This window comes from Clostridium sp. (assembly GCF_016650035.1).
In the GTDB taxonomy this organism is placed as follows: domain Bacteria; phylum Bacillota; class Clostridia; order Clostridiales; family Clostridiaceae; genus Clostridium_AD.
Genome location: NZ_JAENWM010000003.1, coordinates 1 through 57,671 on the forward strand (window position 1 = coordinate 1; position 57,671 = coordinate 57,671).

Sequence of the window (57,671 nt, forward strand, 5' to 3'; positions counted from 1 at the left end):
AGCGTATTTAAATCTGTTCCACTCTGATATTCTAGTGTAGCAAAAGTGCGTCTTAGAACATGAACTAGCATGTCTGTATCACCATCTGCCTTTAATCCTGCTTTATCAATAGCATTCTTTAACATATTTTGTACTGTACTCTTACTAATTCTAAGTTTTCTTTCCGATAAAAATAATGCATCCGATTCAATTTGTGGTCTTTGTAGTAAATATTCTTTTAGTATTAGTTTAAGTTTAGAATTTAAATATACTCTCCTTTCCTTGTTCCCCTTCCCCATTATTGTTAAGTTATTATCATCTACACAATTTACATTTAATTTTACTAATTCTGCTAATCTTAAGCCAGTATTAAGAAATAAAATTATTATTGCTTTATCTCTTATTAAGTTTCTCTTACCTACACTATCTATTAATTTCTTGCAATCTTCTATTTCAAAATATTTTCTAACTCTTTTAGGAATAGTAGGGAGTTCTTCAATTTCAAGTATTACATTATTCTTTACTAGTTTAATTCTCTTACAATATCCAAAGAATGATTTTAATGCAGATATTTTATTTTGTTTAGTTCCATTTGAGCAGCCTGATATTCTTTTACCATCTTTATCAAGAATTAAATTTATACTACTTAAATATTTATCAATATGCTCTAAATTTACTTTTTTTATAGATTCTCTGGTTAAACTAAAATAATTATCTTTCATATACTTTATAAATAAATTTGTAGCACTCTTATATTGTTCAATAGTTCCTACACTTTTTCCAATTGATCCATTTAAATATTCTAAATAATCATCTATTAACAACATTTATATCCACACTCCTTGTAATCTTTTTTACTATAAATTTATAAGCTACTATTAATAATATTATTGTTAACTTCACCGCATGATATATTAAATAAAATACACCTGCTACTGCTATAAATACAAACATGACTGGATGATTCTCCATTTTTGTTTCCTCCTGTGATTATATTATTATTATATCCATAATTCTTTTTTCTATGCGTTATTGTTTAATTCTTTTTTCGACATATTAATTATATAATCCGAGTAATTTAAATGTATTCGTAATTCTTGTTAGTTTATTATTTCTGTGTCCTAATTGTTCTCGTTGGTCGTGACTACTAATTGCCTCAAAGATATTGTGTAAATTCTTGTGTTTACCTTGAAAGTGGAATCTTGAGCAACCATAGAAATTCTGATGTTCTAGTGTTATTCTTCTTCCATTGTGTTCTACATCTAATATATACCATGTATCTCTTTTGCTGTGTATTCTAATGTATTCTCCTATCTTATCAAAGGAAAAACTGTGCAGTTCACACAGCTCCCTAAGCTCTGACCTATCCATTTCTTCTACTTCCATTATTATCATTCCTTTCTTATAATTTGAATATTGCTCTTAATAATTTTACAATTCAAGCTATATGTTTCTTCCATTCTAGTTTTAAATTATTAATTCTCTTTGTGGCTGTTTCTAATTTAATTGGATCTGTTTCTCTCTTTAATATCTCTTTATGATATAGTAAAGCATTTAAAATATTCATTCCTTCAAAATCCTTTACTGCTGGTATTTTCAATCCTTTTATACTCATTTTATTTCCCCCCATCATAATTTATTAGAACAAGTGTTCTTATATTGTATCACCACATAATATCATTTGTCAAATAATTCTTTAATAATGATAAGCTTTACATTTATACTTTATACAATATACGTATTATTTGACTAATAGTTTCATATATTGTATAATAAATCCTATTTATATATACTGTTCTTTTAATATAACAATTGGCTGTTAGTATACAAATAATGTTGTTATATTAAGAAACTAGTTGAAGCTTTGCAATATTTCCTATATTCATCTTACTTCTTAATTCTTTTGTAGTATCTTCTATTAATTCTTCATATATTATTTTTAATTCCTCATTGTGATTCTTAATAGCTTCTTTTAGCTTATATAATTTATTACATTCTATTCTCAATGCTGATTTTTCATTTAATGCGTCTTTTAACTCTTTACATAATAGATACCCCTCACTAGCTGAGAATATCATGTCTGAAATACAATTTTCAATATCTTTTATTTCTGCACTTTTATGACTTAATTCTTTATTTAATTCTGTATACTTAGTTTCTATATTATCGTTAACTTCTATCATAGTTTTTAACATTTTAATTGTAGTATCTTTATCAATACTTAGTGTTACTGCTTTTAAATAATCTGTATATTCTTCTATAGTCATATCTGATTTATCTTTATTACATTTGCTGCAGGCTATTACAAGATTGTCGTTTGTAGTCTTTCCACCTCTGGAATATGGTATCTTATGATCCACTGTAACGTCTTTATCAATTAAATGTTTCCCACAATATTCACATATATTCTTACTTTTTGATTTAAAATCTCTAATAATTTTCTGTTCATCTTGAGTATATAATCGTCTACACATTTGTAATCCCCCTAATTAATTTATTATTTTTTTAGCAGCTATTACAAATACTTTATTATCTTTATCAACATCTATAATGTAATTTAATCCTAATTCTTTTAATGCTCCAGTGACTTCTGTTTCTTCTTCTTTATCAATTCTACATATTCCATAATAGATAAAAACTTTCAATTGATTATACCAATTTTCTTTATCATATTTTAATTTTCTAATATTTAAGTTTTCCATAATATATCCTCCTTATTATTTGCAACTCTTTAATAAAGTATTTTTAGTATTATAATAATTAGTCCATATTAAAGTTTCCTCTTGATTACTGGAAAGAGTTTTAATAGACTTCTTTTGTTTATTTGTGAGTCCTGATTTATTAAATAGATTAAACATTATTACACCATCCTTTTTATTGAGTTGATATTATAAACGCTACAATACACCACATGTATAGAGCTTCTATGATTAGATATAATTCAATACGTTTATTCATCTTATAACCTCCTGGATTAGCTATGCAATATTCGTATAACTTCTTTTACTTTTACATCTCCAAATATTAATATTATTAATTCTATTCTGTTTTTAATATCTTTAACTTTTATCATGTCATAACCTCCTTAAGTATTGTATAGTTGTAGCTTTCTTATAGAGCCTGAGAAGAACATAAAAGCTTCTTAGGTATAATTACATTGTTAAAGACTCATCTTCCCACCATTCTCTTATATCGTAATAATCTATATAGTAGAATTCTTCTAGTGTAGGTAAATAATGATATAATTTTCCCTTAATATTTATAATTGGAATAAGTTTTTTATGACTAGAATTTCTATTTAATCTTACGTTCAATTATTTTTCACCTCTTTTCTAATGTTATTCTTTAATAGTCGTGTTTGAATATAGTTTTACAAGCCATATGGTAATGCTGTAGGCATGTTAAGGTATTTATAGTATAATTGTATTGATTATAATTATGTGTCTTATATGACCTCTTAGCATTGGTGTATGGGAGAGGCTTATTAAGGTATAAACCTCTTAGAAAACCTTTAATGTTAATTAATTTCTTGTCCAGTTTATATCTAATGTTAAAAAATCATCATACATAAATTCAGTTATAGTAATATTAAATAAGCTTTCTAAATATTCTTCTATTTCTTTCTTATTTTCTTTAGATATTGGAATGATATGTTTAATTCATCTTCGCAGCTTTCCATTATTTTATTATTCATTTCTAATTCTATACCATATTCATAATCGTAAAAATTATCATCTTCAAACTCTTTTATATCTTCTATGGCTGCTTCTGTGTTATCATCGTATAGTTTGTATATCATTCCTTTGTCATTATCCTTATAGGCTTGTATAGCCTCTTCTATAGTTAATTTTTTCATACCTTTATATTTATACATTAAATACACCATCCTTATAATATTATTGTTTAGTTGTTATTAGTATACCACAATTATATAATATTATTCAATTATTAAGATATCATTTTTAAAATTTCTGTTTCTTGTTCCTGAGTTAACCATATAACTTTCTTACCATCTTTAATAAACATTCCTAATTTATCAGTATAAACTATTTTAAGCTTATTGTTATATTCTGCATAGATATTTATATTTCTTATACCTTTAGCAAAACTTGATATATTATTCATTGTTTCAACTCCTTATTATAAACTTAGGGTTTTATATGAACTCAACTATTTCAAATTTATCGTTTTTATAAGCTCCCATAATTTTTAATAATTTTGTTAAGCTTGCTTGTGCTTGACTAGGTTTATTAAAAAAGAACCTTTTGCATTTTTTTTATCTTCTAGCACTGATTTTTCATTAAACCAAAATGTATTACATTTTTTCCACCCATTTACAAGATAATAAATACCTTCACTACTTATACATTTTATTGTGTATTTTGTCATTTCAATATACCTCCTAAATTTTAGATATAATTCAGCTTTTATAAGATTGATTAATTCATTTTATTATTTATATAATACTGTGCATCAATATTTCCATCTTCAAATTTAGATAAATAATAGAATGTTCCATGTTCACAATTATTTTGTAGAAATAGTTTAGTATCTTCTGAAAGTGTGCTATATTTTTCTTCCATATCACTAATCATATTATAAATTTCTTCAAGTATTTTTATATCTTCTGTATTTGTATCTTTCTTGTTTTCCATTTATAAACCTCCATAAAATTAAATTTTTATCTTAATAATAACATTAACATATATTTACATGATAAATTATAATAATGAGTTCTTGCACCTTTTTAAAAAATCTATAACATTTATTTCCTTCATAATCCATAGTACCATCTTTAATTTTTACATCATATCCTGAACATTTAATAAATGTATTCTTGACTCTTTCAAAATAATTAGCAGCCACTTCTGTTATTTTTATATTATCAAATTTTACAGTATACTGAATGGCAATATCTAAACCATTATAACCAATTTCTCTTATAGTTTCTATCACATCATTAACACCTTTTAATTTTTCTTCTAAGCCTCTTGTTGTGTTCATGCTTAATGTTATATAAGAAAGATCTCTTCCCTCTTCATCGTCTCCACCGTTACACCAGAAAAATAAATCCCAATTACTCCTATAATTCATCTTATCATGTTTATATTGATATATAACATATTTATTGCTTAATGCTTCTAATAGACTTTTAACTTTTAACGCTGTTTTATGTGGAATTATACTACAATGTTTATTCCATTCTTCTTTAGTCATAGCATCATAATTTCTTTCGTTTTCTGTTTTTTCTTCATCTGTTAATAACTCCCCCGCTTATTCTTATAGAGTGAATATCTAAAATTGCATATCCTTTTTCTATTGCTAATAAATCATTACTTGATAAATAACTTTTATCTTCTCTTATCATTTTTAACACTTTTAACACTCCTTTTATATTTATTATTTAATCGTTTAAATTTCTTATTTTACTGGATATTCTTTAAGCTGCTGGACTTACTCCATATTTTTCTATTAACTCACCTATAAATTTATTTATAACTTCAATACCAGTTTTTTCAATACTTGTCTTTAACTTCTCATATATTTCATTCTTTGTTGTTCCTGAAGTTATTTGACAACCACTCTTTATATCACTAATTGTATAACCTTTCTTTTCTTTACATAGGAACATATTTAATCCATATTTATTTACAACTTCACCTAAACACTCTTCAAACTTAAATTCTGGAATAGTCATTAATTTATAAAATGTTTCCAATTGTACTTCTTCAGCTTCTTTTCTCTTCTTATATATTAACATTCCAGTATAGTCTCCTTGAGTTATAGTGTTTAATATTTCCATAGTTCCTTTATCTGTAGCAGGTAATATAACACCAGTAACACAACTAAAAACTTTCTTTGATGACTTGTTACCGCTCCATAGTCTGCTTTTGAGTGCTTCACGACACATAGGATTATTAATATTATCTATTAATACAAGTAAACTATTTACATGTATTTCATTATATTGATTTATTTCATTTAAGAATATTTCTTTTGATAGTGATATTTTTAAAGTATCTTTATAATTTTCTGCTTCAATATTTAACCACATTTTAAAGTCTTGTTTCTGCTGCTCATGGAATTCTTCTGCTTGTTTCTCTTTTAGTTCTTGATCTTCTATAGCTTTTAATTCTGCTTCAACTTTTGCAACCTCTAGTATTACATAACTATTAATATTATCTTGATTAACTAAATTATTTTCTTGTAGATATAAAGCAAAATTATATAAAGTTTTTTCTATTGTATAACTAGAATTGAATTTCCCGTCCGACTCTCTTAATTCCATATGGTATAAAGTTCTAGGTTTAGTATCAATATCTAGTTTTCTATTATAGTGTGTTTCATTCTCTTCAATAGTCAATGAATAACCCTCTTGAAGTCTTGTAGCTGTAAATTCTTTATTAGTATATATTATTCCCTCACTTCTAATTAGTTTGTCAAGACAAGTCTCTACTCTTGATTTTTGCATAGGTGTTAAACTATTTGTAAACCCTAAATAAGTATTTTTTAAATTCATTATTAATACACTTCCTTTTTATCATATTATTTAATTCAAGTAAAATCTTTATTTGAATAGATTATTATATATTTGTATAGAAGTGATCTATAAGTCACAGCTTATAATTAATCACTTCTTAGTATTAGTTATCTATATATAGTCATTGAAAAATCTTTTATTCTATTAAAATTTATTTCTCTTGGAACTTTCTTAGCTTGTTCTAGTATAGAAGGATATTTTTCAAATAACATTTCAATATCTATTGTTAATTCTTGAAATTCTTCTCTTGATAATTCTTTTAAATGGTTTATATCCCATTTTTTATAAAATGTATTTGCTTCTTTATATCCTTTTAATACAGTTTCTTGACATTGACCACATTGTGTATAATCTGTTTTAGATCTATTAAATATATCACATGAAGTTGTAAAATTTGCGTTCTTATTACCTCCTAAAGTGTAATAACTAATATTAAATACCTTTGTTTTAGATAACATAAAAGTTGTATGAAATTCTTTATTAATTATTCTAGTCATTATTCCGTTACCTCTCTTAGTTCGTCTGATAACTCATAGATATCTTTGTCATATATTTTCTTTAACTTATTATTAGCTCTCTGGCATCCTCTCCAGGTGCTTCTAGCTTGTCTTGAGTCCTCTTCATAACAGAACTCGTTACAGAATTCTTTATAGTCATATTCACCGCTCATTGCATCCCCTATAAAGCAAGTAAAAGCGTCTAATATTTCTGATTTTTCTGTAATTTTTGGAGATGATATTGATGCCCAATATTCAAAACTTGTTGACGTTTTATTCTCTGTATTTGTTACTTTTACCATATGATTATTAAAATTATTTTCACTCCATGTTGCTTTTTTATCACCTTTTAAAGTTGCTTTTATCTCGAATTCTTTGAATGTAGTTTTTATACTCATAATATATACCCCTTCACCACGATTTATAAAACGTGGATTTATATTTATTTTGATTGATAATATTTGATAGAAAAAGGAGTTTTTACACTCCTTATATTTTATTCTTCGTCGTCATCTTCTCTATTGCTTATTATAGTGTCTATAGTTTCTATTATATCTTCAAACCCATTATTATTATCTATTTTCTCAAGGTTTGCTTCTAGCTCCTCGAGTTCTTCTTCAGTTAGATATTTATTGTTTGTTATAATATCATTAATAGCATAATTGTATATCATTTCATTTAAGTTGTTATATAATTGTTGTGAGTTATATTCATACCATGCCATACTTAAATTTCTTATTAAGTCATTGCTACCCTCCATTAATCCCTGGCATGAAGCTTCTTCGTATGCTCCACTACTGTGTAAATTCCAGCAATTATCACATATATCCGAGTTATACATACTAACACAATTATCTGCAACTTCTTGTATTGCATCTCCTATATATGTTGATCCATCATAGTTCGTAAACTCTTCTAACGTTGAAGTATCTTCTTGGTTTAAATTATTATCTACGTTATAGCTTTTTACCTCATAGTTTGTTAATAATACTAATTCATTTTTCATAATATATACGCTCCTTTTTTGCATGGTCTTAAATTCGCCATGACTCACAATTTCAATACATTGTTTACACTCCTTTTTATATTATTTTTAAAGATCAATATACTTTATATACTCAGCTTTAAAAACAATTATATAAAACTGATTAATCATATACTGTAAATAAATTTTAACTTTTAAGCTTAATATTGCTATTCTGCGAGCATTTCACAATAATGAAGAGTCAAATTTTTTACTAATGTATTAATCAGTTTTATATTACTATTTGCATATTTATTATTAAAAGTACGAATACAATTTATAATTTTTTAATGCTAATAGTTTTTATTATTCTATATATTTTTAAATCATTATTTAATTGTTTTTTGTTAGTAAAGACTAACTATATTAATATTAAATATCTAGGATGATACAATATTAATATGTGATTGATTTGTTTTATTATTTGTTATAGTTTTACTTAATAAGTTTTATGCTAATATTCTCATATTAGTGTACAAGTGAGTTTCATATCATGTAATAAGTTTTATGTGGTATTAAGTCACTTGTATATACTTATTATTAAGTCTATTTATTCAATTTTCAATGTACAATTTTTATTTGGTATAATATAGTATATGTAGTATTGTTTAATTGATACTATATTAATAATGCTAAATAACTATTTATTAGTTACTCTATAGAGAATATAATTTGCTTATATTCTCTAACAATAACCAATTGTAAATAATTTCATACTATACTGCTATAGATTGAATATTAAGCAATATTGATTGAAGTCTATCAAGTTCTAACTTCATTATTTTATTTTCCTTAATTATCATGGCATTCTTATTTTTTGATTTTTTATATTGTATTTTAACCTTTTCATATTCTAAGTTCTCCAATTCATTATATGATTTTTTCTGTATTTCTAATTGATCAATTTTAATTGTTAATATTTTATTATTATTTTCAGTTATTTGACTGCGAGTTGTTAAGTAATCATTTAGTAATTCAATACGAGTTAATCTTCGATTTTTAACTATTTGCTCCTGGAATTGCTCATATTTTTTATTACTTAGATAGTAACGTTCCTTTAGTTCGTTTTGTATATAGTAAACTATGTCGTCAATTTCCATAAAATCATTAAACATTGCAGAGTCAATAAAATCTGAGTAAAAACCAGTTTTGTTAGTTGTTTCATTTAATGTGATATGATAATCGGTTGAGTCAATTTTATTGATGTTAAAATATATTGTAGGTTCATTTTCTAGTACTGAATTATTGATACCAGCTTTTTTAAGTTTGTTAGCAATTGTTTTACTTTGTAATAAGAATAGAGATAATTTTTTAATCATAATATTTTTACCACCTTATAATATTTATTTAGAAGTTATTTTGTGTTTGTTTAACTTCTATAATATTATTATAAGGGATAACATTCAGTCTGTCAATACTTTTATTAAGTTTATTTTAATTATTTTTATAATACTTTAAACTTCATCATTATAAAATATATCTGTGATACTCAATCCTAGTAGTTCAGCTATTTTAAATCCTATTTCCATTGAAGTATTATATCTGTTATTAACAATATTGGACATTGTTGCTTTAGTTATTCCAGTATGTTCACAGATCCAAGATTGTTTAATACCTCTATCAGCTAGTATTTGTTTAAGTTTGTTTTTAATCATTGTGCAACACCTCCTAAAAGGATTATACTATATAACAAGTTATTTTGCTAAGTTGTATTTATTGTTTGCTCCCTTGCTATGCCTTAATTATACTGCGTATATGTAACATTGTATAACGTCATATTAAGCTATATATAGAGATTAGGTATATAATAGATACGATATACTCCAGTATGCTCTGTTTATCGTAGTTTATTAAGTTATTGTTTAATTGTCAGTTATTATATTAATTATATAGATAGTAGTTATATGTATTGATATATAAAGGATATAGAGTATATAAGAGTTGTTATATAAGTAATAGTAAATTGTAGTTGTTAGTTATAGTTAGCTGATTAAAGGTATATAGTAGTTGTTATATGCTCTATATTAGTATGTTATATAGGTTTATATGTGTTTAGCGGTGGATATAGTATTGAATACTGTGTTATGTAGTATTAGCTGGATTATGTGTTATATAGTAATGTAGTAGGATAATGAAGGTGTACAAGCAATATATATTGATTAGGTATAATCATAAGGGTATATGTGTTAGAGTGCGTTAGATGACACGTGAGAGAGTTGTTATTTGGATATAGTGGAGTTTATAAGGTATATTTATGTATTTTAATGAAGAGTTGTTATGTTACCAGTTTATTATATTAGTAGTTATATATTAGGTTTATAGCTGATTACATAGTTAACTAGATTATATCAGTCAATAGGAATGGAATGTTATTAGTCGTTAGGTATATAGATGGATTAGGTTATTAATATAATTTAGGTGGATAAACTGGAATAGTAGAGTATTAGTTATTAATGTAGTTTAGGTATATATTATAGATTTAATTAGTTTATTATGTGATAACTGTATTATATATGTAAACATTATGTTAACAATTATATTGAATTATTATGTATTACTTTAGTATTATTTTAGTAATTTATAGTATGTTATAAGTTATTATTCATAGCATTAACTGTATTAGTTATATAGTGCACTGTGGATAACTTGTTGATAAAGTTGTGGATAACTACTATAATTGTGGATAACTTTATTGTATAGTTGTTGATAAGATGTGTATAAGTCTGTGGATAAGTATAGATTATTTGTGTTAACTCTGTGGATAACTCTGTGGATAACTATTATAGGTTACAAGTGTAAACTCCTTCAAATGTGAAAACCCCATCTTTAATATAACGCATTATGGAACGTTACAGTTCAGTAATGCATCCACCAGTAACATATAAGTTTTCAATACTACATAACATAGTTATTGTTATTTTTACTGGAATATTGTGTTACATAGCATAAAATACACATTTAATCCAATGTTTTTAGTCAATGTATTGTAAAGTTAGTAACTGTCAAGGTTCAGAGCATGTACAAAATAGCACTAAAATAGCATAAATCCTAATAAATAAGGCTATTGGCTGAATTAATTTGCTAGATTATACATCCCGGGCATCATTACGTTTAGGGACTTGTAGAGGTTGCAGCAAAATCAACTGCCTGTATCATCAACACGATATGAGGTAAAATCCACTCCGTATCGTATAGTAATTATCCCTAATTTATCAAATAAATAATCACGACTCAATCCATACACCTCAACACTTCCCAATACATTTTTTAACAATTACCATATTTCTACCACATTATTACCTAAATCCCTCATTCTCCGATAACGATAATCGACTATAACTATATTCCAACTCGTAACGCTTATCCACAATCCTCTACTATAACCCTACCGGGGATATAATCTCATATAAACTAAATTCTCCTACAAATCTACCTGCCTTAATTAAAATTTACATCAATTATTCCTATAACTGTTAACAACTTATACACATTTAAAACTATACTTAGTATAACAATATTACTATAAAATTACAAATTAATAAAATATAATATCCATCATAATTCTACTATACAATAAATTTACATAACCTACTCTCATTATATTTGTTAACACTTTATACATATCTATAATACAAACTTGGCATGACAATATAAGGGAGGGGCATATAAAATAATCAGGAAATATAATCTCTATATACGCTACCCTACTTTTAAAAATTACATAATACATTCTCTACTACTATACTTTAATAACTTCTATAAAAAATTAGATTTGGTATAAGGCATACGCCGTCTGAGTTTACTAACATTCACTAAAACAGCATATTACAATCTCACTTAAACTTATCACTTCTCACTATATTCTCACTAATACTCACCTGTTATAACAACATACTTACAATAACTCATACATTCTCATATTTAACAATTCTACTACACTAACTAAATTATGCAGGATATCTGTCAAATTTAACAATATATAAACTTAGTATAAATTATAACTATTACTAAATTCTTCATAACTATTATTCTCTATTCTAATCATATTTCTCCTTATCTAATCAATCCTACAGACTATATAACCTCAACTTTAATACAATTATATACCTACAGACTAAACTCGCTCATATGACCTCTCAGATAGCCTTACGGATACCCTCTATTTCAGCTTTTAGTTTTAAGCCATTTTAAAGGAGCTTTAGAGCTCTTTTCTTTTGTATAAATATATTTAATTTATTTTTAATATTCTTATTGACAATTAAACAAGGACATTGCATACTATAACTAGGGATATAATTTAAGGAGAATATTTCTACATTAAACAATTAAATAATATTATAATAAAGGAGAAAAGGTAAATGCAAAAGAAGTTGAAATTAAAATGGGTAACAGAAACAATCGGAGAAGATTATAAACAATGGTCAAAAGGAGATATTATTCTATTACAAGCCCAAACAGGCTGCGGAAAGACATATTTTATATGTAATGTCCTAATATCACATCTAAAAAAACAAGGACAAGAAGTATTATATATCTGTAATAGAAAAAATCTCAAAAGACAAGTAAAAATAGACTTATTAAAGCAATTTAATATGCCAATACCAGAATTAAAGGAGTTAGACAAACTATCTAAAATAAAAAATGTTACTATCATGAGTTATCAATCAATGCAGGAGCGAATACTTGATGAAGAATACGGAGGAGAGAAATTTAAGATCAATATGTATAACTACATAATTTGTGATGAAGTTCATTATATGACATCCGATTCTGGATTTAATACTAGCTGCAGAATATCTGTAGATACATTACTTAAGGATTATCTACCTAATATAACTAGAATTTTTATATCAGCAACTATGGTACATTTAAAAGATATGACAATAAAAGCCAATCAGGAGCATCCAGATTCATCAGAACCTATTATCTATGAAACAGGTGAAGATTACAGTTATATTAATCCAATCATATTCAATAATAATATAGATATTGTTAAAAACTTAATAATTAATGATAGCAGTAATAATAAATGGATACTATTTGTAACTAAAAAGCAAATAGGGGAAGATTTAAAAAAAGAATTATTAGACAAAGGTATTTCAACAGAATTTATAAGAGCAGGAAGTCAAAACGCTGAAGTCGATAGTATAATAACTAGTTGTAAGTTTACTACTAAAGTTTTAATTTGTACTAAAGCTCTAGATAATGGAATTAATATTAATGATGATTTAGTTAAAAGTATAATTATATTTGAATATGACTTTATTACCTTTAAACAATGCTTAGGGCGTATTAGAGTAAATATAGAAGATGCTAGAGAAATTGATTTGTATATTCCAAAACTTTATAAAAAAACATTTCTATGTAACCAAAAATTTAAAATTCAACCTAAATTAGACGCTATTAATTTATTTAATACTGACTATAACGAGTTCTTGCGTAAATATGAAGATAAATTAGGAGATTTAGGAGAATATGAAGATATATTTTATCATAAGGATGGAAAATTTATTATAAACTATATGGGTGCAAGTAAAGTGTATAAAGATAATGAAATGTGTCTATATATGATAGATAAATTTGATGCACGAGGAGAAGATGCCTTTGCAGAAGAAGCTTTAAATTGGTTAGGATTATATGATGAAACTTATGAAGAAAATACCTATGAAACTATAGAAGAAATTCCTATTTTAACAAGTGAAATTGAGACTTTAGAGAAGTATTTAGATACTATAGTAGGTAAAAAATTATATAGTACTGAACAACAGGAATTGTCAAATTTAATAATTAAACAATTAATTACTGTTGGAAGTAATATTGACTACAGGACTAAAAAATTAAAGCCTAGTATATTAGAATCAATATTAAGAATTCAACTAGATTTGCAGTATGCAATATCTAAAGTAAAAAGAGAAGATAAAATAGTAGAAAGTAAAAGGATTGCTAAGAATTATATAATCATATCTAAAATACTTTAATATTAAAGTCCCACCTGTTTAACTAAGAAATCTATATATAAGATTATATAGTTAAAGGTGTGGGACTTTAATAAATCAATTGTATCTATTTATGCAGATGTATTTTTACTAGTTCAAAAGATTTTGCGTTCGTACCTCCGCAAGTAGTATATTTTTTAATAGGTGGAATAATAATTAAATAGTAAAGGAGAAGTAGTATGAGTTATCAATTAAGAGATTATCAAGTTGAAGCAATTAGTTCTATAGAAAGTATGTCAAGTAATAAACCAGGATTGATTGTATTATCTACAGGAGCTGGTAAAACTGTAGTAATGGCAGATGTAGCTGCAAGAAATATATCGAGAACATTAATAATTTTACCATCGACAGAATTAAGAGAACAAACAATAGATAAATTAAGAGAAACTAATCCAGATTTAGATATAGGCTCTGTACAAGGGACTTTAGATGAAGTAGGTAACAAGATAGTATGTAGTACAAGACAATCATTAACACATAAAAAGTCTACAAGAATACAAAGGATGATTTCTCATGGAGAGTTTGGATTGATTATATTTGATGAAGCTCATCAAGCAGTATCACAAATTGATAAGATACTTTCTAAAATAGATACTACTAAAAGTAAAATTATAGGATTCACAGCAACTCCATTTTCTAAGGATATAACTAATGTATTCAAAGAAATATTATATAGCAAAGATATTTTATATATGATAGATAATAATTATCTAGTGGAGCCTAAAGTAATTCAAGTTTCTACTAAGACTAGTCTTGCAGCGGTTAAAACTGTAGCAGGTGAATTTAATCAAAGGCAATTAGAATTAACTGTAAATAATGATTATAGAAATGACTTAATAGTAAAAGCTTATAAGGAATTTGCTATAGATAGAAAACACACATTAGTATTTGCAAGTGGAATTGAACATTGTGAGGATTTAAAACAAGAGTTTGTAAATCAAGGAATTAGATGTAATAATATAGATTCTACATTATCCCAATCTGATAGAGAAAAAGTTCTTAAACAATATAAAACCGGAAAGATTGATGTATTATGTAATGTAGGAGTTTTAACCACTGGATTTGATGATCCACAAACTAATTGTATTATATATGCTCGGCCAACTAAGAGTAAAATATTATTTACACAAATTCTAGGTAGAGGGCTCAGGATATTTAAGAATAAAAAAGATTGCTTGGTAATGGATTTTAAAGATGTATGTAGCTCTCATGATTTAATGGATATGGAAAGTTTATTTGATGTTAATTTCAAGAAAGGTCAGACTTTGAATGAAGCTAGAGAAGATAAAAGAAATGAAGCTGAGGCAGTTAGAATAGAACGTGAAAAGATTGAAACGGCTAGAATAGAACAATTAGAATTAGTAGCTAAACAGATTAAATTATTTAATAAGGAAATGCATAGAGCTTTTGCAGATGTTAGTTATGATTGGATGAAAGTATCTCCTAATATTTATGCAGTTTCAGAAAGTTCTGATCATCACATGGCGATAGAATCTGGAGATGGAGAATTTTTAATATATAAAGTTATAACTAAAAAAGATAGTAAATCAGTTGATTATGTTGATAGTTTTGAAAATGTAACTGATGCAATTCAATATGTAGAAGATAATATTAAGAATCCTAAGAGTTTTGCATATCCTGATGCTGAATGGAAGAAAGACTCTGCTACTGAAAATCAGAAGAAATATGTAGCATGGGCAAAGACAAAGTGGGATTGTCATAAATATTTTACTAGTAATAGTATTAGATCACAATTAAGAAACTTTTAAATTTATTTTTAAAAAACTATTGACAACTAAACAATACTCTAGTAAACTAAGTGTATAGTAAATAATAGTAATTAGAAAGGAGGTTTAGATTTATGAAATTTTATGATGGATTTGGAGATAAGTTAATATTAAACGAGGATGAAAACCCTAACGTTGTTGAAATTACTATAACAGAGGATGCTCCCGATGGCGGAGTTGGCAAAGAAGCTAGTTTTGTATTAGATAAAGGACAGTTACTAAAAATAGCCAATTTTATTATTAAAAAATTTGATTTATAGGAGGAATAATATGCAATATAAATATGGATATGAACCTTTAGAAAAAGAAATTGAATGGTTATATAATAGTACAATGTAATATTTGAGAAAGGAGGTTTAGGTTATATGGATTTAAGTTTAAAAATAATAATTACTATAGTTGTTGTAATTGAAATGTTTGTATTAGGTTATTTTGTATTTATAAAGAAATAGAAGGAGGAATATTAAAAATGATTAATTATGATTAAATATTGGGATAGAGTAGAAATGACTTTGGTGGAATATGAGAATTTGATTCAAGATCATAAAAATTTAGTAGCAGAAAATCAAATGTTACTTGAAACAATAGATGAATTGGAGGAAAACTTAAATGAGTAAATTAGATGAATGTGGACTACACGATTTAACTAGATTTAAAGAATATTTAAAGAGTAAAAAATGTAGTGATTGTGTAGCTCATGAGTTAATAGAATATGTAAGACCTCTTCATATAATCAGATATTGTCATCAAGGGGAAATGGTTATAACAGATTTATTAATGGCTGAAGAATGTCAATGCTTTGAATTAATTGGGAAGGAGGATTAGTTATGACTGTTAAGGAACTAAAAGAAATATTAGAAGCTCTTATCAATCAAGGACTTGAAAATAGTATAGTAGTATTTGATAATGAGAATGTTGAGTTTGAAGTGGATGGATATAATATATTAGAAGATAAGAAAATAAAATTATGGTAGGAGGATTAAATTATGTTATTAATTTGTAAGGAATCGGTTAAAACTGATAGTGATATTTTATTTACTAAGGATAAGGAATATGAATTTATTGCAGTAGATAATAGATGGACTAGAATTACTATGAAGGATTATAATTTTGTTGGCTATTTTAAGAAAGATGATGAAGGATTTAAAAGATGGAGCAGCCAAGAATTTAAAGATGAATATTTTAAATAATATTTGACAATTAAACAATACTGTTATATAATATATTTAAAGGTAATAAATGAAAGGAAGTGATAATATTGGGTTATAAATGGAGAATTACATTAACAAGTGGTAAAGAATATGTAGTGACTAATGAAATGAAAGAAGCGCAGGATATGATTACTTATATATGTGGAACAATGTCGAATGTAAATACGATGAGTTATCATCAGACAGATATAAGTGATTCAAATAAATGTCGTAATGTCGTTATTAATAGTGCTGCGGTAGAAAGTGTTGAATTTAACCTTAAATAACAATTAAAGGATAACTAATGATTAGGATGATGTTTTAGGTTAGCTGAGAGGTTGGTAGAGGCATGCGAGTAGTTATTTGGTGTAATTGTATAGGTAGAGAGTAAAGTGGTTTATATAAGGGTTTAAGTAAGGAAGAATATTAAGGAGGAATTATTAATGCAAATAGAATTGGGAAATGGAAAATTTAGGATTGAATCAGATTCACTTCAATTCGTGGTAAAACAGAGGAAAATAACAAAAGCTGGAAGGATGACTCTTCCTGAGAATGTTGGGAAGATAAGCTATGAAGATATTGGTTATTTTACTAAGATTGATAGTGCTTTAAAATGTGTTGGAGATCAGATAGTTTTAGATACACCAAATTTATTAGATATTATAAAAGAATTAAAAAATCTACAGAAAGAAATTGCTGCTATGAGTGCGTTATTGCAAATTGAGGTAAATTTTGATGGAGAAAATTAATAGTTTTGAGTTTGATGAGAAGGTGGAGAAAGTTAATGCTTATGAAAAAGAGTATATGAATTCTGAGGAGAATCAGGAGTATATTAAGGAATATGGAGAATATGAATTAGAACAATTTTTAATTAGAGCATAGAACAATTAAACAATAATATTCAAAGGAGAGATTATACTATGAGTTATATTTATAAAATATTAAATAAAGAAAATGGTAAATTTTATATTGGAAGTACAAATAATATTAAAAGAAGAGTGAAAGAGCATAAAGATGCTTTAAATAAAAATGAGCATCACAACATTCATTTACAAAGTGCATGGAATAAATATGGTAAGTCAAAGTTTGAATTTCTTATATTAGAAGAAATAGCAGAAGATAAACAATTTGAAAGAGAACAAGAATATTTAGACCATCTTAAGCCATTTGGTGAAATTGGTTACAACATATGTACAAATACGCAAGATGGGATAAAGAGAGAAATGCAAATAAAGAATTGTGAAGGATGTGGCATAGAATTTGAAACATTCTATCCGAATCAAAAATATTGCAGAGATGAATGCAGTCCAAACTTTGATCCTCAATGGTACGACCATGGAATTTGCGATTATGTGTTTACTAAACGAATGGAACAAAGTACTTATGAGTATGGGGATGATCCAGATGATGCAACAGTAGAAGATTTTATGCACGCATGGATAGTAGACCAAATGGAGAAATAATTACTATTGATTTAAATGATAAAAGAACGTAAAGGAGCTTTTGATATGAAAGTTAAAAAAATATATTCAAAAAGAATATTCGAGGAACTTATGTGTTTAAAAAAGCACAAATTCCTCAATACCCAGGATAATTTAAAATATAGTTGGCTAAAGGTATTTGTGTTTGAGGAAACACCAGAATTATTAAACGATTTAACAATACTGACACATCATTCTTTATAGATAAAATTCAAATAATAAAATTCAAAGGAGACATTGCTTATGCTAGAGAAACAATCGACATATATTTATTCGATAGAAGGTAAAGATTTATATAAAAGAACAATGGAAATTAAAAAAGGGAGAAAATTTAAAGCAGCCTTGGATTATAGTTTAGAAGCTATTCAGATAGAAAAAATAGCACAATCGGTTTATAAAAATAAAAAAGAAAAGGCTAATATTTTCTATCAAGAAGAAGAAAAACAATATACTAATAGAGTTGTTAATGTCACTTTTAAATACAACGTTAAAGAATATAATCTTATAACTATTAAAGATAAAGAATATTATGTTCATTTGGATAGCGATTTAGATAATAAACTCATAAAAGATATTATTTTTATTGATGGTGTATATATAAAAGATAATTTAATTCAATCTGTTGAAATAGGAGCTCATACTACATTAAAATCCAAGCAATTACCCAAGGGGTTTGGAGTAAAAGAAGACAAAATATATTTAACTACTACCGGAACAACAATAATTTCAACAGCAGGAGAAACTAGAAAAGAATTATACAAAGAAGGATTTAATATAAAGTATTCTGAAAAAGAAATTATAGAATATGTAAGATTTAAAAGGTCAAGTGGATCGAGTAGAGTAGGTAAATGTTTATTTATAGAAAAGAAATTATATGGGGATATGCTTGAATGGTCGATGATGGGCTTAAATTTTGATGTGGATAATGAAATTGATTTGGCTGCTCTCGAAGCTTATATTAGTCTTACAACGTCAAGCATTATAGATACAATGGAAATCCAACCTAAGAATATATTGATTATTGATGATTATGAAAGTATCTTCCCGGATACTGCAATGGTTACAGAAGTGATTAAAGAGTCTTATATTAATGACAAGGGAGAAAAAGATAGTAGAGATAGGTTGAGCACAGAACCTAAAAAAACTATTATAACGAATTCGATATGGGATGGGGAGAGCTTAATTGATTTAAGTCTGATACCTAAAGATTACAAAGATAAAGGTATGTTATTACTGAGAAATAGATTTTTAAAATCATGTTGCTTTAATTGTAACATTCAAGATTTTTTTAAGGATAATGGGATAACCTCTGTTAATCAGCTTAATGGTAAAACTTTAGCTAAAGATATAAAGGATGTCTTATTTATTACAACTCCTTCTAGTATAAAGTATCTTAAATTTGGAACATGGGATGCTTATACAAATAAATTAAGTTCAACTTTTGGAATAGTTAAATATGAAAAACCTACACATTATTTTAAGGGAAGAATGGTTCAAACGCATTATCAGTTGCTTAATACTTTGCAATTATCTGAAAAAGATATGAAAGTATTTTTAAAAGATAGTTTAGATTATGTAAAATTATTAAAAACGGATATAAGAGTTTTTAGAGAACATCTTCATATTAAGATAAAAGATAATATAGAATATGGAAGTATGAGCTCTACAGATGAATTTATAATGACTATGTTACAACTAAATAATAAGTTTGAGAATACTGATTTGTTTAATAATTTTAGGCAAGATTCTATAAAAAGTTATATAAAAAATATGAAAAAAGGGCATATTTTAATTCATGGTACGTATAGCGTTTTATGTGGGAATGGACTAGAAATGTTAAAATCAAGCTGTAAAGATATTAATAATAATGGTGAATCCTTATTTAAAGGAGATAGTCTATTAAATGGTGACGAAGTATTCTGTAGTAATTTTCCATATAAAAAACCTCTTATTGGCTCAAGATCTCCACACGTTACAATTGGTAATATATGGTTGTCAACAAATACTAATAAAGAAAAAGCAGATAAAATTTTAGAATATTTTAATTCCAGTAAACAAATAATTCATATAAATTCAGTACAAATAAATACTTTAGAACGACTTAGTTCGGCAGATTTCGACAGCGATAGCTTACTTTTGAGTGATAATAAATTATTAATTTCGAGAGCTCGATTAAATTATGATAAATATTTAGTTCCTACAAGTAAGGTTGAAGCTAAAAAAGTTAAAAGATTAAACACTCCTGAAGAAAAATGTGATTTAGATATTAAAACATCTAAAAATTTAATAGGAGAAATAATTAATTGTTCACAAATATTAAATAGCAAACTTTGGGATTCTATAAATTCTAAAAAGCTTGTAACTCCTACTAAATGGCAAGAAGATTTATACGCTACAATTAGTCAATTAGATGTTATGAGTTGTATAGAAATAGATAAAGCCAAAAAAGAGTTTTCTATTGACAATAAACTTGAACTAGAAGATATAAGAAAAAAATATGTTTATGGAAAAAAGAAACCAGCTTTTTTTAAATTTCTGTCAAAAGGTAAGAAAAATAAAGTTAAAGCTATAAATTATGATAAACATCGAACTTCTATGGATTATTTAATTAATATTATAAATGTAGAAATTAGAAAAATAACACAGGCTTATAGAAGGGGTGATAATCCAGTTGTAACTTTTGGAGAGTTATTTTCCAAAGAAGTTAATATAAAATTGAGTGGGGCTAATAGTAAACAAGCAGATAATATAGTCGAAAAATGTAAGCTTTTAAAAGATGGAATAAATAGCATATGGATAAACGAAAATACAAGTCCTGAAGAAAAATATAAAGAAGTTATAGCATTAAGAAAAAAACATATAACAAGTATGAAACGATTAAAAGTAACTAGCGAAACAATTAAAAAAGTAATATATAATCTAGATCAAAAGTCTGTTAAATTAAATAATGGAATATTGGTTAAAACAGAGTTGGATAAAAATTCTAGGAATGTATTAAATACATTATATCAAACACAAAAGGATAAGTTTATCCCCTTATTTGAGGAATCAAAAGATAAGATAGAAATAATCAAAGAAATCTATGGGAAAACTGAAGGTAAGGAGGTAATTAACATCTATAATATTCATTATATTGTTAAAAATGGCTAAATTTTAAGGTAAAAAATCTGTCTTTTTTATTTCGATAGTGTCTTAACCCAGTGGTATCAATGCATACAGGGAAAGCAATCTTAGGTAATATGGAGGGGATAAAAATAATGAAGCTCTCCATGCATAAAAAGGTACTAGTTCTAAACTTTTATGCAGAGATTATTCCCGTAATAGGCATATTCTCAAATTTTTTATAACAATTAAACAATAACATTTAATAGGGCGATGATAGGGAAGGTAATTTCCTTCCACCCTTACTTAAAAAATAAGTGAATAAAGGAGATTATATTATGAAATTTAGAAAGAAACCAGTCATTATTGATGCAATTCAATTTGATGGAAATATTGTAGAAATTGAAGAGTTTTGTGGAGGTTATGCTGAAAATAGAAATGGAGAAATTGTAATTTCAACATTAGAAGGAGAATTACATGCTTCACCTAAAGATTATATTATCAAAGGGGTTCCTGGAGAGTTTTATCCATGTAAACCCAGTGTGTTCACATTAAGTTACGAAAGTGTAGATTACAATGAAGACTTGCTCTAAGTGTAAAGAGACTAAAGAAGATGACTGTTTTTATGTTGAAAAGAAAGGTAGGAATAAAGGCAAATTAACTAGTTGGTGCAAGGAATGTTGTAGAAAAAGTTCAAGTAATAGATGGAAAAACGAGAAAGAAAAATGTACAGAAGAACATAGAACATGGGTTAATAATAATAAAGAAAGAGTTGCATTTACTAAAGCTAAAAGCTCTTATGGAATAACAAAAGAAGAATATGAAAACTTAAAAAGAGTATGTGTTATTTGTGGAAGTTTAGAAAATTTAGTGATTGATCATTCACATCAATCAGGTAGAATAAGAGGTATGCTCTGTTCTAGTTGTAATAAGGGCTTAGGATTTTTTAAAGATAATCCAATGCTATTAGATAGAGCATCAAATTATATACTAGGGGAAGCGAAGCCTGATATATTTGATAAAACATATGAAGTAGTAATAACTTTACAATAATTAAATAATAATAAGGAAATGAAGGAGATTGATTATTAATGGCAATTTTAAAATTTGAGAATGGAACTATATCAGAAAAAGAAGGTAAGTTATTTGTATCTGAGAATATTGAGGGTGAATTAGTAGAACGTAATTTAAGTGAAGAATTATCTCTTTGTTTAAATGTGCCTGGTCTTAATTTAAAAGTAACTAAGTTTAAAGAACCAGTTGAAAGAAAACCTATAGCTAAATATATTTGTGGGTGTGGTAATAAAATAACATCTGCTGATGAAGAATTAGAAATTAAATGTCTTAAATGTGGACAAGAATTTAAAATTAAAGAATAAGTAAAATATTAAGGAGATGAGGAGGATGGAAGGTGACTGAGGAATTAAAGAGATTAGAGAATGAATCAGATTTTGAATATGGTTTAAGACTGATTAAAATAAAAGTTGAAGATAAGCCTGATAACTTAGAATGGGCTGATATGGTTTCTATGATGGGATTGACTATTCATTATGATACATTGAGAAAGGCCGTTCAAGCTCCATTTGGAGGATATCAGACATTAAAATTCTTTGAAGATAAGAAAATAGACAATATTGTAGATACTGCTGGAGATGAATATATACAAAAGTTTGTCAAGGCTAAAGAAGAATCATATAAAGAAAAAGTTAAACTTCAGGATGAACGAAGAATGTATAATGCATTTGTCAGAGTTGAAGCTAGATGGGAAGAAATGAAAGATGTTGTTCAAGAAGAGGCTAGAAATTTAAATACGACTAAACCTTTACTCTCTAATAGAACATCTGTTAAAAGTGGAGAACAAATAGCCTCTTTGCTCCTTAGTGACTTACATTTAGGAATTGAAGTAGATACGTATTTAAATACTTATAATATTGAGATTGCAAAAGAATATCTTAAGACTTTAGAGTTAAAGACTATTGAATATTGTAAAATTCATAATGTAAGGGAACTAAATTTAGAAATTCTTGGTGATTTAGTTTCAGGAATAATTCATGTTACAACTAGATTATATCAGCAAGAAACTATTATAAATCAGACAATGATATGTGCAGAAATGTTAGCAGAAATGATTCATAATTTATCAGATAAATTAGAAAAGATTAATATTTATTTCTCTGTAGGAAATCATGCTAGAGTTGTTGCTAATTATAAGGAACACATGTCTGAGGAAAACTTTGAATATTTAATATTATGGCATTTAAAAACAAGATTAAAAGATGTTAACAATATAGAATTTAAAGAAAATATTTATGACAGTGAAATGATTACTTATGTAGTGTTTGGTAAGAAGATTATTTCGATACATGGGCACAAGGATCGTCCAGAAAGTGCAGTTATAAAATTATCGCAAATGTTAGGAGTTTTATTCGATGAATGTCATATGGGTCATTTCCATAATTTCGCATTTAAGAGTAAAACGTTGATTAATGGTGCATTTGTAGGATTAGATCAGTTTGCTCAAGATCATAGATTTAGTGGAACTCCATCACAAGTAATGAAAATATATTATGAGAATGGTGACGAATGTATTTATGATATAGGGTTTAGAACAATTAAATAATAATATTATGTACTGATATGAAAATATCACTAGTGGTAAAAAAATTATGCCTAGTTTACTAAAGAGTTTTAACTGCTGCCCAATAGCCCCGATAAGGGAGAAAGTGTAGGTGGTCATGATTTCTGATTTACAAAATGTGTTTATCTGACACAGAGGTTCCTCCGAGGGTAACGGGGACGTTAATATGTAGAATATTGCCCACTTTTAGGAATATGAGGAGGAATTATTAATGTGTGATTGTAATAATGAATGTTGTGGTTGTGAAGAAGAGGTGGAAGTTACAAAAGAGGATATTATCCAAGTTGTTGCCGAGGAAATAATGAATGGTGAATGTTTAGGCTGCAATTTAGATTTACTCTATAATTTAGCATATTCAAAGGGAAAAGAAGATTTAGCTAGAGAATCAAGAGATTTCTATCAAGATGTTATGGATGAAGTTTTTGAGGACTAATTATATGTAATAAGAATCAAACCCAATGCTCAGAGAGTACGTAAAGAGGAGGGATTATCATGTAAATATTTATCCTTACGAGTGTAAGATTAAGACTTACTAGCATTTATTACTTTGGCGAAAAATTAAAGTAATAATATTTAATTAGAGGTAGAAAATTTCAGGGGATTTGTTGGAGAACACCAACCACCTAGATTTCTAAAAGAAACACATAGGTTCTTTTAGACTTAAATTTGGGAGGAGAATAAAATTGAAATTAGTTGCAGGAATAGGGATATATGAAAATGGTGACTTTAAAATATATGATGAAAACGACAAAATGACTAGAGAATATTTTACTTGGAGAAATATGTGTAAAAGATGTGAGATAGGAGGAGATACTCAACATAAATATACAACTTATATTGGATGCTCTGTATCCTTAGATTTTATACATTTTCAAGATTATGCACAATGGTATACTGAAAATTATTATAAAGTTCCTGGACAAAGAATGGAATTAGATAAAGATATTTTAATGAAAGGTAATAAAACTTACAGTCCAAGTACTTGTGTATTAGTGCCTCAAGCTATAAATAGTTTACTTCTAAAATCTGATAAAACAAGAGGCAAATGGCTAATTGGTGTAACTTGGAACAAAGCACATAATAAATTTGAATCAAGATGTCGTAATGGCAAAGGAAAAAGATTATTTCTAGGCTATTATAATACGGAAATTGAAGCCTATTTATCATATGTAAAAGAAAAAGAAATTCAGATAAAACTAAGAGCAGACGAATTCTCTTTATATCTCCCAATGAAAGTTTATACCTCATTAATAAATTATAAAGTAGATATAAATGATTAAGATAAGAGGACGAAAAAAGGCAGATCGTCAACCCTTCCGTTGAAAATCGTTAATAGTTTAGGGAGTTATGATAAAGAGATGTGGGAAGGTCAACTCACCTTATCCTAATTAAATAGTTTTAGATTGCCAAGTCAAAGGAAATCTATCCTTAATGGCGTAGTGGAGGTATTTTATACTGTACCCAAGGTAATAAGAATTGAGTTAGTTACTCTACCGAAGATCGAATGGGTATAAATTCCCGTAAAGAAGAATCATACAGGCTATGACTATTACGATAGCATAGACCAAATAAGAATTGAGTTGGAAAACTCAGATACGTGTTAATAAGGGAATAGAAGCCCTGACCAGTGAGTTGTCAAAGAATACTATAAGAGGACTGGAACAGGTAGCCAGCATACTTTTGTATTATATGTGAGTACCGACACATCGTAGTATTCTATTGACAAATTATATTTTGTTAAAAGTTTTAACAATGAAAATATTGTTAAATATGTTCTACGATTCGATGGATAGTGATAAGATGAGGAGTTTGCAAACTTTATATCACTATTGGAAAACTTGATTTCAAGGCGTATAGAATTAGGTCAACGTAATTGCAAACACGAACCTTCCTTGAAATTTAATGCGTTAAGTTTGGTAGTTTATAGATGCGTTAATTGTCACTCCTCAGCATGTGACGAATAAATGGCTGAGTTCAAATTTTAATGTGAGAATAGTCCAATTAGAGACACCGAGATATAAATCGGCAAATGTGGTGGTTGAAACCCACCTTCTCACAACAATATTAGACAATATAGGATATGAAGTAGAAACAGGCAGTCTATACTGTTCACTTTGTAAATATTCCGACCTCGTTTGTAAGACGGTTGAAGTGAAATTAGAGATGTGGGAGTGCCAACCCGCCTTATCCTATTTTAAAAGTATGATTTTATATGAGGTTAGAGTTAACCTCGATTGTGTTAAATTTCTATTGGTGAACCATACCAACCTTTCTAAATGGGAGATAGCCTGAAACCTACCAAGGGTGGGGCGAAATAAGTTGGAGAGGATATAATTCAGAAGACAGACAGAGAATTATATCTGATAGCAAGAGACGTTAGCTTTAAAGAATCCGTCAGTTCTGTGGGTAATAATAGCTTTTATAGTTGAAGTAATTATTACAATATACATTGGTTGTAGCAGCACAAGTTAATAGAGAATCTATTGAAAGAGATAGGTAATATGGTAGTGCCTGCGGAATATAAACAAAACTATATTCAAATTAGCTCACTCACCAAGCGTGAGAGGAGAATCTGGAATTCGTAATGCGATAACCGGTTTTTTAAATTAGGTAATCCCTTGCCTGTTAATACGAAATTGGGAACATTAAATTAGTCGGAATGGAGACTTTAAACTCGTATCAACTTAGTCGGAATGAAGACCTAAAACTCACTTCAATTCCAGAGTAAACTGCGAAAAATCAAATTTAATAGAGGTTGCGGAGCCTATCAAAACCGTTTTAATATGAATATAATGCAGTTAAATCTGCTTATAAATAAAAGTAGTAGAAGGAGTAGATATATTATGATGATTAAAGTAGTTACAAACAACAACCCAAGAAAAGAGGAATCTTTCTTTATTGAAGATGTGAAAGATTTAAGCATTTTAAAAGTTGGATTAGGTGATGTAAGAGATTACGTAAGAAGCATTAACAAGGAATTTGACGAATTTTGTAAAACTGGTAGAGCAATAAATGATATTACTTATGTAGAGTTAGCAAAATGTCATAATTGGGTACTAAGTTCACTAGCATTACAATCTATTAACAGATATAAAAATTCAAATAATGTTACTAAATATTATGATTGTGCAACACAAAAATCTGATTGTATTTATATGAATAATTCAAGTAAAGTAAATTTGTTTACATTTAAGATTCCAGATAAATCTAAAGCTAATAAATTTGTTCAATGCTTATTATCAACTGTGAATGAAGATATTTATGTTATAAACGATAAAGGACAAACAGTTGATAGTATTAGACATCATAATTTGTAAGATAATCCTTTACTTATAGTATGGGATATATAAAGGTTTCTTCCATTGTACCCTGAAACAGTGGAATTAATATGAACAGATAGCTTAACTAAAGCATTTTCCTATAAGATTATAAGATATGGGTTAAACTCCCATTCTGTTCACCACGAGATAGGTTGTGAATACACCACAATAAAGGGAACTCTCTCATATGGGGATATAGCTCAGTAGGTAGAGCAATTGGCTGTTAACCAATAGGTCAAAGGTTCAAACCCTTTTATCTCCGCCAAACAGAACCTACAAGCCTCTCATGGAAGCTCACTGAGTACACTTTAAACTCTAAGGCATTAGAGAATAACCTAGATGGTCAGGTAGTGGCTAGGTAAAGTAGTTAGAGAGAATATGATTCTTAGCGTAGGGCATCGAATCTGGTATTCTCTCTGATTTAATATTTAACAATTAAAGGATAATATTTAGATTCAAGAAGCTATCTAATTTTAGCTTCTTTTTTATTTATAGGGAAGGAGGAATAAATTTGATAACAAGCAAAAGTTGTGTGATTTGCCACAAAAACAAAGCAGTAAAAAATTACTACATTCACAGAGATAACAGACAGGGATATGGATTAAATAATTGCTGCAAGGAATGTGATAATAAGACAGCTATTAATCTAGAGGGTATAAAGACTTATTGCAATAACAACTCTAGAGTATTCAGCCAAAATCTGTACGATGTTGCAACTAAAGCTGTGAATGTAAAATATGAACATAATACTGAATTTAACTCTCTCACTGAAGAAAAAAGGGAGTCTTTTTTAAATATAAAAATAATGAAAGCTTATTTCAGTCAGCAAGGTCAACAACAATATTATGAGTATGTAAAAACTGATGAAAGTGATGATTTTGTCGAAGAAGATTCAGAGGATGGAATTAAAGATGACAAAGAAGATTTAGATCCAATTAAACAGGGTAAAGAAAAGAAAGTCCATTCAGAAAAATGGAGTGGTACATACACACACTCACAGATAGATTGGTTGGATAGTTATTATGCAGATACTTGTGAAGATTTTTCTGTTGTCAGTAGGATACATAAAGATTATGCAAAAAAAATAGCAAAGGCAAGTTTGGCGATGGATAATGCTTATAACGACTTAATGAATGGTATATCTGGAGCTGATAAGAGATATAAAGAATCTAAAGCAATTTATGATACCCTTTGTGTTTCGGCAAAATTTTCTGAAAAGACACGATCTAATAATGATGTTGCCGGTTTAGGTTCTCTTTCTGAAATAGTTGCAAAACTTGAACAAACTGGATTTCTTCAAAAGAAAATTACATTTGAGGATGATGATATTGAAAAGATTAACGCCGACCTGCGTTGGGTATTAAGTAGTGTTGGTGGTGATTTATAATGGCTGCTAATTATTCACACAAAAAACAATCTAGTCAATTTAGAAAAGATATTGATGGAAGTGCCCCAGAAAGCCACAAAATTACTAAAAAAAATGGCATTGAAAATCCTGAAATTTGGGAAAAATTAATCTGGTTTTACAGAACACACCTAGATATTTTCATAGAAGATTATTTTTCCACTCCAGAAAAACCTATTAAATTATTTGACGTTCAAAAGGTTGTTGCAAGAAATTGTGGTAATTGTGTTGATGTCAAAGATGTTGAGGCAAGATCACTAGGTAAGACATGGAAAATGTCTTTAATACTTAGCGCAATGGGAATTTTGTACGAAAATAATAGGATTCTAGTGGTATCCGGTACAGTGAAACAGGCTATGATAACTGCTCGTTATATTGAAACTCTTGCAAATACCAATGAAAATCTATCTCGCGAAATAATTTTACCAATAAAAATATCGAAGGACGGAGCTGTTATTACCTTTAAAAATAATTCTACTATTGAATGTAGGGCTATGAATAATGATGGATCTAATCTTCGTGGGTTGCGCGAAAAAATAATTTATATTGATGAGAGTTTTCTTGTGAAAACAGAAGTAGTCCAGAGTGTTTTGATGCCAATATTGCAATATAAAAGAGACATATACTGGGCTAAAAAAGATGAAGGATTTGAGGATTTTGAATCTCGATTATTCGAAACCAGTTCCGCCTATTTAAAATCATGTGACTTTTATCAACGATTCAAAGCTACCTTGATAGGTATGAAAAATGGCGATAAAGATAAATTCGCATGCGCTTTAAATTATAAAGTTGGAGTTAGATTGGGTATTATATCAGAAAAATTCGTTGATGATCAAAAATTATTAATGCCATTGAGTTCTTGGGAAATGGAATGGAATGCTAAAATGATAGGCTCGCAGAATGGTTCATTTTATCCATATGATTTAACAGAGCCCTGTAGGGATTTAACTCATGTAGAGATTTGTCAGCCAAGGGGTTCAAAATCTATTTATGTATTAGGATTAGATGTAGCTACAAGTGAAGCAAAAACCGCAGATAATGCAGCTTTAACAATAGTTAAAATATCTGAAAAGACAGACGGCACATATCATAAATACTTAGTTTATATCAGGACTTACCATGGATATGGTCAACAAGCATTAGCTACAGAGGTTAGAAAAATGTGCGTTAGGTTCCCTAATATATCCAAAATAGTAGTAGATTTTAATGCCATAGGTGAAGGTGTTGTTGCTCTGCTTAATTTCCCATATGTAGATTCTGATAATGTTGAGCATAAACCTTTGATTCCTGATGATATTGGATATAGTGGAAATACTGCTATTCCAATAGTTAGATGTTTTAGAGGAAATAATAAGTTAAATAATAGAACGGCAGCAAAAATGAAATTGTATTTTGAAAATAAATCACTACATTTACCATCTCCTTCTGCAACAATGAGAAGAGAGCAAGAGCAAGAAGTTATAGGTTTAAATGACGATAAACGAAAAGATAAATTAAAACCATCAAGAGAAATATTAATAGAAGAAGTTGCTGTTTATACTGAAACGGACGCTTTACAAAATGAGTGTTCTAATATAATCGCAAAAATTTCAGCAGCAGGATCAACAATATATGATTCTGCTCTTACAACTCAACACAAAGATAGATGGTCAAGTTTAGGGATGGTATTAGAATATATTTCTCAATTAGAGGATACAAACAGAGAGCTTTATAATAATACATCTAAAAATCAATGTTGGGGCGCAGCAATGTCCTTCAACTAATAAACACCTAAAACAAAGGAGGTGAATATATGTCAAGTAAAGCAAGTAGAAAAAAACAACAAGCCATTAATATTGCACAATCAAAACAAACGAAACAACCAGACAAACCATTAGAATATTCTCTAGGAGTAGATATGAAATCTGTGGGAACTGGTAATGGAGTAGTGTCAGTATATTCAAACGATAATTATACAGCAAGAGGCAATATTAAAGGATATGATGTTGATAGAATATTAATGAATAAGCAAGATAATATGAATCTTATTTACGATTTGATGAATTTTTTCGTAGATGCAGATTCTATTTTCAATTCTGTCATAAAAAATGTACTGACTCCATTTAGTGTAGCTTCAGGATGGAAACTACAAGGTTCCTCTGAAAAGACTAAGGATAAATATAAATTATATTTTAAACAAATCGGATTAAATTCCTTAATGAAAAATATATTTTATGATTTATACCTCTATGGACAATGTTATTTATATGACCGAGGAGGATTTATTCAAGTATTACCTCCTAAAAGAGTAAGAGTTGCTTCAATATCAGTTTCTGGACAACCAATTTTAGAATATTGTATATCTGAATACTCTAATCGTTATGTTGTAGCTAAAGAAGGTTTTATGGACACTATAAAAGAGCAATATAAAGGTTATCCACCTGAAATACTAGAACAACTCCAATCCAAAGGTGGAACGTTCGTATCTGGACAAGGACAATATGTTCAATTAGATCCAGAGAATACATATACAATTCAAGTTGAGAAATCAATGTACGAAAAATATGCTATTCCATTGGGAGTAAGTTGTCTTAAAAGTTTCTCTAAGAAAACACTAATATCAGAATATGAGAATTCACTTTTGAGTATAGGAGCTAAAAGTTTTCTTCATGTAAAAGTTGGAGATAAAGATATAGTTAAAACAATAGACACAGGAGTATTGACAGATGTTGGTAATATATTCAAACAAGCAATAAACGGATTTCCACTCGCTATAACTGCTTGGAATGTGGATGCAAATTATATTTCAGTAGATACAAAAGGAATGTTTGATAAGTCTAAATACAATGAAGTTAATAATGAAATACTTTCAGGTTGTGGAATATCCCCTATTGTTGCAACAGGTGACTCTAGTTCTAGTAACTTTGCATCAGCAAGTATTAATGTGGGAACCACCGAGAAACGTATATCTCAAAATCAGAATAGTGTAGTTGAATTTATTGAATGGTTAATGCAAAAGAGGTCATATGAATATAGAATAGCATTAAATAAATTACCAGTATTTGAATTCAATGCGGTAGATTTACAAAATGATACTAAATTTAAAGATACTGTAGTTGCAATCTATCAACAGGGACTTATTTCTCATGAAACTACTATTGAAACTCTTGGATTTGATTATGCTCAAGAAAAAGCTAGAAGAGAAGCAGAAAATAAAAATAAAGTTGAAGAAGTGTTTAAATTACCACCAAATGCCAATACATCGTCATCAGCAGATAATAAAGGTGGAGCTCCAGAAAAACCAGGTGCGAATAAAGATAAATCAGCTACTGGAAAGCAACCTAAACCTTCGGATAAATAATTAAATAATACTTTCTATGCAAAGGAGGTGAGATACGAAATGCCTGGGAAAATACAATTTGAATCTAAAGTAATATCTATAGGTTCAGAATCATCGGACTTATATATGACACTAGATATGGTATTCCTAGATAACTTAGTAAATTTGAATGGAGTTAAATTCACAGATGAATTTCTATGTGACATTGAAACAAACAAATCTGTTTATATAGGACTTCCTTTAGTTGGGGATATGAGTGCATTGGTCGGTGGAAAGTATGATAAACTTACCCACAAATTCAACAAAAAAACTGGAGACTTTGGGACACAAGCACTTGGTAGTTTCATTGATTTTAGAACAGAAAAAACTGATGACCTAGTTCAATTAATTGCAACAGCAAGAATATGGAAGAGGTTCCCCTCTGTATGTGCAAGTATTGAAGATTTGTTTAATGATGAAGATGGTTTAAAGTTCAGTTATGAATGTTATGCCAGTAATTATGAAGTTGATTCTGGAATTAAGATCATAGATAAAGGTGAAAATAATTCTATTTTAAGTAGTTGCATAGTTTCAAACCCTGCAAATCCAAATTCCGTTGGAACACTACTTATTGCTGAATTACTAGAATCAGATAATCAAAGCATTAAAGGAGGTGAACAAGGAAATATGCAAAGAAGCAAGGATACTTTTACAGTTGAAAATATGTTTGAAAACTCTAAAATTAATTTAGCAGAGTTAGATATAAATCAAGTAAAAACGAAATTATTCAATCAACTTAGAGAAAAAATGGAAGATGATTATTGGATGTATGACTCTCAAGATATGGGAGTAGACTATGTTGTTCTTAAAAACTATAGTACAGCAGAACTAATAAAAGTTGAATTTAGTGTAGTAAATAATGAAATTACAATTTTAGATACATATAATGTCGATAAGGCTTATATTAAGAAAGTAATTTCAAGCAATGAGGAGGAAGATTTAATGAAATTAGCTGAATTAGAATTAAAAGTTACTGAATTAGAAACAGAAATAGCTTCAAAAAATGCAATAATCGAAACAAGCAAAGTAGAATTAGCAAGTGTTAATGAACAGTTAGTTGCTAAAGATGTTGTAGTTGCAGAGGTAAATGAGAAATTAACTTCAGTATCAGAAACTTTAATAGCAAAAGAAACTGAAATAGCAGAATTTGCTCCAATAAAAGAAGCACATGAAACTATAATAGCTGAGAAATCTGCATTAGAATTAGCAGAAAAGAAAACTGCTCTAAAAGAAAAATATACAAAACTTTTAGATGAAAAGGTTATGGCAGAAGTGGAAATTGCAGAAGCAATCGAAGCATTAAATGAATCAGTATTAAAAGATGCAGTAATTGAAAAAGCATTGGCATCTGTAGTTGCCCCAATAGTAAAAATAGAAACTGCATCAAGAATTACAGATACTGTAGTTATTGGAAAAGGTTCAGATCTTTTATCAAAATATATCACTATCAACGAATAATTAAATAATAATAAAATCTTAGGAGGATTATAAAAATGGCTGGATTTGTAAAAATAGGTAATCATGAATATTTAGGAACAGTAAAGCTTAACGACTCTGTAACTGCTGGTGTAGAAAATGGAACATTTGTAACAGTGGACTTCGCAACATCACTTGCTGTACCATGTGCTGCTAATACAGGAGCAGTTTGGTTTGTAGAAAATGAAATAGATACAGTTGAGGAAGAATACATGAATGGTAACAATCTTGATTTCACAGTAGTAGCAGGTAAATATCTTAAACTAAAGAAATTACTTCCTGGTATGGTATTTGTAACAACTAAATTCGCTGGTACTCCTGCTGTTGGAGATGTTTTAGACGTAAGTACAACTGGAATATTAGCTGCTACTACTTTAACTCCGCTACAAAGTTTTACAGTAATTGAGAAACCTGTATTATGGGGTAAAACTTGTTGCACTTGTATCGCTAACTAGTTACAAAGAATTATTATCAACAATTAAACAATAATTAAAATTTTAGGAGGATATTATAATGGCTAAAAATACTGATAAAGCAATAGAAGTTTTTAGTGCTTCTGTTAGAAGTAAAGAAGTTGACAAAGTAGAAATCGCTGAGGCTAGAGAGGTTATGCAAAAATTAGCTCAGAACCCAACACCACAAAATAGATATGAAATAGCATCAATAGTTGCTTATACTGTAGAGGATATTGTTAATCAACAAACTCAATTCTTAGACTTATTTGCAGATGTAAAAAGAGTTTCACCAAATGAAAAAGCTAAATTTGATGTTAAATTAAAAGGAATCCAAGCATTTTTCTGTGCTAAAGGTTCAACAGTAGAAAGAAGCAGAATCTATCGTAAGTCTGTTACTCTTGATACTGAAGCAATTGGAGCTAGGCCATCAGTTTCTTTCATGGATCTTGCACAAGGGAAGGTACAATTTGATGAAATCGTTGGAGATGCTTCATATGAAATGACTAATAAAATAGTAGGAAAAGTTCAATCTGTTCTTGCTACAGGTTTAGGTGCTATGTCAACTCCTAATTATGGTTCAGGTGCAGGAGTTATAAAAGCTACTTTAGATGCTCAAATATTAGCATTTAGAAGATTAGGAATGTCAGTATCTCTTGTTGGAGATTATGCTGTAATAGCTAAATTAGCTGCATTAACTGGATTTACAGCAGTAACAGGTACTTTACAATTTGATCCATCAATCATAAATGAACAAAATCAGAATGGATTTATAGGAACATATAATGGCTGTTCTGTTATACAACTTGTTAACCCATTTGAAAATGGTTCATTCTCAAGCACAATCTTAATGCCTTCAATGCTTTATATCGTTCCATCAGGTGCTGCTTCTATGAGACCTTTAAAAGTTGCAATAGAATCTGATATTCCACCAATGGATGCTATTAATATTGACGATAGATCATATGAAATGAGATTAGATAAACATTTCGGAAGTGGTCTTGTATTCGGAGATAGAGCATATATGGGAGCATATAAAGATACAAGTTTATAATCAACTAGAGAGGGTAATTCCTCTCTTTATTTTTGAATAAGGGAGATAAGGATATATGGATAAAAAATATAAAGTATTTAATAGAAATAAATATGATGTAGGTATTGCATTTATGGATCAAGTTAGAACAATGAATGTTAAATCTGGTTCTTTTGTTTTACTCGCAGAGGATGAAATAGCATTTTTGCATTCAATTTCAACTACATTTTCAGATAAGGAATTATCAGTAGATGACTTAGATATAAGACAGAATATATTAGGATTTACTGCCAATGAAAAAGTATCTCTGTCATCATCAGAAATTGTAGTAATATTAAAAAGTGCTTTACCAAAAATGAAGAAAGAATTAGAACTCATAACTGAGGAGAATTTCAAGTATTTAATATTTGAGGAAGCTAAAAAAATGTATGATGATTTAACTGGGGGAAAGATTGACTTCCTTGCAGAATACTGTAATAAAGATCCAGAAGATTTAAAGCCTGCAAAAGTTGAAGTAGAAGATAAAAAAACAGGAAAAGGTAAATAAGGGAGTGATAAATTGTGAGCAGAACTCTAACTTATGAATTTGTAAAGAACTATATTGAAGTAGAAAGTAAAAGTAATTGCAAATTAATAAGTACAGAATATGTTAATAATCACACTTTCTTAGATATTCAATGTTCTTGTGGAAATACTTTTCATGTAGGTTATGATGCTTTTAGAAATTGTAATGTAAGGACTTGTAACGAATGCTCTAATAAAATTAGAAAAACATTAAAACCTAGAAAAAGTTACAACGATATAAAAGAATATATAGAAATAACTAGTAACAGTGGTTGTATTCTTTTAACAATTAAAGAAGATTACAAAAATAAAAAACAAAAGATAGAATTACAATGTGCTTGTGGGGATAAATTCGATGTTTCCTTTGAAAACTTTGAGAGAAGAAATAAAAGGAAATGTAATAAATGCTCCTTTTCAGAAAGAGCTAATAAAGCGTATTTATCTTATGCAACTGTTAAAGAAGATATTGAGGGTAAAAATGGAAATGGATGCACATTAATTAGTACAGAATATATCGATGCACACACAAATTTAAATATTAAATGTGCATGTGGAAATATGTATTCTTGTACTATAAATGATTTCATATCTGACAAACATCAAAAACAATGTGGAGAATGTAGTAAAAAACAATCAAAAGGTGAAGTTAAAATAAAAAGATATTTAGCTAATAATCATATTTTATTTAAAGAACAATTTATGTTTTCTGATTGCAAAGATATTCTTCCATTGAGATTTGACTTTGCTATTTTAAATGACAATTCAACAATAATTAAATTAATTGAGTTTGATGGGCAACAACATTTCAAACCAGTTAGATTTGGAGGAGTGTCAACTGAAAAGGCTTTAATCAGTTTTAACAGAGCAAAGAGTAATGATGATACGAAAGATAATTATTGTTCAATTAATGACATACCATTATTAAGAATTCCTTATTGGGATTTTAAAAATATAAAGTCAATCTTAGACAATGAATTCCAAATAGATAGAAAGGAAGTGGGCAGATATGTTGTCGCTTGATGTTATCAAAACAGATTTAACAAATAAAGTTAAGTTTCAGCAAGTTCCTATACCTATGACTAGCTCTGATTATTTGGGATTTGTAGTACAGGGACTTAAAAGACTTTATGTGGATGAGGGTATTGAATCTAGTTATAGTTTAGATTTTAATGCTACTACCAATATTATCAGCAGAAACTTAACTTTGACAGAGATTGAATATATAACAGTTTCATCTGAAATTGCCTTTAGAAATCAAATAAAAGATGATTTAAGCAGTATTGTATCATTCAGCACAAATGCTCTGAGCGTTAGTAATGGTGATAAACCCTTCAAGAATTTAAATGATATTATCACAGTTTTAGAATCTCGTCTATCAAAATTAGCGTTTAAATTTACTCACAAGAGTTCATTATGATAGTTAAAATTAATATTCGTGATAAGGACTTGGAATTAGTTGACACAAAAGAATATGATTTCAGAGATTTCTGTGATTTATTATCTCGTAGAGTTACAAGTTGTTTATATTTAATTGAGGATTGTTTGGATACTGAATCCCCTGTTGAGTTTAAAGATATTAGAAGTAATATTCTTGATGTTGCAGGAGAAATTCGTAGATTACCAATTGATATTCAATTTCCAAAGGATGTGATTTAATGAGATTTTATATTCCACCAAATTTACAATCTGATTTCAGTTCGAGTATTCGTGATTTAGGAATTGACTGTATTCTCAATTTCAGTTTAACAAATAAAGTTAGAATTAGAATGGATAAAGTTAATTACAAGACAAAAAATGGAGTAGTTTCCGGTGATGAAGTAATATTTGCAGAATTATCATCTAATCTAAAAATAGGAGATTATATCCAATTTAAGGAGGAAATACTTCTGATAAATCAAGTTAAAACTAATCAATTTCCTCAGTGTTATGAAATTTCTGCTAGTGCTTGTAACACAAAATTTGATATTACAAGATATTATGCAGAGGAATATAATTCTAGTGGAGTTATTACTAAAGCAGCAGGTAATTATCCTGTGGTAAGTAGTTTGTACTGTATTACAACTATGGGGAGTTTTGAGTTTGATACTTCTACTGGAAGTGTTGGAATTATTCCGAGTGATGTAATTTCGTGTAGTTGTCAAGTTAATACTTTAACTAAAACTATTATTGAAGGAGATAAATTTCTTTGGTTTAATGATAGTTATATGGTTACGAGTTTGGATTATAGTTCTGTTGATTTGGATGGACTTGATGGAATATTGACTATTCATGCGAAGAAAGTGATATAGGAATTATAAAAATATTGTTTGAAAGGAGAAATTAATGGATTGTAAAGGTGGTATTTATAAAATATTAAATCTAGTCAATGGTAAGATGTATGTAGGAAGTTCTATTAATCTAAAAAAAAGAAAAGAAAAACATTTTAGTCAGCTTAAGAATAACCGTCATTCTAATCGCCATCTTCAAAGTGCTTATAACAAAGATGGAAAAGAAAATTTTAAATGGATTATTTTAGAAGATGTGATTGACAATTCAACAATACTATCCAGAGAGCAATATTGGATTGATTTTTATGGTAGTTCTAATTGTGAGGTGGGTTATAATTTAGCACCTATAGCCGGAAATTGCTTAGGAGTTAAATATTCAGATGAAATAAAGCAGAGAATGAGCATAAATCATAAGGCATTAAATTTAGTTGGTGAAAAAAGTTCAAAATTTGGAACTCATCCCTCAAAGGAAACACTAAAATTAATGAGTGAATCTAATAGTGGAGAAAAATCTTACAAAGCTTTATTAACAAATGATCAAGTAAAAGAAATCAAAAGAATGATAATGGCTGGATTTGATAATATTGAAATAGGAAAAAAATATGGAGTTAGTAAAGAATTTGTAAGTGCAATAAAAAACGGAGCCAGTTGGAAAAATGTTAATGTAGAAGGAATCAGCAGAGATGATTTAAGAAACAAAAATAATAGAAATCAAGTTGGAGAAAATAATCATAATTCAAAACTTACGAAAGAAGATGTTATACAAATAAAAATCATGTTAAAAGAAGGATTAATCTATAAAGAAATAGCATCTGTATTTAATGTTAGTACAGGTATAGTCGGCTTGATAAAACGTGAAGGAATCTATAAAGATATCCTTATTCCTGACATCAGTGTGGCTTAATATGCATTTACAATTTGATGAAAAGAAATTAATTAATGACATAATTAAAAACTTAAATCATGAACTGGATATTGTAGCAAAAGTCCTAATTGAATTTATGATTGGTGAGCTTTCACAAACTCACATAAACCCCAACAATCCTGAAATGAACGAATGGAGATTAAACATCATAGAAGCATTAAAATTTAGGGCTGTAGCAGTCTCAGGACAGCTTGTTCGTGAAATTGGTATATTAGAACAAGGAAATGAAGGGTTAATGGCACAAGCTCTCTCGTTGGAATTCGGTACAGGCTCCAAAATTAATAGTACTGCCAATCCTTGGTATGGTGAATTTATATCTAGTGAATATTATCATGACAGTCGTGAAGGTACAAAAATGTGGACATTACCAGGAGAAGACGTTTTCGATCCTCTCAGTGGAACGTGGGCTGAATCTAAAGCCACCAATAGAACTAGTATGGATTTTATGGCACAAGATCCAAGTTTATATTGGACGAATGTATTTGGGAATAGTGCTATTATGGCACAGACATATTTTGACAAAGGTATAGATAATGCTATAAATAGAATTGATTTTAGTAATTATTTAATAGTAAAGTAGGTAGGTGATTATATGGCTGGAATTGCATCGGATTATGGTGCTTTTATGGAACTGTTAATGAATGATAATGATTTAAAAACTCTAATGCTAGTACCTCAAAATGTATTTACTAATTTTGCAGAACTTAGAATTAAGTATTTTGTTGAAGCTTTTATATCAGACGTAGAAGTAGTACCGGATACGTGCAGGTTATTAATTAAAAATGCACCTATGAATTCTACAAATAATATGATGGTTAAAGAAAATAACATAATCATTGAAGTTTTTGTTCCAAATGAGAAAGATAGATTAGGAAATTTTGAAAGAAGAACTAATCAAATATTAGATAAATTAATTAAAATGTTCCATAGACAATTAGTAAACGATAGAAAATTTAATTTAGAAGCAAGTAATGAATTAACATCTTCTGTTATAGGATATAAAAGATCATATGTAATGTTCAGTTACAAAAGAGTATTCAGTTAAAAAATAGAGACTAGTGATAGTCTTTTTATTTTATATAAAAATAGAAATAATATAATATTAGGAGGAATTTAATAATGGCAAATTTAAATGTCGCAGGTTTCATCATAGATGTACCTAAGTGTTTAATTACAACTGCTAAAGGCGATTACCATATGGTGACTGGTTCTAGCGCAGAAGTTTCATTTGGAGGTAACTAACAGTTACAAATAAATTATAACTATTTATAATTTAGAAAATTGTTGACAGCCTCCCATGTTCGTAAAGAGCATGGAGTGGTGGTTTCATATAAACCATCCAAAATTCCTTGAATTGCTGGAAACTCGTAAAGACACATTGACTACAACGTAGGTATGAAATAAGACCAAGCGTGAATGTTATGAAAATATAAAAAACTAATGTGTATAGCATATGGTTAAATCCTAAGTGCTTTTATAATCGACAATCAGCATCTAAGACTCGAATAGAGTAAAGTTCAACGACTATTCCGTAATGGAAGTACACTCAAGTGAGTGGAAGTGGGGAAATCCTAATCTTTAAAGAGAAGGATATGATATAGTCTACACTTATATGAAAATATAAGAAGTTCATAGGTTTAAACCTTGAGAACTAGTTAGGATTAACGAACCTAATTGAATAAAATGGAGATAGTTTAACTATAGACGGAGGGTGGAGTTTCTTTTCACTTGCCGAGATTGACAAAAAAAAGACACTCGACATAAAAATATCAGATACTCAATATGATATTAATGCACAGGCTCTTTCAAGTGGTGGTACATTATCCACAGGAGCAACTACTTTTAAATATTTCGGAGATCCTTACATTATAGACGTTGCAGGAGAAATAACTATACCTTATGTATGTGAAGTAGGAAGTATCAGAATTAATGGTTATGTTGAGACAACAGTTGCTCCAGCAGCCACAGGAGAATTTATGCCTACCATTGCTGCTTCTGAGACAACAGTTGCGTTTGCAGTTGCAGATGCTGGTAAAACAGTTTATCCTGCATACTCAGTAGCAGTAGTTAGTGCTCCAATTCTTTCAGTAAAAACCACTGATTTTCCTGGTGCTGGTGCTGTAACTATGACATTCCCAATTTATTCTGGGGCCGACTCTACAGATTCAATAGTAGAAGGTTACGGACAGATTGAAATTTTTAAGGCAAAAATATTACAAACATCAAAATTGGGTGGAAGTTATAAGTCATTAACAAACAATGATATTTCCCTCAAAGGACTAGATCCTCGTAGACCAGATGGAAAAATGTGGGAATTTAAATATCTAGATGCTGTAGCACTTTAATTTAAAATATTTATTGACAATTAAACAATAACATTATATAATATAACTATAGAGGAATAGATAAGAATTAATTACTTTTATTAATAAGTAGAACCTTCCGAGTTCTACTTTCCTCTATTTACATATTTAATCGGAAAATAAATTCTACGGAGGAATAATAAATGAGTTTAATAAGTAAAACTGTAATGGTTAAATGGAATGGAGCTAATAAGAAATATTATATATCTAAAGGTTATATATGTAATGACTGGAACGAAGAGTTTGAGGTAAAAGTAGAAGATTTATCTAAAGGTAGTAATTCTTACATTAATGTAAAATGTGATGGAATAAATTGTAAAACACCACTTAAACCTATAAAGTGGATGGATTATAATAAAAATGTAAAATTGGATGGTAAATATTATTGTCAAAAATGTGCCATGAGATTATATGGTGGAAAAAGTGTTAGATTAGCTCATTTTACAACAGATAAGTCATTCTATAATTGGTGTATTAAAAATAATCAGCAAGTCTTACTTGAGAGATGGGATGTTGATAAAAATGAATATAGTCCAAAAGAAGTAAATTGCACTTCTAATGGTTTAAATAGAAAGGGGTACTATTTTAAATGTCTAGAACACCCAGAACATATAAGTGAATTAAAAGATATTTCTAGTTTAGTAGGCAAAAAACAAAATAGTATTGACTGCAATCAGTGTAATAAAGTTGGTGTAACAAATCCTGAACTAACAAAATATTTCGTAGATATAGAAGACACTAAAAAATATTCATTTAGTTCAAAGAAAAAAGTTAAAATGATATGTCAAAATTGTGGTCATATCAAAACTATAGCTATTGGAAGTTTATTTTATCAAGGATTTGGATGCCCAAAATGTTCAGATGGTGTAAGTTATAATGAAAAGATAATGTTTAATGTATTAGAACAATTGGACATAGAATTTAAAGTAGAATTAAGTAAAACTATATTTAGTTGGTGTGATTCTTATAGATATGATTTTTATATTTGTTCTATAAATAGTATTTTGGAAGTAAATGGGCTTCAGCATTATGAGCAAACTAACCGTAAAGGTGCTAGAACATTATTAGAAGAACAAAATGATAGATTTAAAGAAGAATTGGCAAATAAAAATGGGATCGACAATTACATAATAATTGATTGTAGATATAGTCAATTGGAATTTATAAAGAATAACATATTAAAAAGTAGATTAAGTAATTTATTTGATTTATCTAATATAGACTGGATACAATGTCATGAATTTGCGTGTAAAAGTTTAGTAAAAATAGCTTGTAATATATGGTGTGATGGTATTAAAAATCCAGTAGAAATTGGAAGAATATTAAAAATAAGTGAAACTACTGCAAGAACATATTTAAAGCAAGGTAATAAGCTAGAATGGTGTAAATATGATGTCACAGAACAAGGAACAAGAAAAGTTATTTGCATAACAACAGGAGTAAAATTTAACAATGTAGTAGAAGGAACAAAAATGTATCATGCAGGTGATTCTCAAATAATTAAATGTTGTAAGGGAACAGCTAAATCAGCAGGGAGACATCCCTTAACAAATGTTAAACTGGTATGGATGTATTATGAAGACTATCTTAAACAATTAAATAATGACACAGTAATTAAAGAAGCTATTTAATTGTAGTTTCTTTTTATTTTAACCATCAATAAATTATAAAGGAGAAAAGGAATATGGAAATTGATATCAATAAACCTTTTGGAGAGGTAATAGCACAAATAGCAAGACAATGGAATTTAGAGAGTTTAGATGGTAAAGATATGCAAGTAAAAGTTTGTTCTCATTTAACCTCTAAAAATTTAGAAGAATTTGTTGCTTTAATAAATAATAAAGGAGATAAGGAAAATGGCAAGTAAATTAACACCTGAACAAATACAGTTATCTAATGAAAGAATCTACTCAATAAACGCTGTCAAAGTAAAATACATGATATTAGGGTTTTATAACAATTATATGAACATTAAAACTTTGGGCTTTGTTAAATTAATGGGATTTTCAGATGGATTAGAAATAGTTACAAACTTTTTAACTGCAACATTTGATTCCGAAGAAGTGGGAAGAGAAGTTCTAGAAGAATTACGTGCAAAGGACATGAGTAGAATTCTAGAAATTACTAAGAAAATTAATGAATTAGTTGATGAGCCAGAAGTAAAAAACGAGACACCTCCACCGATCCAGGAATAACTCTAAGGAGGGGAGTAATTTTAGTAGGACTTCATTATGGTAAATCGCCATCTGAGGTTAGAGAATTTACCTATATAGATTATCAAGATTGTATGAAAGAGATTGGAATTAATATTGCTTTTGAATCATATAAGGGTATAATTGGAAATTCATATGCAACTGATGCTAGTAAAATATTAGGAGAAATTAATCCTTTAAATCATAAAGAAGTAGATTCTAATGGAAGAACTAAATCTAATTTACCTCGTGTGACAAAAGATATGATGTTGGCGTTGCAAGAGGGAAATAAAAAGAAGAAATAACCCACTAAAGGAAGCAACATGACTTAAACCTCATAGTTACTTCCTATTTTTTAACCACATCATATAAAATTGGTGTTTTAAAATGTTATTAGATAGTTTAACTTATGGTATATTTTATTAATTTATAGTTGACTATATTGTATTATAGGTGTAAAGTAATAAATATATAATAATTAAAAAGTTTAGTGTATTTTATCCTTCTATTGGACATACTATAGTAATATATGTATTTAATTTGGAGGATGATATCATGAGTAAAGATAAAAATAAGACTAATGGGGAGACGAGTAATATGGAAATGAGAAAAGATAACACTACAACACAAAATACTTACAAGAAAGCAAATAGGTCAGTTATTGCTGCATCTATAAAAAAATGTACAAAACAGTATAAAAAAGCTTTAAGGAATTTGGCTAAATAAAGTAATAATTAACGTATAAAGGAGGAGTATTTATGGAATCTTTAATATTTAAACCTTCTGATAAAAAACTTATCGAAGCTGGAAATAGACGAAATAGTAGACTTGCGAAATTAAAAAATAGTTATTATACTCAACAACAAGTAAATGAAAGAAATAATGTCGAACTGGAAGTTTTTCAATATATGACGTTATTACAAGATAGAGTAAAAGAATGTATTTGTTTATGAGTAATAAATATTATAAAAGTATTGAAGATATAAAGGATAATCGCACATTTATTTTCGGACAAATCTGGCAAGTAAAAGATGAGTTAATATCAATTCCCAATGCGGATAGATTAAATAATAGGAATTTACATTTTTCTAGGTGTATTATAATTGTTCAAAATAATCTTAATAATTTTAATCCTGAAAGTGTGATTATTTCAGTGGCTCCAATTTCATCAAGAACAGATTGCGAAAGAGAAAACGATGTGATTCTATTAAAGGATAAAGACGAAGTAAAAGAAGACAGTATTATAATGTTAGATTATATTCAGCCTTTATTAAAAATAGATTTGTACAGATGTGTTGGCGAGATTTCAGAAGAAAGTAAATATGATGTATATTTTAATATATCCAATATGTTTGGTTATGCTTCTAAGGAAGTTGCAGCTACTGAAGAAGAATAAAAGTCCAAGCTTTAGCTTCTGATTAATTTCAGGGAGTAACGGAAATAAAGAATATTACTCAATTTTAAGTTAAGCCAAATTAGATTAAAGATAAATAAAGATAGCCTATTGACATGTTCTAAATAATGGACTATACTTTTATTTAATAAAACAATTAAATTTAATACATGGTGATTCACTACCATTCAAAAATGTGAGGTTTAATGCAGGGTGATTCGCTACCTATAAAAATGCGAGGTTTAATGCAAAAGGGTTAGATTAATTTCTAGCTCTTTTTTACTACAAAGGGGAAATATGTGCAATTTAAAGTTTTATGAAATAGATATAGATTATGTAAAATACTTAAAAATTTTTGATAGGCAAGTACCTGACTTAGAATATCAATCAAACAATAAGTTCTCATGTGGAATAGTTTATACTATTAATGAATTTGATTATTTTGCTCCTGTTTCATCTTTTAAAGTAAAGCAAAAGACAAACTTTGTAATCAAAGACAATAACGAAGCTATTAGTTCTATTAGATTTTGTTTTATGTTTCCAGTACCAAAAGATAAATACAAATTATGTGACTTTAATAGTAAAAAACAAACTTATAAAGATTTAGTTAATGCTGAATATGAATATTGTAAATCAAATGTTACTGAAATACAAACATTGGCAGAAAAAGTATATAAAATTGGTTCAAATAGAAATCATCCTTTGGCATATACCTGTTGTGATTTTAAACTATTAGAGCGAACAATGCAAGATTATATTCAATTACAAGAAATTAAAAAACTAGATGAAGTTGCGGTGACGGTAGAACGAGAAGATAACTAAATAAAAATGTACAAGCCTCTGATTAATTTCAGGGGTTTTTATTATGTAGAAAATTAAACTGTTATTTTTCTTATGTATTGTATAATATAACCATCATAGTGTATAATAAAACTATTAAGTAATAATTAAATGGAGGATTACAATATATGCGAAAACTAATAATAATATTTAGTATCATGTTATTGTGTGTAGGATTATTTGGATGTGCTGAGAGTGGGGATTTGAAAATACCGAGTAACTTAGAATTAAAGGATGAATATAAAAATTCAGTTAGTACAATATATACAGATAATTTTATAGAATATACAAAACACGCAATAAATATGTATGAGAATATTAATACAATTAATAAAGATGACCTAAAAAAAGACAACTCTTTGTTTGATACTTTATTTGATAGTAAAGAAGGTTCTAAAATATCAGAATCAGAAATGTTTTTAGGAACAAAGGTGGCAAGTCTTAGTTTTGATATAGCTATGTATACAATAGGATCTGATTCAGAAGAAGATAAAATGAAAATAAATGAAGAAATGAAAGCAGTTTTAGATTTATATAAATAAAATTATGCAAGTATGAATTATTATAAATGGTTAAATAATAATTTATTGGAGGTACAATACATGGGAAAGAAAATAATAATCATATTTAGTATTATGATGTTGTCAATTATGATGTTTGGATGTGCTACTGATAGTTTAAAAATACCTAATAAATTAGAATTGAAAGATGAATATAGGGATAGTGTTAGTACAGTATATGCAGATAATTTTAATAATTGTACATCCCATGCAATTTATATGTACAAGAATATTGAAAATTTAAGTATGGATAATTCAAGTCTTGATGATTTAAGAAAATCTAATTCCTTGTATAAAACTCTATTTAATAGCAAAGATGGTTCAGATTTATCAGATACAGAAAAAATTTTAACTGGTAAGATTCTTGATATTACAGGAGATATGATTGTAATTAGTGGTGATGAATTAAAGGAAAAGTATAAAACAGAACTAATAGAGCATATGAAATTACTTTTAGATTTATATAAATAAAATATTCGATAGAGTTGATTTTAATAATTAGCTCTATTTTTGTGCGTAAAATAAATATGATAATATTATGTTATTCTTGACAATTAAAGGATGACATTGCAATCTAAGAGTAGAAATTTATCTACTCTTTTTATTTTAAAATTGAAAGGAGTAGATAATATATGGCAATAAACGGAAATAAATTATTAGGTAGATTAGAAATCGGTTTGGATCTGCTCAAATCTAACGCAACTGAGGCCAACAAAATACTAGCATCTATAAGTGTAAAGAAAATGAATCTTAACATCATGGATGAACAAACTAAAACGAAAAATTTAGAAGCTATAAAATTAATTAGAAAACAAATAGAAAGTGTAACAAACGTTGGAATCGACACATCGAAAATAAAAGCAAGTATGGATAAGTTAATAACTTCATTTAATGCTGTTAAACTTAATGGTAATACGGTAAGTGAAACATTTAAAACTAATTCAACACAAGCACAACAATGGGCTAGTGAAAATGTAAAAGCAGCTACTAAAGTAACGGATGCTTATAATAAAGCACAACAAAAGTTAAAAGAAACTATGAAAACAACTACTAATAAAACTACAGGGCAACAAGTGACTACTGCTTCTACAAAAATAGTTACAAGCGAATCTAGTGCAGAATTAAATAAAATAACTTTAGCATATCAGAGGTTAAATCTCGAAAATAAGACAACTGTACAATCGCTTTTAGGTATGGCTACTCAGGTAAAAAAAACTACTGAGAGATATGGATTATTAGGGACATCTTTAATATCTGCGAATGCTCAACAATTAAGATATCGTACTGAAGCTGAAAGGCTAACTCAAACTCAAGCTAGACAAACAGCTACTATTAATGCAGAAGCACAAGCTAGAGTTGTAGCAAACAATAAAATTATAGCATCTAATCAAAAAAGACAGTTGGCTACATTAGCAATGTACACAAAAGAAACTTCTGCTCTTTCTAAATATGATAAGATGAGCCGTACATTAGCATCAGCAAGTGGTGAGGCTGGATTAGCTATGTCATCCTCTAGTAGTGGTACAACAATGTCGGATAGATTTAAGGTAAGTGGAGTATATGCATTAGCAGCACAGTCAATCTTTATGTTAAGAGCATCTATACGTAATTTAATTGAAACTAACAGAGATTATGAGGCTTCGATGGTGGATTTGGGAAGAGTAATTGGTGACGTTTCTAAGAAGGAATTAGAACTCTTTGGACAAGATTCAATAGATAATGCAAAAAAATATGGTTTAGCATTAAATGAAATCCAAGATTCATATACTGCATTAGCTAAAGCAGGTGTAGATAAAGGTAATTTATCATCAATGGTAAATACTATTGCTTTAGGATTAAATACTTCCAATATAACATCCGGTCAACAAATGGCCGAACTACTAACTACCAGTATGAAACAAATGAACATAGAATTTTCAGAAAGTGAAAGGCTCTTAGACAGTTGGAATTATTTAGCAGATAAAACAGTTGCAGACACATCGGATTTTGCAGAAGCAATTTCGAAAGCTGGCGCTACCAGCGCTAGTATGAATATATCTATCTCAGAATTAAATGGGATGGTAGCAGTTTTAAGTAATACTACGGGAGCCACAGGAACTGAAATAGGTTCAGCATTGAAGGCGATGGAGTCTCGTTTGCTTAGACCTCAGACATTAAACACGCTCAAGGAATACGGAATAGAAGTGATGGCTGATGAAAATCATTTCAAGAGTTTTGGAGAAATAATTCAACAAGTTTCAACAACATTAGATAAATTTGGAGAAAATACTGTAGAAAGTACCGATATACTTGAAAATTTAGGTGGAATTATGAGAAAAAACTGGATAAATTTGTTGTCCAGGGATTATGATCAGGTTGGCATTATGGCACAACAGAGTGCTGTAGAATCAATAGGTTACTCAGCTAAGAAATCAGAAGCTTCAATGGATACGTTAGATAAAAAAGTACAAGTTTTTAATGCAACAGTAAAAGAAATGTATGTTGGATTAGGTACAGGTGGATTACTCCCTCAATTAAAAGGCATAACTGAAATTGGAACTGGGATTGTAACATTAGCTGGTAAAGTTTCATCATTCTTATTTATATTGCTAGAAACTACAATAGCGGTTAAGACATTATCATTTGGACTTAAAATGGTTACAGGTAGTAATTTAACACAATCTTTAGATAGAATGAATATGTCATTTAGTGCATTTGGCAAAAGTTTTCAAACTCAAACAATGGCAACTAGAGCATATAATACTGCGTCAAAATCACTTCAAGCACAAATAATATCTGGTAATATAACCGCTCAAGAATCTGGTGCTATATTAGGTGTAGTAGGTACAAAATTAGGAGTAGCTACTACTGGAATAGTAACAATGAGTGCAGCCCAAGGAGCTCTAGATACAAGGCTGTTAGCCGGTCAGACACTTCAAGCATCATTAGATACTCAACTTGCTTCAGGTACTATAACAAGAGCGCAATATAATGCAGAAACATTAATGAGAACATATACAGAAACAGAATTAGCTGCTCAACTTGCATCTCATACTATAACTGAGGAAGCATATAATTTAGCTTTATTGCAACGTGGTACATTGGAAGCAAGTTTAAATAGACAAATTGTAGCTAAAACTTTGACAGAGGCAGAAGCTAAAGTTATTTTAGATACAAAAATTTTATCAACAGAACAATATAATATATTAATGGCAGAACAAACAGCAACAATGGCTACTTTATCTGCTACAGAAAAAGGTAAAATAGCTTCCGATCAAGCCTTGAATGCATCTCAAAAATCAGTAGCGGCATCTGCATTACTTATGAATTTAGCTATAATGGCTGGAGTTGTTATATTAACAGTTATAGCATCAGCAGTTATGAAATATATACGTTCTCAAAAGGATTTGTCACAGAATATTGAGAGTGCAGTTACTTCATTAAAAACTGAATCAGATGCAATTAATGACTCACTTAAAGATTACGAGGAACTTGCAAATAAGACTTCGTTAACAACTGAAGAAAAAGAAAAATTATTAACTGCTACTCAAAATTTAATTAAGACCATTCCAGGAGCATCGGCTGTTATCAATGATGAAACTAAATCCTTCTCAGAACAGACAGAAGAGTTAAAGAAATTATCAGCAGCTAAAAGGTTGATAGCATCAACTGCGGCTATGGAAGATATTGTTGATAAAAATTTTGATAAAGTTAAAGCTAATATCAAAGAGTATCAAGATATGATAGATCTTCAAAATAGTCTAGCATCAGGCAAAGGTGCTGATTATCAATCTGCTATAGACAAGTTGACAAAAAATAATAAAGGTGGAACTACAGAAGATTTTGCTGCAACGGCTGTAATAAATAAAGCAAAAAAAAGTTTAGATGAGTATAAAACTAAATTAGTTGAAGCTCAAGGACAAATAATGGGAATAAATGCCGTTTTTAAAGCCCAATATACAAATTTAGCAGAAGGATCAGGTGCACAGGAAACCGAAATAGCATTAATACTCAAACATGCAGATGCCATGTCAGAAAGTGGTAAGAATTTAGAAGGAATAAAAACTTATGCTTCTAATGCTATATACATGTTAAAAGATTTAGCTGAAGTTGAACCTTATAAAAACTTTTCGACATCTATGGAAGAGTTTAATAAAAAAACTGAACATACTACCGAAGAGGTAAATGCACAAATTGATAGTTTAGATAATTTCCAAAAAATTGCAAAAACTTTAAAATTACCATTAGATGAAATATCTTTCTTTACAGAATTGCTTGCAGAACAAAAAATAGCATTAAAAGAAACAAAAACTTCTTTATCAGATGCAGCGGCACAGGCAAAACTTTCTGCACAAGAATTAAAAGTCCTAACGGATTCATTTGATACATCTATGGATTCTATAGGTGCATATAATAAACTTATGGATGAATATAACACAAATGGACATTTCTCTGCTGAATCTATGAAGGAAATTATTGATAAACATCAAGAGTTAGCTCCATATTTAAGTAATGAACCATTACTTTATCAGAAAATATCAGATGCTTTAGAATCTGAAAAGAAAACAGCAGACGAAACTTATATTTCAATGATGATGAATTCCGAAGATTTTTACACTGCTAATATCAAAGGGAACACAGTTTTAACAAATGAATTAAATAAAAAATATAAAATAGATCTTGCTAATTTTAAGACACTAGCACAGGCAAAGAGTATAGTAGAACAAAATTTAATTAAACAATTAGCAGGAGTATGGGCAAAATATTATCAAGTTCAAGCAGATGGAAGTGCTATATTAAATGCTATTGCTTGGGAAAAAGATAATGGTATTAAATCAAGTAGACTTTCAGATATGACTGACGAGCAAGCAAAATCCTTTACTGAGGCTCAAAAAAAAGTTCAGATATATAATGATAAAGTTAAAGAAATTGAAGATAGTTTTAAGAAAATTACGGGAGATTTTATACCTGCCACTTTAGACGACTATGGTAAAAAAATAGATGAAATAACTAAAGGAACAAAAGATTTAACTTCGGCAAATAAACAAGCTACAAATTCAATTAAAGATTATGAAAATGCAATAAAATCATTAGATAATCAACTTAAATTACTTGGCATTTCTCAATCAAAACTTATACCAAATTCTCAAGCATATATTAACTCCCTTAGTAAAGAGGAAACTTTAATTAAAAAGAAAATTGATTTAACTAAACAATCTATTAAAGTTAATGAAGCCAATGCTAAGTCAATGTTGAAACTAGAAGGAGCATCAACAAAATCTACTACAAGTCAAACTTCCTCATCTGGAAATTATGGTGGGCAATACGCTGGCGGTAAGTATAGTAGTCAGATAAATCAAGCTGGTTCAAAATATGGACTAGATCCTAATCTAATTGCAGCAATGATACAAACTGAATCAAGTTTCAATCCTAACGCATATAATAAATCTTCTGGAGCAACTGGACTAGGACAATTCTTATCTTCAACAGCAAAAGATGAAGGACTTATTAATAGCTCAGGAGATCATAGAAGAAATGCAGAAGCTTCAATTGATGCCCTAGCTAAATATCTTGTTAAACGTATATCGTGGGCAGGTGGTGATGTAGAGAAAGGTATTAAAGGTTATGGAGAAGGCACACAAGCTTATCTAAATAAAGTCCTTAGTAATATGCCTAACAGTGGCAGTATTGGTTCTAGCTCTACAGGAGACTCTACTACAGATGGTGGTTCAGATAAAATCCTAGCAGAAATTGAATCTCAGAAATCAGCATTAATCGACTTCCAAGAAGAATTAGCACAGTTTACTTATCAGAAACTTAATATTCAACTTGGAATGTTTGACGATAGAATTACAGCATCTAGTAAAAAAATAGCTATGCTTCAAACTGATGTAGAAATTACTTCCAATCTAGAGAGAGAAGTTATGCTGATGGGAAAAATACGGGAAGCTCTTATTACAGAAAGAACATTAATATATCAGAAAGGTGATTTTCTAGAAAAGGAAATTGATAGTAGAAAATATAATCTCGCTCAAGTTGCTGAGATGAAACTTGCCCTACAAGATGTTTTACAAGAAGAGAAGAATATACTAGTAGAAATTAATAATAATCGCGCTGCAATTAAAAGTCTTGCAATAGAACAAATGACATCACTTCTCAATAGTCAAAGAATCAGTTCAGAAATTGCTCTTAAACAGCAACAAGAGAATGAGAAAAATGCTCTAGCATCTTCCGTTTATGGAAATGGTGAGAAACGAACTATAACTGTAAATACAGAAATTGACAAAGAAGAACTGCAAAAGAAATACGATGATTTAGATATAACTGTTGAAGCTGGCGCAGGTAAAACTGGTACTAATAGAAAAGAAACATTAAAAATGAACGAGGCTGTCCTGGAAAGTAGAATTGCAGAAGACGTAATAAAAGCATATGACAAAGAAAATGAAAAACAACAGAATGCTATTCAAGATCAGATTGATAGCTTGAATAAAGAAAATGATTTACAAGCAGAAATTGAAACTCGTTTAAAAAATCAAAATGACTTAATAGAAAAACAAACTGCATTGCAAGAAGTAAAAGAAAATAAGAATATCCAATCTCTAACAAAGAATCAAGATGGAAGTTTTCAATTTAAATATGTTGCAGATGTAAAAGCAGTTGAATCAGCACAGAAAGCAGTAAATGATCAAGTTGAATCTAATGATAATTGGGAGAAATCTACAGCATTAAAACATCAAACTGATTCACTAAATGCACTAAAGAAATCACTAGCAGATCAGAAAACTGCAAAAGATGATGATTATGCTGAACAATTAAGAAAGTTAGAAGATCGTCAATTAATTGAAACTAATTTAATGAGTCTCCATTATTCCGATATGAATTTACTTGCAGATGAGAGTTTAAAAACATTAGGACAGACATATTCATATAATTGGGAACTCATAATAGAACAACTCACAACAGATGTAGCATCTGCTAAGGCATTACAGGATTCATTACAACTGTCACAAGCAAGCGGAACAATAGGCTCTACTGTAAGAGGTACAACAGGTAGTGGTAACTCAGCCTCTATTACAGTTAATACAGAGATAGATAAGGCATTACTACAGGCAAAATATGGTAGTGGAGTAGATATAACTGTATCTAAAGGTGATGGTGAAACTGGACTCAATAGAGCAGCAACATTGTTATTGAATGAGAAGGTATTAGCTAGTCAAGGAGTTGTACCTAAATTTGAAAGTGGTGGAGAAGTTGGTTCATTTACTGGAAGTAGATTTGCTATGGTAGATACAAAAGAAAGAGTATTATCAGCTACTCAAACTCAGGACTTCGGACAGTTAGTGACTTATTTACCTAATGCTTTAATGAGTATAGAAAATATTATGGATAAGATAAGTATGAGTAATGTTAATAATACTAGTTCTAAAGGAGATACTTATGTTAGTAATACTTATGGAGATTTAAGTTTCCCTAATGCAACAAATCATGTTGAGATTGTACAAGCTTTGGATACAATTAATTTAAGAGCCAAACAGTATTCAACAACTAAAACATATGGACTAAACTCGTAAAAAGGTTAGTCCTTTTAAATGAGGTGAAATATGAGTGAAAATATTGATAAAAATAAAATTCAACAACAAGATGAAATATTAAAAGCTATAGAAACTATGATAATAGCATATGATAGAAACACAAAATATGACAGGACTCAATGGGGAATAATTACAGCTATTAATGTTAATGGCACATTGAAGATAATGCATAATGATTTTGAAAGTGATTTACCTGTTAAATTTGAAGTGGATATTACTAAATTGATAGTTGGAGATGTAGTCATAATAAGGATTCCATCTAATAATTTTTCACAACGATATGTAGATGGGAAAAGACCTTTTTAATATAAATAATTAAAAATACAAGGAAGTGATAAACTTGTTAGTGACACCACAAATTCCATCATTTTTACCTTTTGATGCAACCAAGGATTATGAATTGAACTTTAGTATACCTACATATTCAGATCAATGTGTTAAAAATCAAATTCAAATATTTAAACAATCCGATAATACTTTGATATACGATAATACAACTATAAGTTTCCAACTTTTTTGTCCTATACCTATAAGTACTCTTTTAAATGGTGTAAATTATAAATGCCAAATTAGAACTTATAATATAAATAATGATTTTTCTGAATGGTCTTATATGACTTCTTTCTTGGTTCTATCTCCTGTATTAGTAGATTTATTTATCCCAAGTATTATTTTAAGTCAAAGTTTAAATTTAAAGGTTACTTATTCACAACCACAAGGCGAACTAATGTTAAGTTTAAAATATATATTATACGACCATCAAAAAAATCAATTATCAGTTTCAAGGGAAATATTTGGTTCTAATCTACAATATGAGTTTAATTTATTAGAAAATAATACAAATTATTTTGCAAAATGCGAAGTTATAACACAAAATGGATTATTAGGATATTCAGAATACATTCCATTTATGACACAATATCAAGCCCCAAGAGTAAATAATGTTTTAGAATTAACTAATCAATATCAAGATGGAGCAATCCTCGCTTCCTGTGAGATAATTAGAATACTTGCACACACGGTTGGTAATTTTACTTTTGAAAGTAGTGAATGGATAAATTTAACTACAGCTGATTCTATGTTATATTACGATGATAATAATGGATTTTCTATGGATAGTAACTTTACAATCAAGTGCTGGCTAAAATCTATAGAAGAGGATGAAGTATTTTTAACACTATATGGGTATAGTTTATTAGATAAAATAGAATTGCGATATTATAGTAATAGAATTCATGTATTTAAAAAATCATGCAATCTAGTAAATCATTACATTAGCAACTTAATTACTATATTACCAACTGATACTTTGTTTGTTTTCTTAGTTCAGAAATATAATGGCGTAGATATTCAATGTGAAATAATTTAATAAAGTAAAAATAAGGAGAATTTAAATGAAGATATTTAATATTAAACAAGCAGATATATTTATTAAGAGTAAAGCGAAGGTGACTGGAACGGGTTTAGGAAATAAATATAAAACGTATATTGAATTTGAAGACAATGAAATATTAAAAGATTTAATGAACAAGTGGATGGCTAAAGAATTTTAGTCATCTTTTTTAATGCAAAAATTAATCAAAAAACGATTTTAAGGAGGATTTTAACTATGTTAATAACAAAAACAGTAATCACTAGTTGGAGCAATACTAATAAAATATGGTATGAGAGAAAAGGATATATATTCACTAAAATGAGAGAGTGCCTTGAAGTTGATGTAAAAGATTTACCAATCAGTTCAGGTGTAAAAGTTGAAGTCAAATGTGATTGTCCTGATTGCAAAAGTCCTATTTTAAGCCCTATGAGATGGGTAAGTTATAAAAGGTATATTAAAGAAGATGGGAAATATTATTGCAGGAAATGTGCAAGTAAATTATATGGTAATGAGAATATGAGAAAAGTAAAACTAGCAAAAGGCATATCATTTGAACAATGGTGCATTAATAATAATAGACAAGATGTTTTAGATAGATGGGATTATGACTTAAATGATAAAAATCCTAATGAGACAGCATGCTCAATAAAAAAGAAATATTATTTTAAATGTGATAAACATCCTGAACATGAAAGTGAATTAAAAAATTTAAATAGTTTTACTAATGGACTTATAGGGGCTATAAAATGTAATCAATGTAATTCTTTTGCACAATGGGGAGCTGATAATATAGATGAAGATTTCTTAGAAAAATATTGGGATTATAATAAGAATGTAGGGATTAAACCATGGGGTATTAGCCATGGATGCCATACAAAAGTATTTATAATATGTCAAGAAAATAGCAATCATCTAAGTTATAAAGTTGAATGTAAAAGCTTCTGTGTCGGCAATAGATGCCCTGCGTGTAAACAATCAAAAGGAGAAAAAAGAGTTGAAAAATATCTAGTAAATAAAGGGTTTATAAAAGGAGTAGACTATTTATCACAAAAGCCTTTCGATGGATTGTTAGGATTAGGTGGAGGGAATCTTTCATATGATTTTTATTTGATAAAACATTATAATTTATTGATAGAATATCAAGGAGAATTTCATGACAGACCTATAGATTTTTATGGGGAAGGTACGAATGTAGCAGAAGATAGATTTGTAAAACAAAAGGAACATGATAGAAGAAAAAAAGAATATGCAGATGATAATAATATAGAATTATTACTGATATGGTATTGGGATTTTAATAATATAGAAACTATTTTAAACAAACAATTAAAACAAAATAAGGAGATGGTAATATATGGCATATAATAGGTCAACTTTTCCCGAACAGATCGACCTTCCAATTGAGCTTTTTGATATTTCACCTACAGATAAACCTGATATAGACGAATATTTTATTTTATGTACTTTGACGAATCCAACACCTGACCAAATAGATAGAATGGCTTATTTATTAACGGCATATAACAATAAAATATTAAATGCTGAAAAAATAAATTATTTTATGGATATAGCTATAAACACAGAAAAATTTTGGTTTGACAATGTAAATAACTATTTAAAATTTATAGCTAATTATGATAGTCTTTATCCATACAAAATCTATAACACAGTAATGGATTTTAATGGTGATTTATATATGAGTTTATCTAGTGACAACATTGGAAATCCTTTATCAGATGCAACTAAATGGAGAAAAATTAGCCAACGTGGTTTACAAGGTATACAAGGAGAAAGAGGGTTTGCAGGAATGGGACTCGCCTTCATAGGCTCCTATGACTCAACTGCCACATATACAATTAACCAAGGAGTAGAACAAAATGGAAGTTTATATGGTTGCATCTCACCAATACCTATTACTGGAATATCTCCAAGTAGTAGCACAAATGATTGGAGTATGGTGGTATCTAAAGGAAGTTCAACTTTTTTAACGGTTCTAAGAGGTTCAGTTATAGTAAATACAAATACTGCTGTTGTTCCAATAGATATTATTGGGTTTAATAAAAATAATGACCAAATATTTGTATATACAGATAAAAATTATATAGAACAAGAAAAAGAATATATGTTAAATAGTGATGGATTAAGTATTGTAAAAATGGTTGGAACATGGGATGGAACTATAACTCCTGTTAATTTTAATTTTGTAGTATTTAAAAATATTGTAGAAGGAGTCGCTTTGGCAGACGGTAGTTTAATTCAAATTCAAAGTATTACATTGGATAAATTAAATTTAGATGTTCAAAATAAAATCGGTAAGATTGGGAATGCCTTTTTACAAACCA

71 protein-coding genes and 2 tRNA genes (1 of these 73 running past the window's edge) are annotated in these 57,671 nt (G+C 28.6%); 54 read left to right on the plus strand and 19 right to left on the minus strand.

Annotated features, from left to right (window positions below):
• The 19 genes from JJD95_RS00965 to JJD95_RS01055 all read right to left on the minus strand — a co-directional run.
• Window positions 1–806: tyrosine-type recombinase/integrase (locus JJD95_RS00965; RefSeq protein WP_291639419.1), on the minus strand; the 806-nt coding region annotated here is incomplete at its 3' end.
• Window positions 790–951, minus strand: coding sequence for a hypothetical protein (locus JJD95_RS00970; protein ID WP_291639420.1), 162 nt, complete (start codon window positions 949–951; stop codon window positions 790–792). The genes JJD95_RS00965 and JJD95_RS00970, both read right to left, overlap by 17 nt.
• A gap of 84 nt (window positions 952–1,035) precedes the next feature.
• Window positions 1,036–1,365 (minus strand): hypothetical protein, encoded by a 330-nt coding sequence (locus JJD95_RS00975; protein WP_291639421.1) that lies wholly within the window; start codon window positions 1,363–1,365, stop codon window positions 1,036–1,038.
• Between the two features lie 52 nt (window positions 1,366–1,417).
• A complete protein-coding gene (locus tag JJD95_RS00980; protein WP_291639422.1) occupies window positions 1,418–1,594 on the minus strand; it encodes a hypothetical protein in 177 nt (58 codons plus the stop codon).
• 229 nt (window positions 1,595–1,823) lie between these two features.
• Window positions 1,824–2,453 carry an HNH endonuclease signature motif containing protein gene (locus JJD95_RS00985; protein ID WP_291639423.1) on the minus strand — a complete coding sequence of 210 codons (630 nt, stop codon included), beginning with the start codon at window positions 2,451–2,453 and terminating at the stop codon, window positions 1,824–1,826.
• 15 nt (window positions 2,454–2,468) lie between these two features.
• Window positions 2,469–2,681 carry a hypothetical protein gene (locus JJD95_RS00990; RefSeq protein ID WP_291639425.1) on the minus strand — a complete coding sequence of 71 codons (213 nt, stop codon included), beginning with the start codon at window positions 2,679–2,681 and terminating at the stop codon, window positions 2,469–2,471.
• A 450-nt stretch (window positions 2,682–3,131) separates the two neighbouring features.
• Complete coding sequence (locus tag JJD95_RS00995) at window positions 3,132–3,293, minus strand: hypothetical protein (RefSeq protein WP_291639427.1); 162 nt, start codon at window positions 3,291–3,293, stop codon at window positions 3,132–3,134.
• A gap of 299 nt (window positions 3,294–3,592) precedes the next feature.
• The gene (locus JJD95_RS01000) at window positions 3,593–3,835 is read right to left on the minus strand and encodes a hypothetical protein (protein WP_291639430.1); all 243 of its coding nucleotides are present in this window, start codon (window positions 3,833–3,835) and stop codon (window positions 3,593–3,595) included.
• Window positions 3,836–3,927: 92 nt separating this feature from the next.
• Window positions 3,928–4,104, minus strand: coding sequence for a hypothetical protein (locus JJD95_RS01005; RefSeq protein WP_291639432.1), 177 nt, complete (start codon window positions 4,102–4,104; stop codon window positions 3,928–3,930).
• 96 nt (window positions 4,105–4,200) lie between these two features.
• Window positions 4,201–4,368, minus strand: coding sequence for a hypothetical protein (locus tag JJD95_RS01010; RefSeq protein ID WP_291639434.1), 168 nt, complete (start codon window positions 4,366–4,368; stop codon window positions 4,201–4,203).
• A gap of 50 nt (window positions 4,369–4,418) precedes the next feature.
• Window positions 4,419–4,634, minus strand: a complete 216-nt coding sequence (locus tag JJD95_RS01015) for a hypothetical protein (RefSeq protein ID WP_291639435.1) — start codon at window positions 4,632–4,634, stop codon at window positions 4,419–4,421.
• 43 nt (window positions 4,635–4,677) lie between these two features.
• Complete coding sequence (locus JJD95_RS01020) at window positions 4,678–5,196, minus strand: hypothetical protein (RefSeq protein ID WP_291639437.1); 519 nt, start codon at window positions 5,194–5,196, stop codon at window positions 4,678–4,680.
• A 34-nt stretch (window positions 5,197–5,230) separates the two neighbouring features.
• The gene (locus tag JJD95_RS01025; protein WP_291639439.1) at window positions 5,231–5,356 is read right to left on the minus strand and encodes a hypothetical protein; all 126 of its coding nucleotides are present in this window, start codon (window positions 5,354–5,356) and stop codon (window positions 5,231–5,233) included.
• 63 nt (window positions 5,357–5,419) lie between these two features.
• Window positions 5,420–6,499 carry a hypothetical protein gene (locus JJD95_RS01030; RefSeq protein WP_291639441.1) on the minus strand — a complete coding sequence of 360 codons (1,080 nt, stop codon included), beginning with the start codon at window positions 6,497–6,499 and terminating at the stop codon, window positions 5,420–5,422.
• Window positions 6,500–6,627: 128 nt separating this feature from the next.
• Window positions 6,628–7,017: a hypothetical protein gene (locus tag JJD95_RS01035; RefSeq protein WP_291639443.1), complete on the minus strand. Its 390-nt coding sequence runs from the start codon at window positions 7,015–7,017 to the stop codon at window positions 6,628–6,630.
• Complete coding sequence (locus JJD95_RS01040) at window positions 7,017–7,415, minus strand: hypothetical protein (protein WP_291639444.1); 399 nt, start codon at window positions 7,413–7,415, stop codon at window positions 7,017–7,019. The genes JJD95_RS01035 and JJD95_RS01040 overlap by 1 nt, the downstream gene beginning before the upstream one ends.
• A gap of 98 nt (window positions 7,416–7,513) precedes the next feature.
• Window positions 7,514–8,023, minus strand: a complete 510-nt coding sequence (locus tag JJD95_RS01045) for a hypothetical protein (RefSeq protein WP_291639446.1) — start codon at window positions 8,021–8,023, stop codon at window positions 7,514–7,516.
• 734 nt (window positions 8,024–8,757) lie between these two features.
• The gene (locus JJD95_RS01050) at window positions 8,758–9,360 is read right to left on the minus strand and encodes a hypothetical protein (RefSeq protein ID WP_291639448.1); all 603 of its coding nucleotides are present in this window, start codon (window positions 9,358–9,360) and stop codon (window positions 8,758–8,760) included.
• A gap of 135 nt (window positions 9,361–9,495) precedes the next feature.
• Window positions 9,496–9,696: a helix-turn-helix domain-containing protein gene (locus JJD95_RS01055; protein ID WP_291639450.1), complete on the minus strand. Its 201-nt coding sequence runs from the start codon at window positions 9,694–9,696 to the stop codon at window positions 9,496–9,498.
• A 2,703-nt stretch (window positions 9,697–12,399) separates the two neighbouring features.
• Between JJD95_RS01055 and JJD95_RS01060 the strand changes: the two genes are divergently transcribed.
• The 54 genes from JJD95_RS01060 to JJD95_RS01325 form a co-directional block, all read left to right on the plus strand.
• Entirely contained in the window at window positions 12,400–14,019 is a 1,620-nt protein-coding gene (locus JJD95_RS01060) for a DEAD/DEAH box helicase family protein (RefSeq protein WP_291639452.1), read from the plus strand.
• A gap of 197 nt (window positions 14,020–14,216) precedes the next feature.
• The gene (locus tag JJD95_RS01065) at window positions 14,217–15,806 is read left to right on the plus strand and encodes a DEAD/DEAH box helicase (RefSeq protein ID WP_291639453.1); all 1,590 of its coding nucleotides are present in this window, start codon (window positions 14,217–14,219) and stop codon (window positions 15,804–15,806) included.
• Window positions 15,807–15,898: 92 nt separating this feature from the next.
• Complete coding sequence (locus JJD95_RS01070; protein ID WP_291639455.1) at window positions 15,899–16,084, plus strand: hypothetical protein; 186 nt, start codon at window positions 15,899–15,901, stop codon at window positions 16,082–16,084.
• 219 nt (window positions 16,085–16,303) lie between these two features.
• On the plus strand, window positions 16,304–16,441 hold the full coding sequence (locus tag JJD95_RS01075; RefSeq protein ID WP_291639457.1) for a hypothetical protein: 138 nt from the start codon (window positions 16,304–16,306) through the stop codon (window positions 16,439–16,441).
• Window positions 16,434–16,649 (plus strand): hypothetical protein, encoded by a 216-nt coding sequence (locus tag JJD95_RS01080; RefSeq protein WP_291639459.1) that lies wholly within the window; start codon window positions 16,434–16,436, stop codon window positions 16,647–16,649. The genes JJD95_RS01075 and JJD95_RS01080 overlap by 8 nt, the downstream gene beginning before the upstream one ends.
• A 2-nt stretch (window positions 16,650–16,651) precedes the next feature.
• A complete protein-coding gene (locus JJD95_RS01085; protein ID WP_291639461.1) occupies window positions 16,652–16,798 on the plus strand; it encodes a hypothetical protein in 147 nt (48 codons plus the stop codon).
• A 12-nt stretch (window positions 16,799–16,810) separates the two neighbouring features.
• Window positions 16,811–17,014 (plus strand): hypothetical protein, encoded by a 204-nt coding sequence (locus JJD95_RS01090; RefSeq protein WP_291639463.1) that lies wholly within the window; start codon window positions 16,811–16,813, stop codon window positions 17,012–17,014.
• A 68-nt stretch (window positions 17,015–17,082) separates the two neighbouring features.
• Window positions 17,083–17,301 carry a hypothetical protein gene (locus JJD95_RS01095; protein WP_291639465.1) on the plus strand — a complete coding sequence of 73 codons (219 nt, stop codon included), beginning with the start codon at window positions 17,083–17,085 and terminating at the stop codon, window positions 17,299–17,301.
• A gap of 156 nt (window positions 17,302–17,457) precedes the next feature.
• Window positions 17,458–17,763, plus strand: coding sequence for a hypothetical protein (locus JJD95_RS01100; protein WP_291639467.1), 306 nt, complete (start codon window positions 17,458–17,460; stop codon window positions 17,761–17,763).
• Window positions 17,750–17,896 carry a hypothetical protein gene (locus JJD95_RS01105; protein ID WP_291639469.1) on the plus strand — a complete coding sequence of 49 codons (147 nt, stop codon included), beginning with the start codon at window positions 17,750–17,752 and terminating at the stop codon, window positions 17,894–17,896. The genes JJD95_RS01100 and JJD95_RS01105 overlap by 14 nt, the downstream gene beginning before the upstream one ends.
• A 38-nt stretch (window positions 17,897–17,934) precedes the next feature.
• Complete coding sequence (locus tag JJD95_RS01110) at window positions 17,935–18,477, plus strand: GIY-YIG nuclease family protein (RefSeq protein ID WP_291639471.1); 543 nt, start codon at window positions 17,935–17,937, stop codon at window positions 18,475–18,477.
• Window positions 18,478–18,522: 45 nt separating this feature from the next.
• Window positions 18,523–18,699, plus strand: a complete 177-nt coding sequence (locus JJD95_RS01115; protein WP_291639473.1) for a hypothetical protein — start codon at window positions 18,523–18,525, stop codon at window positions 18,697–18,699.
• Between the two features lie 39 nt (window positions 18,700–18,738).
• A complete protein-coding gene (locus JJD95_RS01120; RefSeq protein WP_291639475.1) occupies window positions 18,739–21,645 on the plus strand; it encodes a hypothetical protein in 2,907 nt (968 codons plus the stop codon).
• 290 nt (window positions 21,646–21,935) lie between these two features.
• Entirely contained in the window at window positions 21,936–22,190 is a 255-nt protein-coding gene (locus tag JJD95_RS01125; RefSeq protein ID WP_367114765.1) for a hypothetical protein, read from the plus strand.
• The gene (locus JJD95_RS01130) at window positions 22,174–22,650 is read left to right on the plus strand and encodes an endonuclease domain-containing protein (RefSeq protein ID WP_291639477.1); all 477 of its coding nucleotides are present in this window, start codon (window positions 22,174–22,176) and stop codon (window positions 22,648–22,650) included. Before JJD95_RS01125 ends, JJD95_RS01130 begins: the two co-directional genes overlap by 17 nt.
• 38 nt (window positions 22,651–22,688) lie before the next feature.
• The gene (locus tag JJD95_RS01135) at window positions 22,689–22,976 is read left to right on the plus strand and encodes a hypothetical protein (RefSeq protein ID WP_291639479.1); all 288 of its coding nucleotides are present in this window, start codon (window positions 22,689–22,691) and stop codon (window positions 22,974–22,976) included.
• Window positions 22,977–23,008: 32 nt separating this feature from the next.
• Window positions 23,009–24,217, plus strand: coding sequence for a hypothetical protein (locus tag JJD95_RS01140; protein ID WP_291639481.1), 1,209 nt, complete (start codon window positions 23,009–23,011; stop codon window positions 24,215–24,217).
• A gap of 229 nt (window positions 24,218–24,446) precedes the next feature.
• A complete protein-coding gene (locus JJD95_RS01145; protein ID WP_291639483.1) occupies window positions 24,447–24,668 on the plus strand; it encodes a hypothetical protein in 222 nt (73 codons plus the stop codon).
• Window positions 24,669–24,918: 250 nt separating this feature from the next.
• Window positions 24,919–25,515, plus strand: coding sequence for a hypothetical protein (locus JJD95_RS01150; RefSeq protein ID WP_291639485.1), 597 nt, complete (start codon window positions 24,919–24,921; stop codon window positions 25,513–25,515).
• 1,563 nt (window positions 25,516–27,078) lie between these two features.
• Window positions 27,079–27,552 (plus strand): hypothetical protein, encoded by a 474-nt coding sequence (locus JJD95_RS01155; protein WP_291639487.1) that lies wholly within the window; start codon window positions 27,079–27,081, stop codon window positions 27,550–27,552.
• 73 nt (window positions 27,553–27,625) lie between these two features.
• Window positions 27,626–27,698: transfer RNA gene (locus tag JJD95_RS01160), tRNA-Arg, on the plus strand.
• 46 nt (window positions 27,699–27,744) lie between these two features.
• A tRNA-Asn gene (locus JJD95_RS01165) sits at window positions 27,745–27,820 on the plus strand.
• A 246-nt stretch (window positions 27,821–28,066) separates the two neighbouring features.
• Window positions 28,067–28,942 (plus strand): hypothetical protein, encoded by an 876-nt coding sequence (locus JJD95_RS01170; RefSeq protein ID WP_291639490.1) that lies wholly within the window; start codon window positions 28,067–28,069, stop codon window positions 28,940–28,942.
• Entirely contained in the window at window positions 28,942–30,723 is a 1,782-nt protein-coding gene (locus JJD95_RS01175; protein WP_291639492.1) for a terminase family protein, read from the plus strand. Before JJD95_RS01170 ends, JJD95_RS01175 begins: the two co-directional genes overlap by 1 nt.
• A gap of 29 nt (window positions 30,724–30,752) precedes the next feature.
• The gene (locus tag JJD95_RS01180) at window positions 30,753–32,300 is read left to right on the plus strand and encodes a hypothetical protein (RefSeq protein ID WP_291639494.1); all 1,548 of its coding nucleotides are present in this window, start codon (window positions 30,753–30,755) and stop codon (window positions 32,298–32,300) included.
• Window positions 32,301–32,339: 39 nt separating this feature from the next.
• Window positions 32,340–33,776: a hypothetical protein gene (locus tag JJD95_RS01185; RefSeq protein WP_291639496.1), complete on the plus strand. Its 1,437-nt coding sequence runs from the start codon at window positions 32,340–32,342 to the stop codon at window positions 33,774–33,776.
• Between the two features lie 35 nt (window positions 33,777–33,811).
• Window positions 33,812–34,249: a hypothetical protein gene (locus JJD95_RS01190; protein ID WP_291639498.1), complete on the plus strand. Its 438-nt coding sequence runs from the start codon at window positions 33,812–33,814 to the stop codon at window positions 34,247–34,249.
• A 58-nt stretch (window positions 34,250–34,307) separates the two neighbouring features.
• Window positions 34,308–35,300, plus strand: coding sequence for a hypothetical protein (locus tag JJD95_RS01195; RefSeq protein WP_291639500.1), 993 nt, complete (start codon window positions 34,308–34,310; stop codon window positions 35,298–35,300).
• A 55-nt stretch (window positions 35,301–35,355) separates the two neighbouring features.
• Complete coding sequence (locus tag JJD95_RS01200) at window positions 35,356–35,826, plus strand: hypothetical protein (RefSeq protein WP_291639502.1); 471 nt, start codon at window positions 35,356–35,358, stop codon at window positions 35,824–35,826.
• A gap of 14 nt (window positions 35,827–35,840) precedes the next feature.
• Complete coding sequence (locus JJD95_RS01205; protein ID WP_291639504.1) at window positions 35,841–36,863, plus strand: hypothetical protein; 1,023 nt, start codon at window positions 35,841–35,843, stop codon at window positions 36,861–36,863.
• Complete coding sequence (locus tag JJD95_RS01210) at window positions 36,850–37,260, plus strand: hypothetical protein (RefSeq protein ID WP_291639506.1); 411 nt, start codon at window positions 36,850–36,852, stop codon at window positions 37,258–37,260. Before JJD95_RS01205 ends, JJD95_RS01210 begins: the two co-directional genes overlap by 14 nt.
• The gene (locus JJD95_RS01215) at window positions 37,257–37,499 is read left to right on the plus strand and encodes a hypothetical protein (protein WP_291639508.1); all 243 of its coding nucleotides are present in this window, start codon (window positions 37,257–37,259) and stop codon (window positions 37,497–37,499) included. The genes JJD95_RS01210 and JJD95_RS01215 overlap by 4 nt, the downstream gene beginning before the upstream one ends.
• Entirely contained in the window at window positions 37,499–38,131 is a 633-nt protein-coding gene (locus JJD95_RS01220) for a hypothetical protein (RefSeq protein WP_291639510.1), read from the plus strand. Before JJD95_RS01215 ends, JJD95_RS01220 begins: the two co-directional genes overlap by 1 nt.
• Window positions 38,132–38,165: 34 nt before the next feature.
• The gene (locus tag JJD95_RS01225) at window positions 38,166–39,014 is read left to right on the plus strand and encodes a GIY-YIG nuclease family protein (RefSeq protein WP_291639512.1); all 849 of its coding nucleotides are present in this window, start codon (window positions 38,166–38,168) and stop codon (window positions 39,012–39,014) included.
• Window position 39,015: 1 nt separating this feature from the next.
• On the plus strand, window positions 39,016–39,615 hold the full coding sequence (locus tag JJD95_RS01230; RefSeq protein WP_291639514.1) for a hypothetical protein: 600 nt from the start codon (window positions 39,016–39,018) through the stop codon (window positions 39,613–39,615).
• 12 nt (window positions 39,616–39,627) lie between these two features.
• Window positions 39,628–40,080 carry a hypothetical protein gene (locus tag JJD95_RS01235; RefSeq protein WP_291639517.1) on the plus strand — a complete coding sequence of 151 codons (453 nt, stop codon included), beginning with the start codon at window positions 39,628–39,630 and terminating at the stop codon, window positions 40,078–40,080.
• A gap of 74 nt (window positions 40,081–40,154) precedes the next feature.
• Window positions 40,155–40,277, plus strand: coding sequence for a hypothetical protein (locus JJD95_RS01240; RefSeq protein WP_291639519.1), 123 nt, complete (start codon window positions 40,155–40,157; stop codon window positions 40,275–40,277).
• Between the two features lie 734 nt (window positions 40,278–41,011).
• Window positions 41,012–41,380 (plus strand): hypothetical protein, encoded by a 369-nt coding sequence (locus tag JJD95_RS01245; RefSeq protein WP_291639521.1) that lies wholly within the window; start codon window positions 41,012–41,014, stop codon window positions 41,378–41,380.
• Between the two features lie 161 nt (window positions 41,381–41,541).
• A complete protein-coding gene (locus JJD95_RS01250; RefSeq protein ID WP_291639523.1) occupies window positions 41,542–43,029 on the plus strand; it encodes a hypothetical protein in 1,488 nt (495 codons plus the stop codon).
• 53 nt (window positions 43,030–43,082) lie between these two features.
• Window positions 43,083–43,265, plus strand: coding sequence for a hypothetical protein (locus JJD95_RS01255; RefSeq protein ID WP_291639525.1), 183 nt, complete (start codon window positions 43,083–43,085; stop codon window positions 43,263–43,265).
• The gene (locus JJD95_RS01260; RefSeq protein ID WP_291639527.1) at window positions 43,255–43,593 is read left to right on the plus strand and encodes a hypothetical protein; all 339 of its coding nucleotides are present in this window, start codon (window positions 43,255–43,257) and stop codon (window positions 43,591–43,593) included. Before JJD95_RS01255 ends, JJD95_RS01260 begins: the two co-directional genes overlap by 11 nt.
• Window positions 43,594–43,685: 92 nt before the next feature.
• Window positions 43,686–43,895 carry a hypothetical protein gene (locus tag JJD95_RS01265; protein WP_291639529.1) on the plus strand — a complete coding sequence of 70 codons (210 nt, stop codon included), beginning with the start codon at window positions 43,686–43,688 and terminating at the stop codon, window positions 43,893–43,895.
• 250 nt (window positions 43,896–44,145) lie between these two features.
• Entirely contained in the window at window positions 44,146–44,316 is a 171-nt protein-coding gene (locus JJD95_RS01270) for a hypothetical protein (protein ID WP_291639531.1), read from the plus strand.
• A gap of 32 nt (window positions 44,317–44,348) precedes the next feature.
• Window positions 44,349–44,543 carry a hypothetical protein gene (locus JJD95_RS01275; protein WP_291639533.1) on the plus strand — a complete coding sequence of 65 codons (195 nt, stop codon included), beginning with the start codon at window positions 44,349–44,351 and terminating at the stop codon, window positions 44,541–44,543.
• Window positions 44,540–44,986 carry a type II toxin-antitoxin system PemK/MazF family toxin gene (locus tag JJD95_RS01280; RefSeq protein ID WP_291639535.1) on the plus strand — a complete coding sequence of 149 codons (447 nt, stop codon included), beginning with the start codon at window positions 44,540–44,542 and terminating at the stop codon, window positions 44,984–44,986. Before JJD95_RS01275 ends, JJD95_RS01280 begins: the two co-directional genes overlap by 4 nt.
• A 294-nt stretch (window positions 44,987–45,280) precedes the next feature.
• On the plus strand, window positions 45,281–45,805 hold the full coding sequence (locus tag JJD95_RS01285) for a type III toxin-antitoxin system ToxN/AbiQ family toxin (RefSeq protein ID WP_291639538.1): 525 nt from the start codon (window positions 45,281–45,283) through the stop codon (window positions 45,803–45,805).
• 146 nt (window positions 45,806–45,951) lie between these two features.
• A complete protein-coding gene (locus tag JJD95_RS01290) occupies window positions 45,952–46,365 on the plus strand; it encodes a hypothetical protein (RefSeq protein ID WP_291639540.1) in 414 nt (137 codons plus the stop codon).
• Window positions 46,366–46,425: 60 nt separating this feature from the next.
• The gene (locus JJD95_RS01295) at window positions 46,426–46,854 is read left to right on the plus strand and encodes a hypothetical protein (RefSeq protein ID WP_291639542.1); all 429 of its coding nucleotides are present in this window, start codon (window positions 46,426–46,428) and stop codon (window positions 46,852–46,854) included.
• Window positions 46,855–47,015: 161 nt separating this feature from the next.
• Entirely contained in the window at window positions 47,016–53,933 is a 6,918-nt protein-coding gene (locus JJD95_RS01300; RefSeq protein WP_291639544.1) for a phage tail tape measure protein, read from the plus strand.
• Between the two features lie 30 nt (window positions 53,934–53,963).
• Window positions 53,964–54,260, plus strand: a complete 297-nt coding sequence (locus tag JJD95_RS01305) for a hypothetical protein (RefSeq protein WP_291639546.1) — start codon at window positions 53,964–53,966, stop codon at window positions 54,258–54,260.
• Window positions 54,261–54,294: 34 nt separating this feature from the next.
• On the plus strand, window positions 54,295–55,323 hold the full coding sequence (locus JJD95_RS01310; protein ID WP_291639548.1) for a hypothetical protein: 1,029 nt from the start codon (window positions 54,295–54,297) through the stop codon (window positions 55,321–55,323).
• A 25-nt stretch (window positions 55,324–55,348) separates the two neighbouring features.
• Window positions 55,349–55,507 (plus strand): hypothetical protein, encoded by a 159-nt coding sequence (locus JJD95_RS01315; protein ID WP_291639549.1) that lies wholly within the window; start codon window positions 55,349–55,351, stop codon window positions 55,505–55,507.
• Window positions 55,508–55,563: 56 nt separating this feature from the next.
• Window positions 55,564–56,694: a zinc-ribbon domain-containing protein gene (locus JJD95_RS01320; RefSeq protein ID WP_291639551.1), complete on the plus strand. Its 1,131-nt coding sequence runs from the start codon at window positions 55,564–55,566 to the stop codon at window positions 56,692–56,694.
• A protein-coding gene (locus JJD95_RS01325; protein WP_291639553.1) for a hypothetical protein crosses the window boundary here: on the plus strand, window positions 56,684–57,671 show its 5' portion. Its footprint extends 482 nt past the window's final position; 988 of the gene's 1,470 nt are visible here — the first part of the coding sequence; its start codon is at window positions 56,684–56,686; its stop codon lies off the right edge, out of view. The genes JJD95_RS01320 and JJD95_RS01325 overlap by 11 nt, the downstream gene beginning before the upstream one ends.

What these genes read in the sequence shown, in the direction of transcription:
- JJD95_RS00970 (WP_291639420.1), bottom strand. Translation starts at nt 951, where the DNA reads ATGGAGAATCATCCAGTCATGTTTGTATTTATAGCAGTAGCAGGTGTA.
- JJD95_RS00975 (WP_291639421.1), bottom strand. Translation starts at nt 1,365, where the DNA reads ATGGAAGTAGAAGAAATGGATAGGTCAGAGCTTAGGGAGCTGTGTGAA.
- JJD95_RS00980 (WP_291639422.1), bottom strand. Translation starts at nt 1,594, where the DNA reads ATGAGTATAAAAGGATTGAAAATACCAGCAGTAAAGGATTTTGAAGGA.
- JJD95_RS00985 (WP_291639423.1), bottom strand. Translation starts at nt 2,453, where the DNA reads ATGTGTAGACGATTATATACTCAAGATGAACAGAAAATTATTAGAGAT.
- JJD95_RS00990 (WP_291639425.1), bottom strand. Translation starts at nt 2,681, where the DNA reads ATGGAAAACTTAAATATTAGAAAATTAAAATATGATAAAGAAAATTGG.
- JJD95_RS01000 (WP_291639430.1), bottom strand. Translation starts at nt 3,835, where the DNA reads ATGAAAAAATTAACTATAGAAGAGGCTATACAAGCCTATAAGGATAAT.
- JJD95_RS01005 (WP_291639432.1), bottom strand. Translation starts at nt 4,104, where the DNA reads ATGAATAATATATCAAGTTTTGCTAAAGGTATAAGAAATATAAATATC.
- JJD95_RS01010 (WP_291639434.1), bottom strand. Translation starts at nt 4,368, where the DNA reads ATGACAAAATACACAATAAAATGTATAAGTAGTGAAGGTATTTATTAT.
- JJD95_RS01015 (WP_291639435.1), bottom strand. Translation starts at nt 4,634, where the DNA reads ATGGAAAACAAGAAAGATACAAATACAGAAGATATAAAAATACTTGAA.
- JJD95_RS01020 (WP_291639437.1), bottom strand. Translation starts at nt 5,196, where the DNA reads ATGACTAAAGAAGAATGGAATAAACATTGTAGTATAATTCCACATAAA.
- JJD95_RS01030 (WP_291639441.1), bottom strand. Translation starts at nt 6,499, where the DNA reads ATGAATTTAAAAAATACTTATTTAGGGTTTACAAATAGTTTAACACCT.
- JJD95_RS01035 (WP_291639443.1), bottom strand. Translation starts at nt 7,017, where the DNA reads ATGACTAGAATAATTAATAAAGAATTTCATACAACTTTTATGTTATCT.
- JJD95_RS01040 (WP_291639444.1), bottom strand. Translation starts at nt 7,415, where the DNA reads ATGAGTATAAAAACTACATTCAAAGAATTCGAGATAAAAGCAACTTTA.
- JJD95_RS01045 (WP_291639446.1), bottom strand. Translation starts at nt 8,023, where the DNA reads ATGAAAAATGAATTAGTATTATTAACAAACTATGAGGTAAAAAGCTAT.
- JJD95_RS01050 (WP_291639448.1), bottom strand. Translation starts at nt 9,360, where the DNA reads ATGATTAAAAAATTATCTCTATTCTTATTACAAAGTAAAACAATTGCT.
- JJD95_RS01055 (WP_291639450.1), bottom strand. Translation starts at nt 9,696, where the DNA reads ATGATTAAAAACAAACTTAAACAAATACTAGCTGATAGAGGTATTAAA.
- JJD95_RS01060 (WP_291639452.1), top strand. Translation starts at nt 12,400, where the DNA reads ATGCAAAAGAAGTTGAAATTAAAATGGGTAACAGAAACAATCGGAGAA.
- JJD95_RS01065 (WP_291639453.1), top strand. Translation starts at nt 14,217, where the DNA reads ATGAGTTATCAATTAAGAGATTATCAAGTTGAAGCAATTAGTTCTATA.
- JJD95_RS01070 (WP_291639455.1), top strand. Translation starts at nt 15,899, where the DNA reads ATGAAATTTTATGATGGATTTGGAGATAAGTTAATATTAAACGAGGAT.
- JJD95_RS01075 (WP_291639457.1), top strand. Translation starts at nt 16,304, where the DNA reads ATGATTAAATATTGGGATAGAGTAGAAATGACTTTGGTGGAATATGAG.
- JJD95_RS01080 (WP_291639459.1), top strand. Translation starts at nt 16,434, where the DNA reads ATGAGTAAATTAGATGAATGTGGACTACACGATTTAACTAGATTTAAA.
- JJD95_RS01085 (WP_291639461.1), top strand. Translation starts at nt 16,652, where the DNA reads ATGACTGTTAAGGAACTAAAAGAAATATTAGAAGCTCTTATCAATCAA.
- JJD95_RS01090 (WP_291639463.1), top strand. Translation starts at nt 16,811, where the DNA reads ATGTTATTAATTTGTAAGGAATCGGTTAAAACTGATAGTGATATTTTA.
- JJD95_RS01100 (WP_291639467.1), top strand. Translation starts at nt 17,458, where the DNA reads ATGCAAATAGAATTGGGAAATGGAAAATTTAGGATTGAATCAGATTCA.
- JJD95_RS01105 (WP_291639469.1), top strand. Translation starts at nt 17,750, where the DNA reads ATGGAGAAAATTAATAGTTTTGAGTTTGATGAGAAGGTGGAGAAAGTT.
- JJD95_RS01110 (WP_291639471.1), top strand. Translation starts at nt 17,935, where the DNA reads ATGAGTTATATTTATAAAATATTAAATAAAGAAAATGGTAAATTTTAT.
- JJD95_RS01115 (WP_291639473.1), top strand. Translation starts at nt 18,523, where the DNA reads ATGAAAGTTAAAAAAATATATTCAAAAAGAATATTCGAGGAACTTATG.
- JJD95_RS01120 (WP_291639475.1), top strand. Translation starts at nt 18,739, where the DNA reads ATGCTAGAGAAACAATCGACATATATTTATTCGATAGAAGGTAAAGAT.
- JJD95_RS01125 (WP_367114765.1), top strand. Translation starts at nt 21,936, where the DNA reads ATGAAATTTAGAAAGAAACCAGTCATTATTGATGCAATTCAATTTGAT.
- JJD95_RS01130 (WP_291639477.1), top strand. Translation starts at nt 22,174, where the DNA reads ATGAAGACTTGCTCTAAGTGTAAAGAGACTAAAGAAGATGACTGTTTT.
- JJD95_RS01135 (WP_291639479.1), top strand. Translation starts at nt 22,689, where the DNA reads ATGGCAATTTTAAAATTTGAGAATGGAACTATATCAGAAAAAGAAGGT.
- JJD95_RS01145 (WP_291639483.1), top strand. Translation starts at nt 24,447, where the DNA reads ATGTGTGATTGTAATAATGAATGTTGTGGTTGTGAAGAAGAGGTGGAA.
- JJD95_RS01155 (WP_291639487.1), top strand. Translation starts at nt 27,079, where the DNA reads ATGATGATTAAAGTAGTTACAAACAACAACCCAAGAAAAGAGGAATCT.
- JJD95_RS01175 (WP_291639492.1), top strand. Translation starts at nt 28,942, where the DNA reads ATGGCTGCTAATTATTCACACAAAAAACAATCTAGTCAATTTAGAAAA.
- JJD95_RS01180 (WP_291639494.1), top strand. Translation starts at nt 30,753, where the DNA reads ATGTCAAGTAAAGCAAGTAGAAAAAAACAACAAGCCATTAATATTGCA.
- JJD95_RS01185 (WP_291639496.1), top strand. Translation starts at nt 32,340, where the DNA reads ATGCCTGGGAAAATACAATTTGAATCTAAAGTAATATCTATAGGTTCA.
- JJD95_RS01190 (WP_291639498.1), top strand. Translation starts at nt 33,812, where the DNA reads ATGGCTGGATTTGTAAAAATAGGTAATCATGAATATTTAGGAACAGTA.
- JJD95_RS01195 (WP_291639500.1), top strand. Translation starts at nt 34,308, where the DNA reads ATGGCTAAAAATACTGATAAAGCAATAGAAGTTTTTAGTGCTTCTGTT.
- JJD95_RS01200 (WP_291639502.1), top strand. Translation starts at nt 35,356, where the DNA reads ATGGATAAAAAATATAAAGTATTTAATAGAAATAAATATGATGTAGGT.
- JJD95_RS01210 (WP_291639506.1), top strand. Translation starts at nt 36,850, where the DNA reads ATGTTGTCGCTTGATGTTATCAAAACAGATTTAACAAATAAAGTTAAG.
- JJD95_RS01215 (WP_291639508.1), top strand. Translation starts at nt 37,257, where the DNA reads ATGATAGTTAAAATTAATATTCGTGATAAGGACTTGGAATTAGTTGAC.
- JJD95_RS01220 (WP_291639510.1), top strand. Translation starts at nt 37,499, where the DNA reads ATGAGATTTTATATTCCACCAAATTTACAATCTGATTTCAGTTCGAGT.
- JJD95_RS01225 (WP_291639512.1), top strand. Translation starts at nt 38,166, where the DNA reads ATGGATTGTAAAGGTGGTATTTATAAAATATTAAATCTAGTCAATGGT.
- JJD95_RS01230 (WP_291639514.1), top strand. Translation starts at nt 39,016, where the DNA reads ATGCATTTACAATTTGATGAAAAGAAATTAATTAATGACATAATTAAA.
- JJD95_RS01235 (WP_291639517.1), top strand. Translation starts at nt 39,628, where the DNA reads ATGGCTGGAATTGCATCGGATTATGGTGCTTTTATGGAACTGTTAATG.
- JJD95_RS01240 (WP_291639519.1), top strand. Translation starts at nt 40,155, where the DNA reads ATGGCAAATTTAAATGTCGCAGGTTTCATCATAGATGTACCTAAGTGT.
- JJD95_RS01245 (WP_291639521.1), top strand. Translation starts at nt 41,012, where the DNA reads ATGCCTACCATTGCTGCTTCTGAGACAACAGTTGCGTTTGCAGTTGCA.
- JJD95_RS01250 (WP_291639523.1), top strand. Translation starts at nt 41,542, where the DNA reads ATGAGTTTAATAAGTAAAACTGTAATGGTTAAATGGAATGGAGCTAAT.
- JJD95_RS01255 (WP_291639525.1), top strand. Translation starts at nt 43,083, where the DNA reads ATGGAAATTGATATCAATAAACCTTTTGGAGAGGTAATAGCACAAATA.
- JJD95_RS01260 (WP_291639527.1), top strand. Translation starts at nt 43,255, where the DNA reads ATGGCAAGTAAATTAACACCTGAACAAATACAGTTATCTAATGAAAGA.
- JJD95_RS01265 (WP_291639529.1), top strand. Translation starts at nt 43,686, where the DNA reads ATGAAAGAGATTGGAATTAATATTGCTTTTGAATCATATAAGGGTATA.
- JJD95_RS01270 (WP_291639531.1), top strand. Translation starts at nt 44,146, where the DNA reads ATGAGTAAAGATAAAAATAAGACTAATGGGGAGACGAGTAATATGGAA.
- JJD95_RS01275 (WP_291639533.1), top strand. Translation starts at nt 44,349, where the DNA reads ATGGAATCTTTAATATTTAAACCTTCTGATAAAAAACTTATCGAAGCT.
- JJD95_RS01280 (WP_291639535.1), top strand. Translation starts at nt 44,540, where the DNA reads ATGAGTAATAAATATTATAAAAGTATTGAAGATATAAAGGATAATCGC.
- JJD95_RS01285 (WP_291639538.1), top strand. Translation starts at nt 45,281, where the DNA reads ATGTGCAATTTAAAGTTTTATGAAATAGATATAGATTATGTAAAATAC.
- JJD95_RS01290 (WP_291639540.1), top strand. Translation starts at nt 45,952, where the DNA reads ATGCGAAAACTAATAATAATATTTAGTATCATGTTATTGTGTGTAGGA.
- JJD95_RS01295 (WP_291639542.1), top strand. Translation starts at nt 46,426, where the DNA reads ATGGGAAAGAAAATAATAATCATATTTAGTATTATGATGTTGTCAATT.
- JJD95_RS01300 (WP_291639544.1), top strand. Translation starts at nt 47,016, where the DNA reads ATGGCAATAAACGGAAATAAATTATTAGGTAGATTAGAAATCGGTTTG.
- JJD95_RS01305 (WP_291639546.1), top strand. Translation starts at nt 53,964, where the DNA reads ATGAGTGAAAATATTGATAAAAATAAAATTCAACAACAAGATGAAATA.
- JJD95_RS01315 (WP_291639549.1), top strand. Translation starts at nt 55,349, where the DNA reads ATGAAGATATTTAATATTAAACAAGCAGATATATTTATTAAGAGTAAA.
- JJD95_RS01320 (WP_291639551.1), top strand. Translation starts at nt 55,564, where the DNA reads ATGTTAATAACAAAAACAGTAATCACTAGTTGGAGCAATACTAATAAA.